Source organism: Nostoc sp. (assembly GCF_036917395.1).
In the GTDB taxonomy this organism is placed as follows: Bacteria; Cyanobacteriota; Cyanobacteriia; order Cyanobacteriales; family Nostocaceae; genus Nostoc.
This window is the reverse complement of record NZ_JBALDI010000079.1, coordinates 1-57671: the sequence shown is the minus strand read 5'-3', so window position 1 is coordinate 57671 and position 57671 is coordinate 1. Positions and strand designations below refer to the sequence as shown.

Genomic DNA, 57671 nt, shown 5'->3' with positions numbered 1-57671 from the left:
AGTAGCGCGAGTACTCCCGTAATCTTCTTACCTCCGTGAACTTCACCCTGACTAATTGCGGTGATAGCAGCAATATAAAGAATAGGAATCAGCGTTAAATACCAACGTTCTCCTATGATTGCGGGTACAGCACTTACGCCTAACAATAAGTTACTACCACGGCACAAACCCATATTAAGTGGGCCAAAAAAAGGATGATGTTTGGCGAGTGCGTCATACAGGAGGCATGAAAGAGTGATAAATATAGCGATCGCAGCACTTAACCAGGATACTTGAAAAGCAGCTATAATTCCAATTGCAAACAGTATACTCCCCAATAAAGTAGCATTTTGGCGAGATACGCGACCACTAGGAATTGCTCTATTTGGTCGCTCTTTTGCATCTAATTCAGCATCGAAAACATCATTAAAAACTACCCCACCGCCGTATAAACCAGTTGTAGCTAATAACAACCAAGTTAATGGAATTAGTATGGCAAAAGTTGCTTCGCCATTGATTAATTTAGTAAAAATTATTCCAGAGCCAGAAGCAGCAAAACCAAGAAGAATATCCGCCCAAGCAGTAACAATATTAGCAGGACGCATCAATTCCAGATAACCCCTCCAGCCTTGAAAATTTAAGCTTGCAACATTCATTCGTCTGCCTCATTGCCGAGTAATTTATCAAAACAAACCGCATATTATAGATGAATCAGATATTTATGCAATTCCTCTTCCCCACTCCCCAGTACAGATGCGATTAATCGAGTCTCTCCCCAATTTTCTACTCAATCAACACATAATTTGAAACTGATTTGATTCCTGGTTCCTGTCCCCGCAATACAGAATTACCACTGAACAACTCACGCTGATCAACAGATTGGGGATTCAGCCAGTCTGATGCTTTCATCTGCCCAGTTTGACTGTAAGCAGCTAGGGCGTTTTCATAACAAACTGTTCGCACATGTTCTTCAGGAATGCCCCGATCTAACATCAGTTGAGCAGTTTTTGGGACTGCTAAAGGATCGCTAATACCCCAATCAGCGCTACTATCTACAATGATGTGATTAGATCCATACTTGCGGACAACTTCTACCATCCTGGCGTTACCCATCTTCGTCTGTGGGTAAATCGTGAAAGCTGCCCAAAAACCCCGTCCTAATACTTCCTCTACGGTTTCCTCGTTGTTGTGATCAATAACTACTTGTGAGGGATCTAAGCCATATTCAATGCAGCGATCCATACTCCGACTAGCACCTGCTTTTTTATTGCGGTGAGGGGTATGAATTAGTACTAACATATCAAGTTCTTTTGCTAATGCTAACTGTTGACAAAAGTATTTATCCTCTGCTTCTGTCATGTCGTCGTAGCCAATTTCGCCAATGGCAACAACTCCCTCTTTACAAGCATAAAGTGGTAGCAGTTCTATAACTTCTGCTGCTAACGCTTCATTGTTAGCTTCTTTCGGATTTAGACCAATTGTGCAATAGTGTTGGATGCCAAACTGACTAGCACGGAACCGTTCCCAGCCCACAAGACTACTGAAATAGTCTTTAAATGTGCCAGCGTTGGTTCGGGGTTGTCCTAACCAAAAGGCTGGTTCAATGACAGCGACAATGCCATATTCCCGCATTACTAAGTAATCGTAAGTAGTACGGGAACACATGTGAATGTGAGGATCGATAAACATCATAGTGTGGTTTAATGAGCGATAAATTTTATTAGGGATTAGGTACTTGGAAAACTCAGTCCCTTTTATTTGTAAACAAAGAGGCTTAGCGCAGCTCGCCGCAGGCATCGCGGCTAAAACTACTCCAAGTCAGATTACCTTGTTGAATGGATGACTGTAAATCTGGATAACGGGAAAGTAATGCTTCTGCTTGGGGTAAAGGCGATTGGGCGCAAGCTAATGCTGCAGCTTGTTGTTCCTCTATATCCCCATTAGCCAGTACTTTTTCCAAATCTGTGATGATTGCGCTATCCGCAAACCGCCCTACCGATCGCCAAAGTTCTGGCGTAACTGAGCGTTTAGCTGCCCAACGTTCATGGGCATAGTTTGCCAACATCCTCGCCAATTCTGGGTTAGCACGCCGATCCAGACCCCAAATTAGATGCAACGGACTGCCGACAAACACAGCCTTCAGCACCATCTGATTCCAAGCAGCATTATCTAAATAATCCGCTGGATAAGGGTTACGTAGTGCTATCGCTTGGAATACATTACTCATATTGCTGCGAATTCCCTCAGCAGTACGATGGCGATGTAACTCTGGATATGGTAACAGTGGCAAACTTTGATAAAGGACAACTAACTCCCCCATATCGGCAGTGGAGAAGACTTGATCGAGCGATCGCACATACCCCTGGGCATCATCGTGGGGCAACGCTAAAAGCAAGAGTGTGCGACCTGCTTGATCTACACTCCAATGACCAGGATACCAACCAGGAACCACATCCTTTGCTGCTTCCAAGTCCTGGAATGTTAGCTGCAAATCCTGTTTGCCTAAATAACGCGGTACAGCACTAAATGCCGTGAAAAACACTCTCTCAGCAGCGCCGCTAGCAATTTGTGCCTGCTTCTGTTCCAGCCAAGCAAAAGCTTTCTCTGAAACAGATTTTAACAGCCAGTGATGGAGTAACTTGTTTACTTTATTCATGATGAATTTCAGGAGAAGTTGCCCAACTTTTTTGTGACAACCAAGTATAAAATCTAGCACTAAAGTTGATATTTTGTGATTGAGGTAGCTAGATAATATACTACTGAGATCATAACTTCACTGAAACTATAAAAATCTCCCGATTTTAAATAAGATACTGTAAAGATATCATTTTGATTAGATAAATTATAAAATTATCTTACGGAAAAAATTAGAATCTTATGTAATCATGATATTTATTGCCAATCTCATATATAAAGACTAGATATCAATAAAATTATGAAATAATATTGTTTTGAACTTTCTATATTAAAGTGAATAAACTTCAAAATTATGATTGATTTAGTAGCTCAATTGGTCTAGCAAATTATTTCAAAGTTAAAGTTATCAATGGATTTATTGGGTTTATTTTACTGTTAATTATAATTGCATTAGTGCATTCATTTACAAATAGTTAAATAATAATATTCAAATGGCTATTCAACAAAAAAATGTTCTTAATCTGCAACCAATTAACCAATGTGTCCGCGTGACCTTCAATTATGATGTTCACTTCACTAGAAGTTTGTTTCAGCTAGATAATCCTTTACTGGCACAAGTGATTGCCGCAGATGGGGAGACAACCCCGAAACAAGTGCTAGCAGTGGTAGATGCAGGATTTTTACAGTATCAGGATGGGTTGCTCAAAAAATTATCAGTCTATGCCCAGTATTATGAAAATGTACTAACATTGAGCGGTGAGCCGATAGTAGTTCCGGGTGGAGAAGCAGTCAAGAACGATTCTAGATTTATAGAGCAAATTCATCAAATTATCAACGCAACTGGATTGTGCCGTCACTCCTACGTCTTAGCAATTGGAGGTGGAGCCGTCCTAGATATGGTAGGATACGCAGCAACAACAGCTCACCGAGGAATTCGGCTGTTACGAGTACCGACAACAGTATTAGGGCAAAACGATTCGGGTGTAGGGGTAAAGAACGGAATTAATGCCTTTGGCAAGAAAAACTTTTTGGGTACATTCATGCCACCTTATGCTGTCTTGAATGACTTTGATTTTATTACTAGCCTTGACGATCGAGATTGGCGATCAGGTATTGCAGAAGCAGTGAAAGTAGCGTTGATTAAAGATGCAGATTTCTTCGATTTCATTATGACTAATGCCGAGAAATTGGCTAATCGAGACATGGACATAATGGAAACATTGATTTATCGCTGTTCCCAATTGCACTTAGAGCATATTGCTGGTAGCGGCGACCCCTTTGAAATGGGTTCATCGCGTCCTTTGGATTTTGGACACTGGGCTGCTCACAAACTGGAGCATTTAACTAATTACAGCCTACGTCACGGTGAAGCTGTAGCGATCGGCATTGCTTTAGATACGACCTATTCATATTTAACAGGGCAACTCTTACAATCTGAGTGGCAAAGGGTTATAAGTACATTAAAGAAATTAGGCTTTATCTTGTACGTATCAGCGCTGACAGAGCAATTAGATCAGCTAGATCATCCGCATTGTCTATTTAGGGGGCTTACCGAGTTCCGTGAACACTTGGGAGGAAAATTGACACTCACCCTTCTACAAGGAATCGGACAGGGAATAGAAGTTCATCAGGTGGATTTGTCTTTGTATAGAGATGCTATTTTGATACTGCAAGATTGGGAACTTTTGCATTAATTCTCCTTATTTCTCCTGGATGTGATGGGGGTCTATAGTTTGGAACTCTCATCTGTTGTTATCTCCTCAACCCACGCTACTTGGTGTTCACAATGAAAACCTCGATTCTTCCAAGCTTGCATATCTACTTGGGTAAGCTTTGTCACATTCGAGCATTGCGGTTGAATAATTTGACTTAAAATCGCCCAAAATAAGCTACGTGTTACATCTAATCCAGTTTTGGGCCAAGATTCACGATTACCAGGAACACCCAACTCCTGAACAATATCTGTCTCTACCCAAATACCATGAGCGCCCAAAAGAATCTGTGCCATCCATTTAGCTCTGGGTAAGTGACTTGGCGAGGTAATCAACATGACTTTATGCACTCCCCAACGCCGCAGAATCGGTATACCATAATAAAAATTTTCAAAGGTAGAATTCGCACACTTTTCTAACCAGACGTTTTGTAAGCTTGCTAATTCGTCCTGAAAAATTAACCATATACAGGGGTCTGGGGAACCATGAGAAATTAAAATTGGGGTTTGCGGGTATTGTTTTGCTTGTTGGGCAACATAAGTTTCTCGATGAACACTGCCACCAAGCACCAAGAAGGCATCTACTGGCTGCGAAGAAGCAAAAACTAAGGTTATAGTAGTAAAAATCAGCCAAGCACCCAGGACAACGGACAATCCGCCAGTTAGCTTTTGTAATAATTGCCACAGATTAGCAAAATTTTTTTTAATAGAAATTAACGATTTGATGGTAAATTTGCGTTTCATGATTTAGGTAATAAAAGCTGATTTAATGACTGTCTAACAGTCCTGCAATTGAGTGAACAAAGTGCTATCTTGTAAAAGTAATGAATAAGTGTAAACATGACGCTAATCAAAGTGTCACATGGTCAGAAGAGCCTTCCGGAGAAGGCTAACAAACCGAGAAATGGTTGTTAATAATGCAGTATTTTCGGCATCATTCAACGATAAAAATGATTAAGGAAGCATAGCTTAGTTTGGGGTATAAAAACTTAAAATTTTCTGGAAAGCCTGATTGCTAAACTGTCAACAACACAATTATTCCAGCTAATATACATGAAAAAATCTCCGAAAAGTTACTCGCCGCTCCAAGTAGCCTTAATTGGTGGAGCGATCGCCACGACTGCTACTATGTCTGTGTTCGGCCCCGTTTGGACTCGTGGTGTCCGTGCTGCTCTAGCTCTACAAGACAGCCCGAAAGTGATAGTTGACCAAGTTTGGCAAGTGGTAAATCGTGAATATGTTGATGCCAAATTTAATCAACAAGATTGGCAAGCAACCAGACAAAGCCTGTTGAGCAAAGACTATTCTACTCGGGAAGAAGCTTATACTGCTATTCGCGAAGCTTTACAAAAGTTGGGAGATCCTTACACTCGATTTATGGACCCCAAACAGTTTGAAGCCCTGACTAGCCAAACAGACGGGGAAGTCTCTGGGATTGGCATTCGGATGGAAGTGAACCAAAAAACTCAGCGGCTCACTGTTGTCGAAGCCATAGAAAATTCTCCAGCACTGAAAGCTGGGATCAAAGCAGGCGATCAAATTTTGGCAATTGACGGCAAACCCACTCTCAAAATGAAAGTGGATGACGCCTCCAAGTTAATTCGTGGCGAAGTGGGTACTCCCATCAAACTACGGGTGGGACGGACAGGGCTAAATGCCTTTGATTTGAAACTGACAAGGGGAAAGATTGAAGTGCCAACAGTACGTTATACCCTTAGGCAAGAAGGGAATCGCCGCGTTGGCTATATCCGTTTGCGGGAATTTAGCGCCCACGCCGCAGAGCAAATGCAACGAGCCATCCGCGATTTGAACAATAAGAAAGTAGATTCTTATGTCTTGGATTTGCGGGGAAATCCTGGCGGGTTGTTGAACGCCAGCATTGAAATTGCCCGGATGTGGTATGATAACGGCGCGATTGTCAAGACAGTAGACCGTGTAGGCAGCAGTGAAGAAACTAAAGCCAATCGCACTTCTCTGACAAATCGTCCTTTGGCAGTATTAGTAGATGGGAATTCAGCTAGTGCTAGCGAAATCCTCACAGGGGCACTCAAGGATAATAAGCGGGCGGTAGTCGTAGGTGGTCAAACCTTTGGTAAGGCCTTAGTCCAGTCAGTTCATAAACTCGCAGATGGTTCCGGCTTAGCAGTTACCATTGCCCATTACTACACCCCTGCGGGAACGGATATTAACCATAAAGGGATTACGCCAGATATCAAGCTAGACTTGACAGAGGCACAAGAGCGTCAGTTGGCTTCTAATCCAGATTTAATCGGAACTAAGAGTGATCCGCAATATGCCCGGGCGATCACAATTCTATCAAGTAACAACTTTGCCCGGCCGCCAGCAACTCAACCCACTCGACCCATGAGCAGTGCCGATAACCTGAAATTTTAGTTAACAGGACTTACGCAAGAACTCTCTGAAACTCTTATTCCTTTGTGTCCTTTGCGACGGCAGTCGCCCATGGGGGAAACCCCCTACAGCCCTTCCCTAACGGGACGCCTTGGGGCGAACGGGCATCCTACGGCAGGCGCTAGCCTCTCACGAATGGGAGAAGACCGCGCTGCCTCCCCTTTGCGGTTCGTTTTATCATGATTTTGCGTAAGTCCTGACTAAAACAAAAATTCATCCCACGTCATTCCCAAATCCAGATTTTTGGAGTTATGAAAACTGCTTGATATACCGTTCTAGGATTTTGGATTGGGAATACTAGCTACTAATCCCATCTCCAAAATCTCAGATTTATGAATCATCAGCCAGTTGATGCAACCACCGCCACCACCTTTTTACCAATAGTGTCGGTGGTTGTTCCTATTTATAACGGTGAGACAGATTTACCAGAGTTAATCAATTGTCTGTTGTCTCAAACCTACCCAAAAGACCGGGTAGAATACTTGTTGGTGGATAATAACAGTAGCGATCGCACTCTCACCATCCTCAAAACATCTGCTGAAAATTGCCCAATTACAATTCACCCATTAAGCGAAAACCAAATTCAAAGCTCCTATGCTGCCCGTAATACTGGGATTCGCGCCGCTGTGGGCGAAATTATAGTTTTTACCGATGCTGATTGCCGTCCGCAACCGCAATGGTTAAATGCATTAATTCAGCCTTTTGTCAACTCAGAAGTGGTAATTGTCCCTGGTGAAATTTTGGCACTACCAGGCACAACTCTGCTAGAACAACACGCAGACCGTCAAGAAACTTTGTCACAAAAGCATACCCTTGACCATTCCTTTTGTCCCTATGGTCAAACCGCTAATTTGGCGATTCGACGCATTGCCTTAGAAAAAGCGGGTTTATTTCGTCCCTATCTTACCACTGGTGGCGATGCAGACATTTGCTGGCGGATTTTGGGGGAAAACATCGGGCGTTTGGAATTTGCCGCAAATGCGATCGTTGGGCATCGCCACCGTGCGACATTTAAAGAACTGCAAAGTCAATGGCGGCGCTATGGACGCTCAAATCGCTATCTACACGAACTTCACGGTGTAGATTTGATGCGAGATATGACAGCCAAAGAATGCGGCTATCGCTTAGGACGTTGGTTATTGAAGGAAGTACCAAGGGATATTAAAAAGGCGTTGGCGCAGCCCGCCGCAGGTATCGCGGGTCAAGCCACCCTTTTAGATTTATTAAATACTCCCATTGGTCTGTTCACTGCTAGGGCGCGGACTGCTGGGCAACGAAACGCCAAGCTGCCAGAGAATGCCAAGATAATTGATTGGCTCTAAAAATACTAGTAAGCTAAAAATCTTTTAATTTGTATCCTCCAAAAAATAAATCTCTTGTGGGGTGGGTCGAAAAGCCCGCCCTAGTTGTGGAAATTAAATGTACGACAGCTTAGTATGTGTTATGAGTTTTGCGCGGTTCCTAGTGAGCAATTTATTGCTCTCGCTGGCATTGAGGAGGTCATCGCCTGTGCCACCTTCGAGATAGTCATTGCCAGCATCGCGATTTACAGCAGTTTTTATGTATTTGAACCACATCTGTCGTAGGGGCGCAAGACCTTGCGCTAGGGGCGCGTGGTCTATTTACCTGAAAATAGCTGTAAGGTATCGTTGCCGATCGCATTTAGTCCAGATAGTAACTTCCTTGCTAGTGGCAGCTATGACCGCACAATCAAGATTTGGGATGTGCATTCTGGTGAATGTCTGCAAACATTGCCGGGACATCCTGGTTGTGTGCTGGTGATCGCTTTTAGCCCAGACGGCAAAACTCTGATCAGCAATAGCGCGGTAGCCAGGATGAAACAATCAATTGCTGGGATCTTGCTACAGGGGAATGCTGGACAACTTTACAACCAGCCCGTCGAAGGCATGATCATTACTGCGGCGACAGGGTTGACTGAGGGCGAGGTGTCAACTTTAAAAGCTTTGGGGGCAGTAGAGATGAATTCAGATTGTTCAATAGATGTCAACTTTCGCTAAATTGGAAAAAGGTAAACTCAAGGGAATTTTAAATGTCAGCACAATTGTTACTGGTGGATGATGAACCAGGAATACGGGAAGCCGTGAAAGACTATTTGCAAGAGAGCGGTTTCAGCGTTCAAGTCGCCAGTAACGCCCTTGAAGGTTGGGAATGGATGCAGATGAATACACCTGATTTGGTGATTTCCGATGTCATGATGCCCCAAGTGGATGGCTATCAGTTCCTGAAGCAACTGCGAGAAGACCCCCGCTTCCAAACACTCCCGGTAGTATTTTTAACTGCTAAGGGTATGACAGGCGATCGCATCCAAGGCTATCATGCTGGTGTTGATGCCTATCTACCTAAACCCTTCGATCCAGACGAGTTAGTGGCTATAGTCGAAAATTTGCTAGCCCGCCGCGCCGCTAAGGCTGCAACTACCGGAGATGACGCTGAAACCCCTGATCTTGCTGAACTAGCCAATCAGATTGCCCAAATTAAGGCATTGTTAACTCAAAGAAATGCTATTTCCCAATCGCCAGCCCCTTTCAAAATTGATTTGACTCCCAGAGAACAAAGTGTTTTAAACTTGGTCGCTGAAGGGTTGATGAACAAAGAAATCGCCCGTCGTTTAGAAACCAGCGTCCGCAATGTAGAAAAGTACGTCAGCCGCTTGTTTAGTAAAACTGGCACCAATAGCCGTACAGAGTTAGTTCGTTTTGCTCTAGAACACGGTCTGGCTAAATAGACATTGAGGACTCAGTGCGTTGCGGTGAGGGAGTCGCAGTCTTGGCGGTTCCCGTCGATTGCGAACTCCCGAACCCGAAGGGAGGTTCCCGATGCTCGTAAGCGTTGCCTTAGTGACTGTGCGTAGCGTCTGACTCGCTAGCGCTTCTCTACCTAGACGCGCAAGGGACGCTATCCGTTGTTCGCTCGCGTAGCGTCTTTGACAGGAGAAGCAACTGGTATCATTGGTTATTAGAGCAGAATTCAAGTATTTTAACCACATCTGTCGTAGGGGCGCAAGGCCAAGATCCCCTAGCGCGTGGTCTATTTACCTGAAAATAGCTGTAATCTTCTCCCCCACTCCCTCATCTTTTTTAGCTCCCGCTTTTGGTATTCCCCGCGTCCACTTTGTCAACGTAAGTTCGACGAACCTCTCGCTGCCTTGAACTAAAGTTCAAGTCTGTACCTCTGGGACTCAGAGAGTGACAATTTTGCCTGGCAAAACCTCTTAGAGGTTTTTTGAGTGTGGGTAACTGGTAATAGGTAACTGGCTGCTAAACCATCACCTATTACCAGTAATAGATAAAACATAAGTATTTTAGCAAATCAGGCACTTAGCTAAAGTAAAAAGCTAAAAGAAAGGTTATTTATTTTTACTTTGGTCTTTTAGGTTTTCATGGGATTCGCGCCTGTTCTCCAATTTCCCATCTGTAAAAACACAGGGTTTTATTATTCCTGCAATGTTTTGATAAAAACTCGGTAAAATGCACCCGGCTGAATTTACTCTCTGATTCTACCAGTACCCTTTGCTACAAAGCTTTTAATAAAGGAAACTGTTCCTGGGACTTTGTGCTGCTAAATAAGACTTTCACAAAGTAGAAATCACAATATTTTATGAATTCTACTTACTGATTAGTTTTTATTGCAACTGGGGTGTGAGAGCAACATTTTATTTGATACCCAACTCAGATTTTTACTCACTTAAATTATACCTTTAATCTGGAGGGTTTTCAGCAGCATTACGCAAGCGCATTAGCTGGCGTCGCATTTGAGGTGAGGCTTTGAATTCAGACACTTCCTGCGCTTTAACGGATGCTTGCAGCGTCTCCAAAAAGTCGTCCGAACCCACAGTCAAGGCATCAAGTAGCACCTGTAAGAGTTGCTCGCGATCGCCTAATAGACTCTTTTCCTCAATCAACCGGAATTTGAGATGGATTTCGCACTCATAAACACCTACTTCAAGATTATTTATCTGGCGTGGTAATACTTTGGAGTTCATAGCTATTGAGATTCCTTTACTTGGTTGTCATGAGGGTAAGGAGGTAGATGGTAAGCAAAAATTCTTTATATCTCTTTTGAATCCAAAGTGCTTGAATTAAGAATTTTTCTTCATCAATCACCTTTGTATTCCATTTCACTCTCCTGTGCTGTATTTACAAGCTAAATTTTCACTGTCTAGATTTTGACGTAACTGTGCCAGATGTAGCTTATGGTAAGCCATAACTATTATTAAGTTTTTAAAATTCTACACAATAAAGTTTCTGTAAGAAGTTGTGCAACCTTTTTAAAGGTTTTTACATCAACTTTATGTTAGCGTAAATAACATGTTTACTTGTTACTTTGATTTTAGTGTTTATACGTAAGTAAAACCGCTTAATTTTTTGAATTTACTAAAGCCAGAGGTGGATGTAGCGCTATTCAGTAAAATTACTTGGTGTACGTTTTTTGCAATATAAAATTTCGAAAAAATTGATGAGCATAATTATTAAGGTAAAAACTTTTGTTCTCCATAAAAAAACGTACACAGATCAAATTATTCCTGATGAGTGCTTTTCCCTACTGGCTTTTGGGCTTGAGGAGTACAAAAATCTTAGCAGTAGGTAAGATTAGTAGACCTCTTTGACTTGTTTGTATACCCCAAATGAAAACACTTTCTCCAATAATTTTTACAGGAAAATAATTGGACTACTGTCAGTACTAGCAGCTAACTGCGTCTTCAACTCTTAACATAAGTAGTAAGTTAGTCAGTACGGGTGATATTTTTACTTATGCCCATTCAATATACCCTTTTGAAACTGCGTTCAAAGCTTGTAAATTGAGAGCATTCAAGCTCAGAGATAGCGGCTACAATAATTTCAGTGTAATCCACCCAAATCTTACACCCTTTTATGGCTAACCCGATGCTGCTCAAGTCCACAACCCGGCATGTCCGCATTTTTGCAGGCGAAATTGACCGGGATGGCGAACTGATTCCCAGTCAACAGGTCTTAACGTTAGATATTGACCCAGATAACGAATTTAACTGGAATGAAGATGCGCTGCAAAAAGTTTATCGAAAATTTGATGAACTAGTAGAAGCATCTAGTGGCGCAGACCTCACAGACTATAACTTGCGCCGTGTGGGGTCAGACTTAGAGCATTATCTGCGATCGCTCCTGCAACTCGGCGAACTCAGCTACAATCTTTCTGCCCGCGTTACCAACTACAGCATGGGAGTCCCCCAAGTTGCAATTAACGACAAACAATAAGCGAATGAGTTAGTAGCAGGCTGGCTGGCTGAACCCTTTTGACAATTCAGGTCATGTGGAAAAGCCCACGAAAAACCCAGCCCCTAACGCCCTTGCGACGCTCTAAGGGGGAAAATTCAAATATTTAACGCCACGAGTGGCTCGCCGGACGCCAGTCACTCATGGGGAACCACTGCGGTGGACGGGTTAAGAGGCCTAAAGGAGGCAGTGCGCCCAAGCGGTTTCTTGACTATCTTGAAGCAACTGCCGTCAAGTGGCGTAGAAGCCCCTTCTCCAGAGCGCTGGCTCCCCAACGCAGTGGCTACTCCTGGTAGGAGAGAGAAATAGAAGTGAGGTTTTCTTGATTCGTCAGGTACTTTTGCTAAAATTATTATCTTTGCTATTCTTAATTCTTAATTAAAGTTAATTGTTGCTATCCTACTTATAAACTAAATAAATACCAACATCATCTGCTTCTTGATGATGGGATAATTCAGCAAAAGCAAATAGCGCAGTTATGCTTGGGTTATGCTTTGGTAACAGGGTTGGAGTTAGTTGCTTTGGCGATAGAGAGTCACAGAGCAATAAAAGCTATGATGAGGCTGTAGGGTTGACTTGGGAGCGTATTTTTTGCATAAGTAAGTATTTGCACCTGCTGATATCCACCAGCTAAAATCATCATCTAAAGTCTGGGTATGTCAAGTTTAAGAAGATGAGCGGTCTAGATTGTCCCTACTAATGCTGTTAAAGAAATTGCCAATCGCTGATCGGTGCGAAAACTATGGAAAATGACGCGGCAACGCTCTACTGTCCAAATGAAAATTGTCAGGCTGCCAACCCCCTGACTCACAAGTTTTGCCAGCGATGCTCAACGCCCCTACCGAAAAATTATCTCTGGGCTGTAGTAGATGGACCAAGTGTGGGTAGCCCTGGAGAAATATTAGCCGAACGCTATTTAGTCCTTGAGAAATCTATTCTTTTAGATACGAAGCCTGGTTTATTAGCACTAACGCCTGAGTTAGATAATTTACAGCCTCTAAAAGCTTACCTGAGACTCATTCCCTACCGTTTACACGTACCACAAGTATATGGAGTGCTATTTTTTGCTGATGGTTCCCCCGACCGAGAGATATTACTCTTAGAAAAACCACCATTATTAGTAGATGACACAATCCAACAAGTGCAGTTAGGCAGCGAGTTAACCACCGCTTGGCGTGATGCTACATCGATGCGCCAACTCAATTGGTTATGGCAGATAGCTCATCTGTGGCAACCTCTTGTGAGTGAAGGTGTCGCCTCTAGCTTGCTTGACTCCTATGTATTACGGGTAGAAGGATCATTAGTCCGTTTGTTGGAATTGCGTTTTGACGCCGCAACATCACCAGAATTGCCCCAATTAGGTGGATTCTGGCAGCAGTTGGTTAGTAATGCCAAACCAGCCATAGCTGAATTTGTTGATCACATTAGCCTTTGCTTAATTCAGGGAGAGATCAATTCAACCGATCAATTAATCACAGTTTTAGATGGGGGACTAGCTGGGTTAGGGCGATCGCAAACACCCACGATCCAAATTATCACCAAAACCGACACTGGCCCAAGTCGCCAACGGAACGAAGATGCCTGTAGCCCACCCAGTGGAACTCTTGTTAGCAAACCACCCCAGCCAACAGCCTTAGCAATTGTCTGTGATGGCATCGGTGGACACGAGGGTGGCAATGTCGCCTCAAATTTAGCGATTGAAACGATCCAGCAGCAGGTACAGCAACTAACAAAAGTTCCCTATGACCACATAGACCCCTCACTCCTGCTTAATGACCTAGAAAAGGCAGTGGCAATTGCCAATGATAAAATTAGTCAGCGCAATGACGGTGAAAATCGTCAAGGGCGTCAACGCATGGGTACGACTTTAGTAATGGCATTGCCTGTTGCACATGAAATGTACATTACCCACGTTGGCGATAGTCGTGCTTACTGGATTACCCGCCACGGCTGTTATCAAGTTACCCTCGACGATGATGTTGCTTCCCGCGAGGTGCGGCTAGGTTATGCCATTTATCGTGAGGCTGTACAACAGAGTGCTGCTGGCTCTCTAGTTCAAGCTTTGGGCATGGGACCAAGCACTTCATTGCATCCCACATCTGGACGGTTTATGCTCGACGAAGATGCTGTTTTTCTGCTCACATCTGATGGTTTGAGTGATTTTGATCGGGTGGAAGAATATTGGGAAACAGAAATCTTGCCGATTTTAGTTGGGGAAACAAATATAGCAAATGTTGCGGATAGATTAGTCGAAATCGCTAATGCTAAAAATGGACACGATAATGTCACCGTCGCTTTAGTCCACTATCAAGTCCAGTACTGGGAACCAGAAATCACGATTAAAGTTGTCATTCCAGAGAGTTATTCTGCCAAAACTGTTGATTTAACGTCCAGATCCGTAGATCCGACACTTTTAGATCGCCCCAACCACAAAACTCAGGTGATTCCAGACACTGAGCATGCTAAAACTCGCAGTTTACCGCTACAGTGGATAGTTCTGTTAATAGTTGTGGTAGCAGCAGGTTCTTTAGGATTGTTCGTGAAGCAACTGCGATCGCAATCATGGCAATTTCCATTTTTTTCCAATCCGACAACAACTCCAAACCCTACCATCAAAGCGACATCTGCACCGCGATCGCTTGCTAACCTTTCTCCTGGCTGGGTAATTAAAACCAACAATCAAATCTCTTTGGGAAACAACCAATCGCTTCCCCCTGGAGTTTTTTTAGAAGTTATCAACACAAAACCAAATCCCCAACCTGCTTCTGGTAATTCGGTGTCTATGCGAGTCTGTGCCAATAAAAGCACGCAAACTCCAGCTAATACTAGTAACCCAACAGTAACTTCCTCAATTCCACCAAATTCAAAACCTTTGCCGTCAATAGAGAAAACAGTATTGCTGGACTTATCCCAACTCAAACGCTCTGGGGTCTTAGTTTTACAATTAGATGCACCAAATCCATGTAGAACCGTCACCCAACCGCCTGCGATTCCATCACCTGCACCTGACACTAGTCCAACTTAGTCAAATACTCGATAAACTGGTAAAAACCTGGAATAATAACAGGTAACAACCAAAATAAAAACTTACAAGGTCAAAAAGTAGAAAATTTTCATTTTGAAGAATTGTTATTTTAAATTATTTATTTTAACTTTTAGTTTAATGAATCCATGCCATCCCTGAATTTGGCGATCGCCCGTCTCTTAAACACTGGCACTGACAACTTCGCCATTTGGGTGGTCAAGGCTCCCTATCCTAGTGGCTACGTTTTACGTGACTGTGTATGGCCTGTTGAAGTCAATCAAGTCTGGCAAGAATGGCAGCAGATGTTTGCTGGTCATAGTCGCCTAGATATTTCCCCAAACTCAACTCCAAAGTCCAACCCATTGCCCATAGATTGGATTTCACCACCTTCAGGTCAAACCACTGGCCCTTACAGCAGTCGTCTGATGCAATACTTGGGAATGAATCTATGGCGCTGGGTATTCGACGGGCAAATTCTTGGTAGCCTGGAACGCAGTCGCGGTATGGCTATGGGTCAGCATACACGTTTGCGCTTTCGACTAGAAATTCGTGACCCGGATCTGATTGCTCTGCCTTGGGAAATTATGCAGCGTCAGCCTGGTCAATCCGCTATGTCTCTCTCCCCAGATTTGCTATTTAGTCGCACCAGCAGTGAAGTTGATGCCTTACCGTATTTGCGAACTGACCAGGCTCTAAGTATCCTGCTGGTTTTAGGTCATGATGAAAAACTGGAACTGGAACAAGAAGCTGCTATTCTACAGCAAACTCTTGCAGATACGCCTGTGGATGGTAATTCCCAAAGATATGCACCTTGTATAGTGAATAAACTCATCCAACCAACTCCACAGGAGTTGATTCAAGAATTAGAAACCAGAGCATACAATGTTTTCTTTTACGCTGGACATGGTTTGCCAGACCCAGACGGGGGGTTACTGTTTTTGCGACCAGACATGCCCCTGAATGGGATAGAATTGGCGCAAGTATTGACCCGTACAGGTGTGAAATTAGCGGTTTTCAACGCCTGTTGGGGCGCACAACCAGCTGCTATCAATCATCAAGCTATACCTGCTAGCAGTTTAGCAGAAGTACTGATTCGTCATGGTGTGCCTGCGGTTTTGGGGATGCGCGATGAAATTGCTGACCACGAAAGCCACAGTTTTATTCAAACCTTTACCGAAGCTTTGCGATCGCACAAACCAATTGATGAAGCCGTAGCACAGGCTAGGCAAGAGTTATTAACATTGTATAAATTTAATCAACCTGCTTGGACTTTGCCTGTTCTCTACCTGCATCCAGATTTTGACGGTGAACTCATTAAAAATCTGGATGAAGGGATTACCGAACTACCAGACACAGCCATCCCTGATGTAGGTTCCGCGCTTCCAACTGCTTCTTTGCGATCGCTCACCTCAAAAGGGAAAACCTGGTTACTGCCTTATGGAGTCACCCGCATCGGCCGCACGAAAGATAATGAGATTGTCATCCCGGAACCATCTGTATCCAAACGCCACGCCGAAATCTTCTGCCGCGATACTCTTACTGATGCTACACTGGTGCGAACTTATTACTTAGAAGATTTTTCCACCTACGGGACAACCTGGTTTTTAGGCCCTAATGGCTGGCAACAAATCCTCCGAGAGGAAGTCCCGTTGCAATCGGGAATACAGTTAAAGTTTGGAAGTCCTAAAGGTGAAATCTGGGAGTTTATTATTGAAAACTCTTAGCAGAGCTATTGGATAAATGCATTTTGGTCTTTAGCATCAGCCTTTAAAATAATCTATTTTTAATAGATAAAAAATCAATTGTTTTTGCGGAAATCTCTTCTTGGGAATTGTAGCTGTCAATACCACCAAATAATTGTGAGGTAAGAAAAAATGGCTAATAAAATTAACGGCTCAGACACTTACTCTTCTTTGCCGTCTCAAATAGATTTAGAGTTACTGGAAGCGTTACTGGAACCAGACGATGCTACCTATCCCTGGAATCCAGCGGATGAAGAGTCAGAAGCTTATTTTCACGAGTTAGAACAACAGTTTGGAATCCAAGATTTGCTTGAGGAAGAACTGACAACGCGATCGCAAGATTTTTATAGCCATCTAGACACGCTTTGGTCTGGTATTGCTTCTACCTCAGACTACAATAGCAACCCACAACAGGCAGTAGTGCTTAATCTTCAAGAAACATTACGCACTACTTTTGCCGCCTGTATCCCCCAAGGATTGCTCAACACCATCGCCACTAAAGCTGCTGAAATTTTTGCTGCCCAGCAATCAATGGGTGAGCAACTGGTTGAGTGCGTTCAGACAGTACTACCAACTTGGGGAACAGAGGATCTTTTAGTTTTGGCTCGTCCTTTTGCTTACGCGATGCGGAGTAGCGAATCACAAAACGCCTCATCTGCGGTTAGTAATCTTAACAATAGTGAGTGGACAGCTTTATCAGAAGTAGACAAAGCAAAGGTTAGTTTAGCGATCGCTTACTATGCTTTTACTCAACTCAACAAGTCTCAGTCTGAACCTTAAATAGGGAACAGGTGACAGGTGACAGGGAATAAAAAAGTAGAGAAAGCTAAATTTTTTTTCATTGGGCGCTGTATTCGCGTAGCCCCCCTTTGTACTCACTCTGTTCAGAGGCGTCTCTTGGAAAGATGTTAGTTTGCCTTATGCAGAGGCGCAAAGAAAGAGTCGAAAATCAAGACTTTTGTAAGAAGTTTAATGAGCTTTATTTTTTAGGTATAGTTGTACCAGTATAAATTTACAGTGGGCTAATTTTGAAACTAGGCCATCTATCCCAAGAGATAAATATTCAAGAATCATTAGACATTGATTATTTCTCGCTCACTCCCTCCCTCCCCTCTTATTTTGGGCCGAGAAATCGGGTAGCGAAATTTTGCGATCGCGTCGGTGACAGCGCCCGTGCCTTGAGAATTGCCGCCATCAAAAAGGCGTAAGATAACACCCCTACAACTACCAACAGCAAGGCATTAATTGATCCTGTAGCATTCCACAGGGCATGGAGAGCAGAGGCACTAAGATAACCAATAGAAAGAATTTGCCAACTTCTACTGGGTTTGAGGACAGCCAACCCGATAAAATAACCCAGGTAGCCACTATAAGCCATGTGTCCGGCTACAGAGCCTAAAATTCGCGGAATTAGCAGTTGTAAACCCGCCAGTTGACCAGCAGCGCCTGTACCCACCTGTTGCGCGACATTTAGAGTTATATCCGGTACATATTGACCGAGAGTTTCCAATAGAGTGAAACCCACAGCAGAAGCCGTTCCCAGGAGAATACCATCTAGAGGTTCCCAGACGCCTATCCGTTCCCGCCAAGGTGAAGACAACATTCTACCGATGGCAAACGCCGCTAGTACAGGCAATGCTTTGAGTAATTCCTCCATCAACCCAGCCCCAAAAAACATCCGCACCAGCAACTCTGTGAAGCTAATAGATTCTTGGGGTAAGGGCAAGCTTCTAGGTAGGATGCGAAACACAAAGATAAATAAATCCAACAGCGGACTGAGTAAAATCAGCGTTGTACCCAATGCCGCACCCATTAGCACCCACCAAGGCTTCTGTTTACCGCAAAGTTGGTAAACAAAATAGTAGGCAGCGAAGGCGATGTAACTTGCTACGATCACTTGATTAGCTCGGGGCTGACCAACTGTAGCAAACATTAGCACTACAAAAATTACGGTCAGTATTCCCGGTATCAGGTAAGCTTTACGAGTTAAATCTTTACCAGTAGAAATAATCGGAAAAAGCTGAGTGAAGCTAACAGAATCTGGCTGCTTTAATTGCGTGTGGTTGTGGTAGTTTGTTGCCGAAGGTAATGGTGTAACTTGGTTAACTGTTGTGGCCGGGGTTTGGTAGGTAAACTCGTACTCAAAAACGTATTGTGGACCATCAGCACCTAGAGAAAAGCGATCGCCTGGGTGCAGTTCCTGACATTCATACAAGCGTTGTCCATTCAAATAAGTGCCATTAGCGCTATTTAAATCACAAAGCACCCAGCTGAATTTGCTATCTGGGGATACAGAGAGGGGACGAACCACTGCATGACGACGAGATACCATTCGATACGTCATGGCATCCAAGACAACTTGGCAGCTGGGGTCGCGTCCAATTACCATCTCTTTACTGGGGGGCAGCGAGTAGCGAGATTCTGATTCAAAAGCTGCCCCATTACCAGACACTAGCCGCAGAAATGCATTATGTCTTGCGTTTTTGCCTGTCATCGATAAGAAGTGCGTTTCTAAACTAATTCTTCATATAATTTGGCAGCAGGACTAACCTTAGCCACATTAACAGCAGCATTGCTAAATCCACTATAGCTTCACTTCCTGCTAAGAAATTTAAAATTTCCGATGCAAAATTTCAAATTGTTTCACCTAATGTAAATAAGTATTCCATTTGCTGAGAGTTTGTCCTCAACCTGGCTTGCTAGGCGGATAAATCAGATTATATCGGTGCTGTACTCTTGACATCCTAGTTGCAAATTAAACCCACGGCAATTTATCAAAAAATAGTAGTTTTTACTGCATATAGTTTCATCAAAAAACTATATGCTCTTTAGTTGTCTGTTGTCTGTTGTTTTTGCCACTGATAATTGACTAAGCTTTTTCGGGGCAGGGAGTAGGGAGTAGTGAAAGAAACTGCCCCGAAGATTGAATCAAAAGATTTCCCGTATTTTGCCTCAAACAGCTCTAGCTAGTTCTGGGTGTTCAATCTTAGTTCCAAGTACTGTGAGGAATTCTGCCAGCCAACGGGGGTGAGCAGGCCAAGCTGGTGCTGTCACCAAGTTACCATCAACTATTGCCTGATTAACAGGGATATCGACATAAATCCCTCCAGCACTCTTGACATCTGGGCTACAAGCAGGGTAACCAGTACATCTCTTGCCTTGCAGTACATCAGCAGCTGCCAATAACTGCAAGCCGTGGCAGATGGCAGCAATAGGTTTATTCGTTTGGGCAAAGTGACGGGTGATTTCTAGCACCTGCTGATTCAGACGGATATATTCTGGCGCTCGTCCTCCGGGAATGACTAAAGCATCATAGGTTGCCGCTTCTACTTCTGCAAACGTGGCATTTAAAGTGAAATTGTGACCGGGTTTTTCGCTGTAAGTCTGGTCTCCTTCAAAGTCGTGAACTGCTGTCCGCACCTTGTCCCCAGCTTTTTTGTCCGGGCAAACTGCATGGACAGTGTGTCCCACCATTTGCAACGCCTGGAAAGGAACCATTACTTCATAATCTTCCACATAGTCCCCAATAAGCATCAAAAGTTTTTTTGCAGCCATATTTTTGTTACCCTCACCTATTAGTCAATAGTTAATAGTTGTTTATAAAGTAAATATTAATTTAGAGTCAGCTACATTAGGCGTTAGTCTATGCGGTAATTTCTGATACATTACGGCATTAGCTGTGCTGTAATGTATCATTTAACGGCAGCAAGTTAACAAAGTGTAATCCATCTTATAGATTTGTTCTGTTAATGACTACTGACTAATTAAAGCAGATGGAATTCTGCGATCGCTTTCGGAAAGTTTTGATTTTCATGTCCTGGGCGGCTGAGTTTAATCAAGGCAAAACGCTGTAACGGCGTTAAAGCTGCCCAATTTTGCCCTGTCAGGGTTACACCTATTTCCTGAGCTTTTTCCTGGATGCTGACTGGTACAGTGGCAGAGTCTAGCCATGCAGGATGAGGCTCTATAGGCAATTTTTTAGCTGGTGTACCAGTACGTTGTATAATTAATCGCTGGATATGTTCGCGGTAAGACTGAATTTCCGTTTCTGTAGTGCAAGGTAATTCGACTAAAGCTTGACGCTCGGCTATAGTCATTTGATTCCAATCAGACAATTTTAGCTTGATGCCACAGGTATCTAATTTACAACGCACCTGCATGGGTATGCAACGCAGGGAATCAACAAAGTCTGCTTCAAATTCAAAGAAATCTGCCATAAGTAAGTATTCAAAATTCGAGCATTCAAAATTAAGGGTTTTTAATCATCGATAATTTTTATATCTTAGTTACGTATATTATGAATTAAAAACAAGACTTATCTAGCGATCGCACATTAATCATTTGTCCAAAATACAGTTTAGGCTAATTTTCTGGATCAAATATACTATGTTGTATTGGCAAAAATTTTATTTTAGCCTAGATTTAACTACATTTATGCCTGAAAACAGCTGATTACGTCTTTATTTTTAACGTCAATTATTGGAATTACTTAGACGAATTATTAGATAACTAATTGAGAGGGCGAGAATAGCAATTCCTAAACCAATTATATCAATACCTGAAACTTTGTCTAAGTCAAGAATAATAATTTTTCTGGCAACAGCAATTAAAGATGTGACAATAACTAATTCAACTTGAAAAACGTGTTTTCGTAAATAAGCTGTGATATTCTCTAAGATTTCTAAAGCAATTAAAACATTCAAAAATAGCCCGAAAATTTTATACAGTGTTGTGTTAAATTGTGCAAAAGGCGCTGCAAATAACTCTTTAAAAATAAATATTCCTAAATCCCCGATCGCTACCAAAATCACCATTACCATAAAAATAGATAGAGTTTTAGAAACTAGCACTTCTATGTTTTCGATAATGTGCATGAAGTTCTCATCTTTGGTAGTTACTAAAATTTGTCTTAGTAGCTTTCTCATAATGCTGCACCCAATTCTCAAATAAAATAAAATCCCATAGATAAATCTAGAGGATTAAAAAAAGAGGAGTTGCCGAAGCTTTGTAAGTTTTTTATTCTTTATCCATAGCTAAAATCGACGCTAGTAAAACCTCTTATTACGAGAGATTTAACCTCTTTAGATATAGTAATTGGTAACAGCCAAAATTAGACAGTCATAAAAAATGATAATAACTATTGACTATTGATTATTGACAAAATTCCCTATTGCTGGTTAGAAATTATCTCTTGAGCGGTACACTTAGGAGCTTACGATTGTGAGGACTGGAGTTGATAATCTTTGACTGTAACTTCCACAGAAATTGGTATCAGCTGCACAGCACAGGCTTTTAATTCTGGTTGCAGCGAATCAGGGCAAGATTCGGGATGGGTGAGGGCATTAGCTTCGGCATTGTCTGCCCACAGCGAACCCCAGTGCATGGGGACAAAAACTGTACCAGGCGCGATCGCTTTTGTCACCTTTGCCGGAAACTTAGCTTTACCACGACGCGATCGCACTTCCACCCACTGATGATCTACAATACCTAACCGAGCAGCATCACGGGGATGAATTTCGATAAACGGTTCGGGATGCATTTTGCAAATTTTTTCAATTCGCCCGGTACGCGTCTGCGTGTGCCAATGTCCGTAAAGTCGCCCATTAGTTAGCACAAAGGGATAATCTGGGTCTGGTGGTTCTGCCAATCCCTTTGAGTAATATGCCCCAAATCGAGCGCGTCCATCAGGGGTGTGGAAGCGGAGATTGGTGTAAAGGCGTTTGGAGGGAGTAGGGAGTAGGGAGTGGGGAGTAGGGGATTCACCATTCCCTACTCCCCATTCCCCACTCCCCATTTCTGGGTGAGGCCATTGAGTTGGGCCTTCTGTCTGTAATTGCGCGTGATTGATACCCGTCATATCGCAAGGGCGATCGCTAGTTAGTTTGACAAACTCAGCATAAACTTCAGCAGAGTTAGCAAAGGCAAATTCTCTCTCAAAACCTAACCTCCGTCCAACTTCGGCAAAAATTTCCCAATCTGCTTTAGCTTCTCTTGGGGGTTGGCGGAATGCTTGACACAGAGTTACCACTCGTTCGGAGTTTGTCATCACACCAGTTTTTTCACCCCACTGGGCTGCTGGTAGCAGAACATGAGCGTAAGCAGAGGTTTCTGTAGGATAATAAGCGTCTTGGTAAATGGTAAAAGGCGATCGCAATAACGCCTTCTTAGTTCGCTCCAAATCTGGCATACTCACAGCTGGGTTGGTAGCTGCAATCCACAGTAACTCTACAACGCCATTTTCCAACCCAGTAATCATATCCCAAGTAGTCAAACCGGGATTGGGTGAAATTTGTCCTGGCTTGAGTCCCCAAAACTCCTCAACTTCTGCGCGGTGCTGAGGATTTTTCACCACCCGATAACCCGGTAATAAATGCGCCAAACCTCCAGCTTCCCGTCCTCCCATTGCGTTGGGCTGACCGGTGAGGGAAAAAGGGCCTGCGCCAGGTTTGCCAATCTGTCCAGTCATCAGGTGCAGGTTAATGATCGTTCTGACCTTAGCCGTCCCTTCTGACGATTGATTTACACCCATTGACCACAAAGACAATACTCGCTCAGATTCACCCCAATAGCGAGCTGCTGTTTCTAAATCTTCAATGCTGATTCCACATTGACTAGCTACTATTTCTGGGGGATAGTGGCGAATCACTTCAGCGTATGCCGGAAAGTTGCTAGTGCAGTCGTCCATGAACATGGTATCAATGTAGTTCCACCGCATCAACAAGTGAGCGATGCCGTTTAACAGGTCGATATCTGTACCGGGACGAATCGCTAAATGCAAATCAGCGGCTTCTGCGGTTGGTGTGCAACGGGGATCAACCACAATCATTTTGACTTTGCGATTCTTTTTGTGATACTTCTCCAGTCGGTTAAAAACGATGGGGTGACATTCAGCTGTATTAGTACCAATTAAAAACGCACAGTCAGTTAACTCCAAGTCATCGTAACAGCATGGGGGGCCATCTGAGCCAAAGCTTTGAATGTAGCCAGCTACAGCACTAGACATACATAAGCGAGAGTTAGCATCAAAATTATTGCTACCCAGACAGCCTTTCATGAGTTTCTGGGCTATGTAGTAGTCCTCGGTTTGAAACTGACCGGAACCATACATACATAAGGCTTCTGGTCCTTGGGTAAAGCACACAGTTTGAATGCGTTGCGTGATTATATTAAAAGCTTCATCCCAACTAACCCGCCGGAACTCTTGATCTAAGGAGTCTCGCACCATTGGGTAATGTAATCTATTTTTATCTAAAGATTCAGCGATCGTTGCGCCTTTAACGCAAACCATTCCTTGACTAGATGGATGGGCTTTATCGCCCCGGACTCGCCAATTTGGAGTTCCTTGGCTATCTCGATTAGTTGCTTTGCCATGTTGGGCTGGGGGTGAAACTTCTAATCCACAGCCAACACCACAATAAGGACAAAGGGTTTTGGTAAATTCACTCATGGCGGTTGTACCATTTTATTATTTGGATTGTGCAACCTCAGATTTAGTGGCAGTTTGAGAAATTTGTGCGTAATACAAAAAAACTCTTATTCCTTTGCGTCCTTTGCGGTTCGTTTTTTCATAAATTTTTTTAACGAACCGCAAAGACGCAGAGAGCGCAGAGAAAAGAAAAAGAGATTTTAATGAATTAAGACTGTTATAAAAGGATGAAGGGTAAAGTTGCCTAATTCAAATTTGATAGTGAATTTTCTACTTCATCATTAAGTTGATTATTCTTCAGTTAAGAAAATAGAGTTTGTAGTTGCAGTTTCTGGTAGTTCACCTTCATAAGCAACGGCAAAGGAACCTTTTGGTTCTTTGAGGAAGAAGGCACACATGAAAGCGCAGACTAAAGCAGCTAAACCCATTGTGTTAAATAGTGTAGATGCGTCGGTTAAGCTAAAAATTGTCAGGTAAACCACGCCGCCAAAATTACCGTAAGCTCCCACATTACCGGCAATTTGTCCAGTGGCTTCCTTCTTAATTAGGGGTACGATGCTGTAGGTTGCACCGCAGCCAGCTTGGGCAAAGTAGGCGGCAAACATTGTAACTGCGATCGCTAGCGGAATTGGCCAGTTACTATTAATAAAATGTGCAATCAAATAGGCAACACCAATACCTGCACTGATAATTGTCATTGTCCACTTACGGGAGCCAAATTTATCAGAAATTAAGCCACCACTGGGACGAGAAATCAAATTTAAGAAAGGATAGGTAGCGGCAATCATCCCAGCTATAACATGCTCTAAAGCAAAAGTTTTTTCAAAGAATGCCGGCAGCATGGAAACAACTGCCAGTTCACTGCCAAAGCTAGTTGTATAAGTGAATTCGAGTAAAGCTACTTGACCAAATTGAAAGCGTTCAGATGCAGCATAGGTTTTTTTGCCAATTAGAAGTTCTCGGTTTACCTGCCAAGCTTTGTAACTTTGGTAAGCAAATAATCCTGCTAATAGCAACCAAGTCAGATACATTTGACTCAGAGTTAGGAAGTGAATATTCTTTTGTTCCAAGCGCCAAGCTAATAAACCCAAGGCGAAAATCAAACCAAAATTCGAGATAATCATCGCCCAGAAGCTTTTGATACTGGTCACTTCTAGAGAACCATTCTTTTTAGGTTTCTTGTAGACTTTGCCAGTGGGCGTATCTTGAACAGTGTTGTAATAAATTACGCCGTAAATAGCTGCAATAATCCCTGTGAGTGCGATCGCTAACCGCCAGTTAGAAGCGCCACCAGCTAAAAAGCTAGTAGAAACTGCAAGTATCGGCAAGGCAAACTCTGCACCAAAAGCCCCAAAGTTACCCCAACCGCCATAAATGCCTTGAGTAATGCCCATCTCCTTCGGCTGGAACCATTCCGCCACCATGCGGATACCCACAACAAACCCAGATCCGACAATTCCCATCAGCAAACGACTGATAACTAGTTGATTAAAATCTTGCGCTAGCGCCGTTGCTAAACAAGGAACAACCGCAAACATCAGCAAGATTGAATAAGTGATTCTGGGGCCAAAACGATCCAGAAGCATCCCAATAATTAGTCGTGCAGGGATTGTCAGGGCCAGGTTACAGATGCCCAAAGTTTTGATTTGTTCTGGTGCTAAATGTAGCTCTTTACCAATAGTTGTAGCAAAGGGAGCAAAGTTAAACCAACAAACAAAGGTGAGAAAGAAAGCAAACCAAGTCTGATGTAAGATACGGTAGCGATCGCTGAATGAAAATAAGTTTTTAAGCATTCCAATCTATCTAAATTGAATAAAACACGGAGAAGAGGTAGGGGAAAGTTGAGCTTTTGAGGCTGAAGGTTGAGCCTTTAAGCCTGAAGGTTAAGCCTTAAAGGCTGAAGGTTGAGCCTTTGAGGTTGGAAGTTAAGCCTTAAAGGCTGAAGGTTGAGCCTTAAAGGTTGAAGGTTAAGCCTTAAAGGTTGAAGGTTAAGCCTTAAAGGCTGAAGGTTGAGCCTTTAAGCTTGAAGGTTGAGCCTTTGACTAATGCCGCGATAAGCACTAGCAGTTACTAACTACTAAGGCTTCTCACCTGGGTTTTGCCCCAAAGCTTTTGATTAGTAAATCTTGCAATACTGGTTGCAAGTCTTCACAAGGTATGCTTTTGATGACGCAAGTTCCCAAATGGGCATCTTTGCCAACTTTGCCGCCCATATATATGTCAACGGCTTCCAAAGTTTTGCCATTTTTGCGAGTCTTAGTTCCCATCAAGCCGATATCTGCAACTTGGGGCTGTCCACAGGAATTGGGGCAACCTGTCCAGTGAATTCGTACTGGCTTGGTGAAGGTTAAGTCTTCTTCTAAGGCTTTAATCATTGCCAGAGCGCGGTTTTTGGTTTCGATCAGGGCGAAGTTGCAAAATTGTGCGCCTGTACAAGAAACTAGCGATCGCGTCAACAAACCTGGCTCAATGGAAAACCTTTCCAGCAAAGGCTCTGTTAAAAATGTTGCTAAACGTGAGTCAGAAATGTTAGGAAGGACAATGTTTTGTTCAACGGTGAAGCGGATTTCACCACTGCCGTAAACTTGCGCTATACGGGCAATTTCAAACATATCTTTAGCATATAGTCGCCCGACTGGAATGTGCAAGCCTACGTAATTTAATCCCGGTTGCTTTTGTTTATATACCCCGATGTGGTCGCGTTTTTCCCAGTCTATTTCATCTTTTGCTGCTGCGGGTAACAATGATTTACCCAAACGGTTTTCTACTTCTGCTCGAAACTTTTCTAAACCCCATTGATCAATTAGCCACATCAGGCGGGATTTTTGCCGATTAGCACGCGGGCCATGATCACGAAAGACTTCCAAAACCGCTCTACATACAGCTACTACATCTTCAGGAAGCACCCAAGCATTTAGAGGAATCGCCGCTTCACAACGTTTGGCTGAGAAAAAGCCACCCACTAAAACGTTAAACCCGAAAATTTTTTGCTCCCCTGCTTCTTGAAATGCTGGAACAAAAGCTAAATCGTTGATTTCGGCGTGAACTGAATTGTCTCTTCCACCTGCGATCGCAATATTAAACTTCCGTGGTAAGTTGCTAAACTCTGGGTTTCCTTCCCCTTTGTTGGTGAGCATATCTTGAATTTGCTGTACTAACTCTCGTGTGTCGTACAACTCATCTGCATCCAACCCCGCCACAGGATCGCCTGTGATATTGCGGACGTTATCCATTCCTGACTGAATGCTGGTTAAACCAACTGTGTCAAATCTATTAAAGATATCTGGTAAATCTTCAATTCTGATCCCTCGTAATTGGATATTCTGTCTGGTAGTAATATCAGCGCAGCCATCATCTCCATAGCGCTGCACCACTTGGGCTAAAACACCCATTTGACTACTGGTGAGAATACCGTTAGGCATCCGTAACCGCATCATAAACTTGCCTGGGGTGACTGGGCGAAAAAACACACCCACCCACTTGAGTCGATGATCTCGATCGATTTCATCCATTGCTTCCCAGCCCAAGGCAGCAAATTTCTCTATCTCACCCCTGACGGCGAGTCCATCTTTTTCTGCCTTGAATTTCTCGAACTTATTAAGGCTGGTGGTAGTTGCTGTGTCTGTCATGAGTCTGATCGTTACAAATTACTAAATATGGTGATAATTGCCCAACATCAACCAACCCGTAGTTCTATCAGGTGTTGTATCTACGAAGGTTTGGGAATAAAAACTTAATATTTGCTCACGGCTGATTATTTTTACTTAAGAGCATTCCAAAGCGAAACCCCAATCTATGATTAATTAAGGAAAACTTGTCGGTATTTACATCTGGGAAATTTGTCAAGCAGCTTTAGATACTGTTCATGTAACAATTTCAATACTCATAAGTTAACGGGAAATTTCTGTTAAAATCGTATAAATTGTTACGATTTTTTGGTAAAATTGCTGAAAATATATGAAACCTATGCATTTTTTGCATCAAAGTCAGTCAATGAGCCACAAAAAGCCCTTGATGAAAAGTATTTAAAATAACTGAAGCGATTTTGGACTGCCATAGATTAATCCAAAATCCAAAATCTAAAATTGAGTAGCAGATGTTAGCTAAAACTTAGATATTATTTCAGCAGCTATGAAACGTCGTGATTTTATTAATTGGGTAGGTTTGGGTTGGATAGCGAGTTCTCTACCTGTAGCGATCGCAGCCTGTTCTTCTCAAACAACTTCAACATCTGGGGATTGGCAAACAGTAGGCACCTCGGCAGAATTAGATAAGACTGGCCAATTGCTAGCTAAAAACTCACCTGCTGGGCCTGTGTTGGTAGTCGGCACATCTAAAGCTGCAAATCTGACAGCTGTTAACCCTACCTGTACTCACGCAGGTTGCACTGTAGGATGGAAAGCTGAGGCAAAAAAATTCGCCTGTCCTTGTCATGGATCGGAATTTGGCATTGATGGTAAAGTGCAAAAAGGGCCAGCTACAGAAGCGCTTAAAACTTACGCCGCCAAGATTGAGGGTAATTCAGTTGTAGTCAAGCCAAGTTAAACAATACAATTCAGGGGATCGTGAGTAATATCAACCAGCTTTTGGTACAAGCCCAGACAGCATACGATGCAGCTGATTGGTCATCAGTAATTCAATATTTACAACAATTAATCTTAGGGGCAGACTCTGAACATCCAGAGATAGTTAAAAATCAAGAATATCTGCTGACATTAACACTTTCAATGTTAGAGATGGGGGATTTTCAACAACGCTGGGAAATTACCAAAGTGCTGACTCACTTGGGGAAAATTGCCATCCCACCACTCATTGACATCTTAGAAGATGAAGATGCAGAAGAAGAATTACGCTGGTATGCAGCGCGGACTTTGGGTGAATTTCAGCACCCTGAAGCCATCGCCCCCTTGGTGGAATTGTTGAAAACTGATGAGGATGAAGAACTCAAAGCGATCGCAGCTACAGCACTAGGGCAAATGGGTACTGTTGCTATTACTTCACTAACTGAACTTTTATTAGATGAAGATACACGACTTTTGGCAGTGCGATCGCTTTCCTGTATTCCGCAACCAGAAACCATCACACCGCTATTGAGTGTAGTGCAAGATCCACAAGCAGCAATCCGTGCCGCCGCAATTGAAGCCCTCAGCAGTTTTCATGACGAACGTGTACCACCAGTATTGTTAAACGCTTTAGATGATATAGTTGCCACAGTTAGGCGTGCAGCAGTGCTTGGTTTAGGTTTTCGCCCCGACTTACGCCAAGCATTAGATTTGGTAACCAGACTGCAACCCAAGCTTTACGACTTTAACCTTGAGGTTTGTTGTGCAGCCGCAGTTTCCCTTTCTCGGATGGGTGGTGATGACGCTGCCAAATACTTATTTGATTTGCTGATTTCACCCGATACACCGCTACCACTGCAATTAGAAACCATTCGCGCTTTAAGTTGGGTGGGGACACCATCCAGTTTGGAATATTTACAAACAGCATTTAACCAAATCACATCCGAGACACTTTGGCAAGAAATTGTCACAGTTTTGGGGCGAGTCCAAAAACCGCACTTAACTACACCAGCCGCAGAAATCTTACTGCAAATACTGCGATGCCTTCTCTACGAGACGCTACGCGAACGGCGAGCTTCTCTACAAGACGCTCCGCGAACGCTAACGCAACATCCAGCCACAGAGATTGCCAACATCAAAAGTGCGATCGCCCTGTCTTTAGGACAGTTAGGCAAAATGCAAGCTATTGAACCATTGATTTCGCTGCTAGCCGATTCAAATGCATCGGTGAGACTACATGCGATCGCTGCACTGAAAAATCTGGATAAGGAAGGCGCACATCAACAATTGCAGCAGTTAACAAATAACGCCACACTAACACTAGATTTGCACCAAGGAATAGCGATCGCTTTAGCTGAGTGGTAAATTTTTTCAAAGAGTATGCGCTACCTGTGTGCGTTCAGTATTAAGTAACTAAATAGTTCTTTATAATATACTTATTTTAGTCTTTCGGCAGCGATAAGATTAAGCTAGTATCAAAAAAGTTATTCGGTTAACTTGGATGACATTTACATCTATCGTTTCTGCCTAAACACACATAAACATAAGAGTTATGTCAATTAATCAGAGTAAGCTAGAACGAATTAAGCAAATAGCTGAAGCACTTGGTTACAAGCACAAGAAAGAACATTTAATTCACCACCATGAGCAAATGTCTGCACCTTACTTAGTCTTCCTACAATCTATGGCTAGGAATGCATTGCTTGTAACATCATTTGCAAGTAATCTCTCTTCTCGCTTAACTAACCTCCAAACATTTGAAACTAACTTGGTACAGAGTGGTTATAAATTAATTGCAAATCCATCTGTAGATAATTTATGCGATCAAAGGTAATGAGGAGCAAGAATTATTCCTACATCAGAACAAAAGACGCAGTGCTTTATACTGTGCTGCTGGTTTACTAAGTTTTACTTGCCCATAAATGTGGTTCGTGTAGACGAACGAACAGGGAATGTGTTCTTCTTGGCAGGCGAGGAGAATATTATTGAGATATATCCCAATGGCAGATGGAGGTACGTGCAATGAGCAAACCAAACTTTCAAGCAATGAGTCAGAAAGAGTTGCAAGCCTACGTTTTAGCCCATCGGGATGATCAAGAAGCATTTTACGCATATCTTGATAAGCTACACGCAGAAGCTAACTGGGTTGAAATGCCGCCGTTACAGTCTTCAGAGGACTTGGAAAATTATCCTGAATTTATTGAACGGGTTCGCAACGGTTCGGAGCCATATTCGTAATTAATAAATGCAAATATGACGCGTAGGTGTAGCCCGCCTTCGGCATCGCAGCCCTATCCGCAAGTTGCACAAAAACTTGTGTTGCTCAAACCTCATAATCCGCCGCATAATGTGATGAATTAAAAATCTTATCAAAAATTCATATATTTCAGCAGAAAATAGTCAATTCGTTTTCCGCGAAATTTACCAATAAATTCCATGCATTGCGGATAATTGACGACAAAGGCAGTAAAACCTGATTTACACAAATATAAATCTCAGGAAAGACCTGTAACAAACCCTACCAAACTTTGGTTAAAAATCCGTTAACTTAATGAAACCAATAAATGTAATTCAGGCTACATAAAAATGCGCCTAGAGCAGTTGCAAGCCTTTCTAGCGATCGCCCAAACCGGTAGCTTTCAACAAGCAGCGCGAAAATGTGGTGTCACTCAATCGACGATTAGTCGTCAAATCCAGGCATTGGAAGCAGATTTAGGTGTAGAACTGTTTCACAGAACAAGTCATGGAAAATTGACACTTGGAGGTGAATGTTTACTACCCCGTGTCCGCAAAATTTGCCAAGAATGGCAGACAGCTACAGAAGAATTAGCTGATTTAATCGCCGGAAAACAGCTAGAACTATGCATTGCCGCGATTCACTCTGTTTGTGGATCTTACTTACCACCAGTGTTGCAAAAATTTTGTCATGATTATCCAGATGTGCAATTGCGCGTAACTTCCTTGGGAAGCGATCGCGCCCTCAAAGTCCTCAAAGATGGATTGGTGGATTTAGCAATTGTGATGAATAATCGCTTTTTAACCAGTGGTAGAGAAATGGTGGTAGAAGTACTTTATGATGAACCGATAAAAGTTTTAACAGCAGCCAATCATCCACTAGCTCAATATGAATGCGTCCCTTGGTCGGAGCTAATTCGTTATCCTCAAGTGGTTTTCAAAGATGGTTATGGGATGCAGCGCTTAATACAAGATAGATTTGAGCGAATGGAAGCTAAACTCCAGGCAGCTTTAGAGGTAAATACCCTAGATGCCTTCCGGGGAGTGGTACGCCAAGGAGAACTGATAGCTTTGCTACCTCAATCAGCATTAGTGGAAGCACGCCAAGACGCTACCCTGGCGATTCGTTCCTTAGCCAGCAATAATACTAGTGGTTTAGCAGATGGTTCCAGTTTGACTCGTCGGGTAGTTATGGTAACAACTCAAGACCGACTCCAAATTCCCCCCATCAAGCACTTTTGGCAACTCGTGGGCGAAAATATTCCATTACAAATTGATCAGCAGCGATCGGCTTCTTAAGTGTGATTAAGTTATTAGTCATTGGTCATTAGTCATTTTCACAAAGGACAATGGACAAATGACAGTGGACAAAGGACAAAGGACAAATGAGCAATGTATTTAGGGAATTCCTGCAAAAAGTAGGTAGCGGAAATCACACAGGAGAGAATCTAACTCGCGCCCAAGCAGCCACCGCTACAAAAATGATGCTGCTGGGTGAAGCTACACCAGCCCAAATTGGAGCGTTTTTGATTGCTCATCGAATCAAGCGTCCTACAGGGGAAGAGTTAGCAGGAATGTTGGATGCCTATGATGAACTAGGGCCAAAACTGCAACCAATCGTCTCTGGGCGACCAGCGATCGCTTTTGGCATCCCCTATGATGGCAGAACACGTACAGCACCAATTAGTCCGGTAACAGCTTTACTACTCGCCGCAGTTGGACAACCAGTGGTAATGCACGGTGGCGATCGCCTCCCAACGAAATACGGTTTACCCCTAATAGAGATTTGGCAGGGTTTAGGAGTCAATTGGACTACGCTACCACTAGCAAAAACCCAGCAGGTGTTTGAGCAAACGGGAATCGGCTTTATTTATCTACCTCAGCATTTTCCCTTAACTAAAAGTATTTGGGAGTACCGCGACCAACTCGGCAAGCGTCCGCCTTTGGCAACAATGGAGTTAATTTGGTGTCCTTATGCCGGGGATGCTCACGTAATTGCTGGGTTTGTTCATCCGCCGACAGAAGGGATGTTTCAGATAGCTCTGGGGCTGCGGGGAGTAACAAAATTTACATTAGTAAAAGGATTGGAAGGTAGTTGCGACTTACCGCGCGATCGGACTGCGATCATCAGCTTATCTTCATCCGTAGCATCTCAAGAGGTAGAAAGATTGCACCTCGTACCGCGTGATTACGGCTTTACTACCAAGAACGTACCCCTTGGAACTACTGAAGAACTAGTGGCGGATATTCAGGCGGTTTTAGCAGGTAAACCAGGCGAATTGATGCAAACAGCCTTGTGGAATGGCGGATTTTACCTATGGCGGAGTGGTATTTGTCCAGATATGTCAAAGGGTTTAGCTAAGGCAGAAGAATTATTAACTAACGGTGTGGTAGCAGCTAAACTCCAAGAACTCAACCATGTAGTAAATTCACTGTCAACAGCATTTGTGCCAGTGTAAACAGTTCAGCTAGAAACATGGATCTGATCACTTTAGGGTGTCAACATAACTCGTAATTAATTACGAATTACGTTAGCGTAGCGGTAGCGAGTCCGCGTACCCCTTCTCCTTCTCCTGACGGAGAGGCTGCGCCAACAAAGACGCTAGCGCGAACGGGGGATCTTGCTAGCAAGAGCGTCTCGTAGAAAGCGTCATTAGTAATTATTTGGTCAGCGACTCCTCTAAAATAGATTTTTGTTGCAACCAATCCTGACCCACTTGGATACTGATATCCGAGCCGAGGTTGCCAGTACTTTCCACACGCACTTCGCCAAATCCCAAAGTGTTGCGAACTGATTCAGCAGTGTCACCATCTCCTTGCTGGGCGACAATGTGAGTTACGTCTAGAGGTTCACCCCATGCCTTGGCTACATAGATGTTGCGATATCCAGATTTTTCTAAGGCTCTAATTAATGGTTGGAGATTAGAGCGATCGCCACCTGTACTATCTTGAATTGCTACACGCAAAGAGCGTGGGTCAGTTGCAGTCGCCTGCTGTTCCTGTTCTGATTCCAAACCAAAATGTTGAGCCATCAGTCTGGCAATACCATCTTTGTTGGGCAACCAGTAGCTAGCATCAAACTCATTCTTCTCGCTAAAGCGACCTGGCAGCATTAACATTTGCATATTGGAGCGATTTGTCTGCACCCCAAAACCCATAAGCGCCAATAATTCTTCAACCGTCAAGTTGGTATCAATGTGGTCTTTGACTACATCAAGAACTTTAGGTAATTGAGCCACAGTAGCTGGGTTGAGTGTTTGATCCATCAAAGCACGCAGAACCATTTGCTGCCGCTGAATCCGGCCAATATCTCCAAGTTCGTCATGGCGAAAACGCAGCAATTGCAGTGCCTTATCCCCATTTAGATGCTGTTTACCCGCCTTCAAATTGATGTACAAATGCTGGGAATCATCTTGATACTTCATATCTTTGGGGACGTAGACTGTTACGCCCCCTAAAGCATCGATTAGCTTGGCAACTCCCAGAACGTTAATTCGGATATAGCGATCAATTCCCGCCCCACCTAAGAGATTACTGACGGTTCTGGCAGTCAAAGCTGGCCCACCGTCAACATTGGCAGCATTAATTTTTTTCACTCCATACCCCTCTATTTGTGTGCGGGTATCTCTGGGAATGGAGAGCATGATTATTTTTTTCGTCTCTGGATCAAATTTGAGCAAGAGCATCACATCGGAGAGACCATCAAAGGAGTTTACCTGGGGCTGGTATTTGAGGTTTTTGGTTTCTGGGGGAGGGTTTTGGATATCCGGGGGAAGTACGCTCATTCCCAAAACTAAGAGATTCACTGGGCGAGTTAATTGTGAAAATCGCAACCCACCTCCAGAGATGCGATCGCCATCAAAGGCCGCCTCATCCTTTGGACTTAGCTGGGCTTGTTGCAAAGGCGTACTGGTTAAAGACACCGCTAAAAGCGCCCCCGCAGTTGCTGACACCATCGCAATACCACTCATACCTACCCAAAACCACAGCCAACGTCCGGATTTCGAGTTCTGAGAAATTTTTTTACTGGACTTAGAGGCTTTTCCTGACTGATTTTCTTCCGCCGAACTTCTTTGAATGGTCACAGACTTCCTCACACTTACTCACTAATCAAATTCGGTAAATTTGCAGACTAAAAACATGCAGACAAATCAACCCATAATAGCTAACTCTTAATTATCAGTGCTAACTTTTTTAATGTAGTGTCAACCACAACACTTATAGCAGCATTTTTCCTTCTTTTGGGCCAATCTAGAGATGTTTTTCTGAAGTATGGCAATAATAAACTGGATTTGACTAGATATATAGATAAATCAACCGGATTTTTTTAGGAAATAAGTAAAAATACTGGAAAAGTATCATCCGAAAAAATTAAGATAAATACTTACCCAGCACTCGTTCTGCTAAAGTATTAAACCCTGGTAAACGCCCAGATTTGCCCTGCATCAGGCGCAAAATCAACCAGACACTTACTAAAAAGTAACCTGATGTGAGAAAGCTATTGAGGATAAATAGACGTAGCGTCAAAAAATCTGAAGTTGCTGCACCGGTAGATAATAATAGATATCCCAACAGCCAAGTAAGCGCCAAAGTAATAGACAGACGACTAATAGCAAGTTGTTCCCGACTACCCTGGCCCCGATAGAGAGTCCACAAGGATGGAAAAAAGCCGATAATCGGAACTAAATATAAAAGCAACTGTGTTTTGGGGATTGGGCATGGGGCATTGGGCAGAAAAGGCAGAGAGGCTCTTTGCTGGGTGCAAGGGGGAGAATTAAGAATTACTTCTTTCCCCTCTGTTCCCTTCTCCCTGATCCCTCCTCCCCCACTTTCCCACTCCCTATTCTCTTTCGGTTCAAAATTTTCCATGTAGGTTAGTCTAACTCCTAAATTAGAAGGATGAATAAGACTCATATAGTCAGAGATAATAAGCTGTAAAGAAAGATTTCATTTAGTTCTATCCCGCAATCAGCTCAAAATGCAGACACGCAAGCTACTCGACTGGTGGCAAAGATTCACACCAATAGCGCGAATCGGGACGATCGCGTTATTCCTGCCGCTGCTAGTTCTAAATGGTTGGGCACTTTCGATATTCTTTAATTATTTCCATTCTCTCATAGTCATTTTAGTTGGAGCCTCAGTGCTAGCATTTCTGCTCAACTACCCCGTGAGCTGGATGGAGCATCATGGTGCGAGGCGAGAGCAAGTCGCTATCCTAGTATTTCTTTTGGCTTTATCAATTTTATTAGCATTGGGTGTTACACTTATTCCGCTGGCCCTTACCCAAGCCCAACAACTGGTGGCTCGTTTACCAGAGTTGATCGACTCTGGACGCTCTCAGTTAATGATATTAAACGAAAAAGCCGAGACTTTCGGCTTACCGATTAACCTCGATGCTCTGGTAGTGCAAATCAACGATCGCGTCAAGGGACAATTACAAGCGATCGCTGGACAAGTTTTAAATCTAGCGGTAGTTACAGTCACTAGTCTGCTAGATATTCTCTTGACGATGGTTTTGACTTTCTACCTTTTACAGCATGGGGGTGAACTCTGGCAAAGTTTAGTGGAATGGCTACCTAATAAGTTTCGCGATCCTTTCTCCAAAACAGTCCGCCTCAGCTTCCAAAATTTCTTCATCACCCAGCTAATTTTATCTACTTGCATGGCATCAGCCCTCATTCCTACCTTTTTGTGGCTAAAAGTGCCATTTGGTCTACTATTTGGTCTAACTATTGGTCTGATGGCTCTCGTCCCCTTTGGCGGTTCTGTAGGCATCGCCCTGACTACACTATTGGTAGCGTTGCAAGATTTCTCAATGGGTGTGAGAGTCTTGATAGCAGCAGTAATCGTACAACAAATTCTCGAAAACTTAATTGCCCCCCGAATTTTAGGCAGCTTTACGGGTTTAAATCCAGTTTGGATTTTAATTTCAGTCTTAACAGGGGCAAGAATTGGCGGACTGTTGGGTGTAATTGTGGCAGTACCCACAGCTGTTGTAATTAAGACCGCCTTAAGTGCCTTGCGTCCTGGTAGCGAGACAAACAACAGCGCCACTGGGGAGATAACTGCACCCGTTGCAGCAAACGAGTCCCCGAAAGCTGACGCGAAAAACACTCTGAGTATTTCGGAAGCGACATTACCCTAGAATTAAATTCAAAATTCAAAATTCAAAATTCAAAATGAAGGAATTTTGAATTTTTTACTGTGGGTCAATGATCGAACCCATAAACAAAACCCTTCCCGTCTGATTATCCCTAATCGCACAGAAGAAGGGACGGTCAACAATCATTCGGAATGGTTCTGGTTCCTGTCTCAAAGCTAATGTTACTATTCCCACTGAAGTAGCCGCAGCCGCTTCCGTGCCTTCTTCCTTCACTTCCACAAAAGTTTTATGCTTAACTTCGCTAATGGCAAAATTTTTACCCATGCCAGAAAAATTGGCTTTGCTGCTGAAAGCCTCTTCCATGCCTAAAGTTTTTAAGGCATCATTGAGTGTAACGTCGTAATCTGTTTTGAAACGGGGTAAACGAATAAACCCTTTTTGTTCGCTGAACTGAGTCATCCATTTATCCCAGTTCTCAACATTCAAGTTTTGATAGAAGGCTTTGAGGTCAGAGTTCTGTTTCGGCAGGAAAATATAAAAGCTGAATTTACCATCTTTGCCGTAAGGTAAACTAGCTGCCTGAAATTGTTTGCTTTCATAGTATCTATAGTCACCAGTTTGTGACATCATCGGGTGTTGTTTTGGCTTGCCAGGTGTACTGTAAAAAGGGTATTGAGCAGTTTGACTTTTATCAAATTCTTTGCTCCATTTTCCTTTAAAATATATGGCATTAATCAGAAACAACACCTGACTTGGTTCAATTTTTCCAATTATCTGCTCAATTTTGCCATTAGTATTCTCTTTTACCCAGTTATTGATAATATTAGGCGCTGCGGGATCTTGAAAATTTAAATTGCTGACCTTAGCTTGATAGAAATCCTGCGTTCTCTGGAGGAAGTCTGGCCGAAAGCTAACATTTTTATTTGCCCAAAGTGAGTTAGCAATTTTCAGTTGTACGTTTGGATCTGAATTGTCTAAAAGCTGCTTTAATGCTGCCTTGTAAGAAGAGTTGATTTCTTGCAGTTTTATCCCCTGTAATTCCAGGGTTTTTGCGATCGCTAGTTGAGTCGTGCCGCTGGCGCCATTGTAGGTCATAGCTAGAGCGATCGCAACACTCGAAGGTGAGATAAAAAGGTTCTTCTTACCATTATCACTTTTCAGAACTTCTGAAAATAGTTTGAAGCCAAACTTATTGCTAGACTCAACGATTTTTGCATCAGTCTTGAGTGTTTTTTTTTGCGATGGAGTTTCTGGCTGAGGTAAACTAGATTGGGCAAGGGCACTTTTATTACTATCGACTTGAGAATACCCTAATACACTAAATAGAACAACACTTGCAGCTGCCAGAGCATAACGTCTGCCTAGACTCACACCATAACGTCTTTGCATGAAATTTTCTCTCACACTACTATATTTCTGCCGAATCATCATACCACCTTACTAGCGAAAGATTCCCGATCTGTGCTCAGAGTTGACGCAGACACTGTGTCAATGATTAACTATTGCATTTGCTCCAATAGAAAAATGGGACTGTTACAGTTTTTGTAACAGCAAGTTAGTAGTTCAGATGAATTAAACACAACTTCTTAAAGCTGCTAAATCCTATTTGAGGCGGCTATGCAGACGAATTAGGAAAAATATCGATTTTTATAAATTTTTATATTTATCAATAAAAGTATTGTAGATTACCTAATCACAAAATAACCACTTTTTTTGGTTTTTAAAGATAAAATCACCTTTCTCAGTTCACGAAATACCAATTTTTTTAGGGACGCACAACTATGCGCCCCAATAGGGAAGTGTTGTTCAAATAGATGAAAAAGACTGTAAGTTGACACAAATAAAAGTTGTGCGCCCCTATTTCAATTGATAGGTACACTCCACCAAGCTAAACTATAGGGTTGAGTCGCTTCATTGAGCTTTTGCCGAAACTGGACACGGATTTTGTAATTGCCAGTAGCAGCAACCGGGCAGAAAATATGTTCTACACTATCGATTTGGCTGATTGAGGAGCAAACAGCACCAGCATCTGAATTTTGAGCATCAGCTTTTACTAGGTATAGGTCGAGATTATTCAAACCGCGATCGCGAAAATTTTCGCCCACGTCATATTGCTGGTTTTTATTTTTATCGTTGAGTTCTACCAATCGATCCCAACTTAGGGTAATAGCAATAAAACTCGCCTGCTTTAATGGTTTTGCTAACACATAGTCAACAGACGCTCCAGTATCGACTGCGTGATAATCCCAACCAATAGCCGGCACCGCAGCTGATGGCTGCCATTGACCAGCACTAAATTGTTGATAAGCGCGAAATGCGTTCAAATGACCTGCTCCCATTTGGGCATCTAAGGGAATCTTAGGATCTTTATAAGCATCAGAATCTAGCCAGTTTTGATTTTGTTTATCAATTAGCGTCCGGCTCATTCCCAACCGCAAGCCATCACCACTATCTTGGATTTTGTCTGCTGAATTCAGCAATACAGCTTTCATCACTTGATGATGCCGAGAATCGATGCTCCAGTGGAGTTGTTTTGTCCGCATCTGTCGGTCAGCAAATTCCTGCAACAGAGCAACAGTAGCCGTAACTTGAGGCGCTGCAAAACTTGTCCCCGTGACCTTATTCAATTTTCCATCTGGATTGAGCAAGGGAATGTTATTACCAGGAGCAACTAAACTGATAGCGCGACGCCCATTAAGATCAAATTCTCTTCCAGCTAGCTTTCCACTCACTCCTTGGTTAGCACCCGCCAGATTAGCCACGTCTACTTTGTTAAAAACTCCCCCTCTGCGGGATGAAAAAGCCACGTTGACTCCGTTAAAATTATCTGTAGGAATGGGAATACCGCCCTTACCCTGATTACCTGCGATCGCATACAAAACATTATGAACGCGACTAGACCAGTCAACACATAAAGTTAGTAAAGCATTGCCGTCTAAAGTCGCCTCTGGTCTAGGATCGCGGCTCAGAGGTTCACCAAAGCTAAAGTTAATCGCACGGACATCGCCACTATTTTGTAGCGCTATGTGCTGGGCTGATAAGCACTCTTCTGGCTGACCCATGTTTTTAGTGGAACCCACCGCAGATGAATACAGTCGCGCTCCCGGAGCAACTCCCGGCAAAGCTTTGTCATGACTCACCATCACACCAGCGACATTGTAAGCGTGGGGGTCAACACCAGTATTTGATTTAGCTGGCCCATCACGTAAAAATACTGCCGCTAAAGATATGGCGCGATTTTTAGACACCGCCTTATCCCAACCAAACATTCCCGGTCGGCCAATTTCCACTTGACCAATAGCAATCTTACGACCAATTAAATTATAAGGAGATTGGTGTAGCTTCAGAGCATCAATGCCATTAGTTCCTAGAGCAGATTCTAAAGCTGAAGCAATTACCGGCGCACTCAGACAAGAAGCACTTAATCCCCAAATTATCCAGGTTAGTTTTTTAGTCATTTGTCAGTTGTTAAAAGTTGGAAGTTAGAAGTTAAGAGCGCAGCCGGAGGCTTCCAAAGTTCCGGTTAGGAGATCGGAGTTGAGTTAGGAATTATTATTCTCCCCAACTCCCCATCTCCCCAAAAAAGCCGGGATCAAAGTTATGAGTCTTGCTCAATGTTTTGTTACAATGCGTACAGACGAGGACGCTTAAAACCCACTAACCATGACCCAAAACCGATCTCAAAAGCCCATTGTAATTGCTCCATCTATCCTATCAGCCGATTTTAGTCGTCTGGGTGACCAAATTCGCGCCATAGACGCGGCTGGAGCAGATTGGATTCATGTTGATGTAATGGACGGTCGTTTTGTACCCAATATTACGATAGGTCCTCTGATTGTGGAGGCGATTCGTCCGATTACGACCAAGCCACTAGATGTCCACTTGATGATTGTGGAGCCAGAAAAGTATGTAGAGGATTTTGCTAAGGCGGGTGCTGATCATATCACCGTACACTGTGAGCATAATGCTTCTCCACACCTGCACCGCACCTTGGGGCAAATTAAAGAACTTGGTAAGAAAGCTGGAGTTGTACTTAATCCTGGTAGCCCTCTAGAGCTAATTGAATACGTTTTAGATTTGTGCGATTTAGTACTGATTATGAGCGTCAACCCTGGTTTTGGTGGTCAAAGCTTTATCCCCGGTGTATTACCCAAAATCCGCAAGCTGCGTCAAATGTGTGATGAACGTGGTCTTGACCCTTGGATTGAAGTAGATGGGGGACTGAAGGCAAATAATACCTGGCAAGTTTTAGAAGCGGGAGCTAATGCAGTTGTCGCCGGTTCAGCTGTATTTAACGCTAAGGATTATGCTGAGGCTATTACATCAATTCGCAACAGCAAGCGTCCTACGCCAGAATTAGCCAAAGTTTAATTCATTTTTAGATTAACTGTACTTCAGAAAAAATAAGGTGGGTAAATTGCCCACCTTATTTTTATTTACACATAAAAAAACTGGAAGCTATTCAAATTTTGAACTTCCAGTAGTTGCTATATAAATTCAAAGTTTAGAAAGCAGAGATAATCCAGGTTGGGAGGACTAGGATTAAAATAGTCGAAAGAGAAGCGTATGAGCTACTAGTTCTACCAGCCATGACAACGATTTCACCGAAACTTTTCTATTTCCGTTCCTGGTATTGGTGTTAAGCGTTTGCTTTATTAACTAAAGCAACACCAACCACAGTATAGAAAGCTTTATAAGCATTACTTGCACCGTCTGCAGTCAGTGAAAGCTCTGTGAAGTTTGGATTGGGAGAAGCTACCGCTCCAAATTCTCTTTGCTCAGACTTCCTCGAAAATAAAACCACCAGTAGCAACGGTTGCATCATCGGTCTTGGTGTAGGAGTTATTTACTCCATCAAATGCTGACTACTTTTGTAATCAGTTTGATTTCTTTCATAGTCAGAACTAATCATTGATTTTATTTTTTAAAATTAACTTGCTTGCCAATCACCTCTATTTTTGTTGAAGTTGTAGTTTTTATTAGTTTACCAATCTCATCAGTATATATTTGCCATTTTGGCAGATTTTTGAAAAAAATATTAAATTAATTACTGCTATATAAAACCTGCCATGCTAAAAATTTTAAATTAGCATAGCAGGCTCTCAATCGACTTTAGGGCAGAATCTATTGATTCCAAATAGTTTTTAATTAGATCCACAACGTTTCAAGGAAATCTCTTGAGTACTTTCTGGTTTGAATTGCAATTTCATTGATTGATGATCGTTAATTTACTGTGCCAATCTCTGATCTAAACCACCACCACGAATTTCTGTTTTTTGCTTTCCAACTACTTCTAGATAACCTCGGTCTTTGATTTTGCTTAAGCAGCTTGATGATCCATTACTATCAGATATTGAATCATTAGCATGTTTCAGCATTTTGAGATTTTCACTTTGCTGTTGATTTGTCCTACTGGCTTTAGAGTTTTCTTTTAGCAATCGATTATAGGTACGATATGGAATGTAATGGAGAGGATTATAGCCAGCAAATCGCAGCATTAAAACACATGCCCAGGAATATTTTCCAGCAATAATTGCTTCAACTACTTTGTCAAATTGTTGAGCTTTCACCGTCTTATCTACGTTACTACTAATGCTCGCAATGTCTTGATTCATCATAGTTTTTAGGTGTCTGGGATGAAGTAAAGAGGAAACTATAGCTTTTGCTTGTTAGTGAGTGAAAGGTAAAAATTTACCTTTGGCTTTGTCATATGACTGGTAGGACAAAATTCTCGTGTGGCTCTTGGTAAATACAATTTTGTCCTATTAAACTTTTTAAACTCCTAATTAAATAAATTTTATTTGTTTACCAGCTTGTATTTCTTACTACTGTTTAATTAAGCATTTTCCGGGAATTTTACATATTTTTTTGGGCTAGTATAGAAGATTTATTTATCTTTGGGCGTTCACAACACTATTTGTATATATACTATTTTTTGTTGTTAATGTCATTTCCTAGATTAGCAGATTTATAAGTTAAACTTACTGAATATATTTCGATATATACTTGCGGATTGTGCAACTTTTAATTTTGTCCTTCTTTGCTAATTAATGAGGGGTCTGACCCCCCAGGCACTATCAATTTAAAACCTTTATTATTGTCGAGTCCCTAGAAAATATTACCATTAACCAGAAAGTAAAACAACTTATAAAAATAGTAATATATAGAGACTGAAAGATTTTGAGTAGCTAGAGATATTGAAAACTTTTTAAATGTTTTCAATGAGATTACAATTTAATTTATTAGCATTGGATCTATTAATTTATAAAAATTACAGCTTTAGCTTGTCTAAATGAAATCACTGGAAACTGCTCATGAATATTTCATGAGCATGAATTAGGAATTACAAATAGCCTAATTTTGAAAAATAATTAGTGTTTAATTATCATAAAATAAGTTAAGAAAAACACCCGTATGGAATGTTTTCAACAATTTAGCAGGCTAAACCTGTATAACTTTAAATAACTTTTTAATAAAGTGAAAGTTAATTAACAGAGAATAGTGCTAAGTTGATTCAATAAGAATTTGTATGTGTATTAACAAGCTAGCTTCAAACTCTGGACGCAAAAGCCAGTCTTTACCTATGGCTGGATCACTAATCAATATGCGATCGCCTTTAAGCCAGACAACTATATAATCAATTTCTTGCCAATGAGCTACGCACGGGTTATAATATGAGTCCAGCTTGCTAAGACTCGCCCTGACTAATAGCACTTCATATCCCAAAGTTTGGGCTGCTTCTGCTAAAGCCTGGAAAGATCCACCTCTACAATCTACCCGTGCTAAGTTACGCAAATTGTAGTGGTTTAAGCCTATGTTCCAGTATTGGCTAATCATTGCCAAATACGCAGCGCCACAATCTGATGAACTTTGGTGTTGTATAAAAGGATAGGCACGCCATAGCCTAGTTTTTGATTGTGAACGTAGTCTGGGAAATATTAGCAAGATTTATGGCTAAAGCTAGTAATATTTGCATTTTTTGAAAGAGTAGTCTTGAATTCTCAATCCTTCAACTATTACGATTACTGAAATTTTCCTTCGCTTCCGGAAACACTGGGAAAATAAAATCACAAATCTAGACTCTGCTTTCTCAGATGAAGATGGGCTAAATTTGGCAACCCACACAGCATACGTGGAATATGACCCTTAGTAGGGGTAGCTGTGCCCCCCTACGTGTGTTGCATCAAAACGAGAAGCGCTTTGATAGCCAATCAACTAATAACTAAGTAAATTCCCCAAATCGCCATTGCCCGTAAGTAAGTGCTAGCGCGGAAAGTACCAGCTGCGGTGATAGCTTCTGGCGTGCGAAATTGCAGACCATTGTCATAAATTTGCTGCACCACAGCTTGCGTCAACCGAAACGCTTCATCTTTCATTCCCATTTGCACAAGAAAAGCCGCCAGCCCAAAGTTTATTCCCGTCCAGACTTCCAGGGGATGAGTAGCTTTGGGGTTTTCTGGTGAACCGTCAGGACGAACACCATTAGCAGCACCAAACTCACCATTACAGAATTTCAAAAAGCAAGCGTCATAAACAGTTTTTAGAGCAGAAAGGGCGCGATCGCTCGGTACAATATCAGGTAAGTCCAGTAGTCGGGCGTAGAATTGTCCGCATAATTGATCTGCCATCACCACATCAGAACCACTTTCACTATCGAGTTTGTAATATTGCCCATTCCAGAGTTTTTCTTGGTAAATAGGGCGAGATTGTTTTAACCAAGCCTCATAGATGGATTTTTGCACCTCTGTGTTCTCTGTGCCTCTGTGGTTCGTTAACAAAACATCACTAATTGCGATCGCAGCCTCTAGCGCCGCCAACCACAACCCCCCACAATAGGCGCTGACACCCTGTAACCGCCAATCATCAAAGGTTTGGTCAGGCGCACCAGAATTTTCCAGAATTCCATCGCCATCAATGTCAAAAGTTTTCAGGTAGTCGAGGGTTAGAACGATCGCATTCCAGCAATCTGCTAAAAATTCTACATCGTCAGCACCCGTGAGCAAAAAATCGCGGTATACTTGCAAGACAAAATCGCTACCCAAATCTTTCCACAAATTGCAGTCTTGATAGCTGGTGTAATTGGTTTTCTCCCAAACATGTTCATTCGGTGCGCCTAAATCGTGGGGTGTTGCACCGGCGACTTTACGAACTGCGATCGGACTTTCTGCCTTAATTGTCATGTAATAGCCGATTATTCGGGGTGTATCATCACCTTCAGGAATTGCGCGTGCAAATGCCCTGATCACCGATTTTTCTAGTTCTGGAAACAGCATCAGTAGGGCAAAAGAGCCGTATAATCGCACATCTAAACTTTCATACCAACGGTAATCTAAGCACTCCAGCACTGCAAACTGACCGATGGGGTCAAGTTCCGATGCTGCACTCCAGAGAGTACCGCCACTAGTGAGGTCATAAAGCTCATTAAATAGAGCCATCTTAAACCAGTTGGGTAAATCTTCCCGGTCGAGAATCGGTTTTTGCCAAATTTGAATTTGCGATCGCCAGGTTTGATATTCTTGTAGCGCAGTGGATGCGATCGCCCAAGCATTATTTCCACTTTTATCAAAAAAGTCTGTGTATCTGCGATAATAGTTGACTCCAGCGGCAAATTCTGTAATTGGCAAATCCCAAGCGAGGACAAAGGGGACTTCGAGAGTTTCCCCTGGTTGGAGAGTGAAACGGAGTGCGATGCCTGCGGCCGGTGTAGCCATCGCAGCCCCTAATTGTTCACCTTCTGCTACTGGATTTACATCTATATAATTGGGCAAAGAACCATCTTTAGCAAAGCTTTGCCACACCTGATCACCCGTACCTTCAGGATTCCAATGGGTGTGGTGAAATACTTCTACCTGGGGATGCTTCAGCGTCGCAATACACCAACTTCCATCGCCTTCCTTCAAAGGTTGATCACTACCAACCCGACCTAAAAGACAGCCAAACTGTTGTGGATTTTCAACTATCTGGTTATAGTTTCCTTGACTTTCGCCCCAGCGCGGTTGGTATTCGTAAACCGGACTCCCATCATCGCGCACCCGCACTTGGGGAGATTTGAGAGCATTTGTAAACCAGCCCACCATATTTTGCCAAGTGAGCATGATGCTGAGAGTAATCGGTGCATCTGTAGGGTTGTGAGCATTCCAGAGGAATATTGCCACAGGGTAGCTAGTTTCTTGGTAATTTCCTGCCCAAATTGGGGAAAATTGCTCACATGTCAACTGTGCTTTAAACACATTTTCATACACAAACCAGCTACGTGGATAGAGTGCGTGATAATTGCCCGTCCCTTTTGTGGCGGGAAGTGTCGGATACCACTGCCAAGCTTTGAGAGTGCCATCATCGGGCGCTTGCGTAGATAAAGCGTAGGCTTGGGAAGATGTGCCATTGGACTCAAACACACTGAATTGACAAGCGGGAACGTTTTTGAAGGTATGTTCACCGCCGTCGATGTGCCACAGGTTAAAATCTCCCCGTGAAGAACGACCGATGCAACCTGCACCAAAGCCACCTAAAGGCATACCATGCCAAGGGCCATCATCGATATTACTTGCGTAGCGGACGGTATAAGGTTTGTCCCAGCCTAAACCGATGGGACGGCTCCAAGTGCAAGAGGGAATTTCTGGAGAGAGTTGATTTGTCATCGCCTAATGTTACAGCGTGCAGTTACGTCAATGAAGACTAGCGCGATGTGCGATTTTTCTCAAGGGGCACAACGATGTAGGGGCACGCCAATGCCTATTGGTGTCAACTTAAGCTCAAACCCTTTTAAAATCCTCGTTTTCAGCCTCTGGCTGGAAATGCTCCTCATTGCGGCTCTGCCGCAAGTCTTGAGGCGGAGCCTCACGTTAGGCATTCCCAGTCTCTGACTGGGAACGAGACAATTTCTAAAAGCTTGTTCTAGACTGGCTTTTATCTTAAGTTGACACGTATGGGCATTGCCGTGCCTCTACGTCGTGTTGTTGAAGCTTTGAACTTGGTAATTTTGTTGTATATGTGGGCACTCTAAAATTAAGCAACCTACTGGAGACTAATTTCTATGTCCACAGCCCCAATTAGTGCAGCATTAGCGCAATCAGAGAGAGATGCTGTGTTACAAGCGATCGCCACAATTAAAGAAAAGCTACCATTTTTGATTGATTTAAGTAACGAGGAGCGGAAAGCTTTACCCAAAATGGGAGATAAAAGCCGCGCCTTTGTAAGCAAAGCATTGGAGGTGGCGACACAGAATCCAGAGTTTTTACCGCGATCATTTGACCTTAATGAGATGCGGAAAGACGTTCAATTATTTGAAGCTTTATATCCAGTATTGCTGTCTTTGTCACAATTACAAGAGTTGCTGGATGATACTTCGCTAGCAGTGGGTAGTGAAGCTTATGCAGCCGCGTTGCAGGTGTATAACTATGCCAAAGCTAGTGGACAAGGCGCTGGTTTAGATGGAGTAGTTGAGGAAATGGGGCAAAGGTTCGCCCGTAAATCTCGGAAATCCAAGCCTCAAGCAGCAGCGTTGTAGAAAATAGCTTGGTGATTGCACTTCTAAGGTGCAATGTTGAGGCTCAGAACTCGGATGTTGGAGTAAATTGCTCGACGTTCCGAGTTCTGAACTCGAACCTTCAACCTCAGAACATGAAATTTCGAGATGAGAACACGAAATTTGAAGCTCTGAACACCAACGTCCGAGATCCAAGAGTGAATTGATCATGAGTAAAAGGTGATAGCTCACCCTTTGAACTCGGAAGTTCGTGTTCTATGAGTGAATGATGATGAATCGAGGGCGTAGGCGTAGCCCGTCGGAGACATCGCTTCTATAATAATTAGGCTAGCCGACACTATAAAGATGTCCCAAATCATCAGCTTCGTTGTCATCCCGCAGGGGAATTAAATTCTTCTGCTAATAGCTAAAGTCCTCTTCAGAAGACTAAGGAGAGATTTCAGTTCACTTGAGTGGACTTGCGCTATGAGCCTGGAAATTTATTTCCGGGCGGGATATAGGTAAGCACGATAATCCAACTATTGCTATTTATTGCTTCTTCTCAGGAAACTTATACTTAACCTCAATTTCAAAATTACTTTCCGCCGACCCTTCAGTTAAAAACGGAATGCCAGTTTTCCCACCCAGCTTGATGCCAAACTTAACTGTTACCTCCTCAGCGTCAGGTAAATTCTTGAATGCATTAACAGCTAACTTGGCATAGTTACGAATTCTGCCCTGAAATTCGTGAATGTTTAACGTGGGTAAACCATCACGGTATCCCGGTTCCTCTTCTTCTGGAATTTCAGAATCGGTATTTGATTCTACGTAGATTTCGTACTCTTGATCGTCTTCTTTGATAATTAAACGTTGCACTTCTGACATAATAGCCTCAGTTACTCTTGAAGTTATTCTTAGTAAGATTAGGCCAAAACGGATGCCAGGTTAGATTATATGGCTAGATATGCACTGGTGTTGGGAATTGCTAAGTATGACAATTTCACCAACCTACCAAAGGCTGTCAATGATGCTGAACACATCGCCCAACTGCTGCGCGAACAAGGTAGATTTGATGTTCAGCCTTTACCTGGCAAGTTAATCGAGAGTGAGAATCGCTGGCAGATCACACCTGATAAAAAGTTAACTGGTAAAGAACTCGGACAAGCACTGAGAATATTTTTGTTAGAAAAAGCCAAAGGTGCGGAGGCATTAATTTATTTTGCCGGACATGGATTTGAAGCACCCAGTCTGACAGGTGAAGCGAAAGGATATTTGGCAACATCAGATTGTAACAAAGATGGACAATATGCGATCGCCTTTGATGACTTCAACACCTTAATCAGTAAATCTCAACTCAGCAGTTTGGTAGTACTGCTGGATTGCTGCTATGCTGGCTCTTTATTAGAGAGAAGTTTTATCAACTCTGGTTTCTCCGTTTTCAATAGCAAACAAGACTACTGCTTAATTACAGCCTCCCGCGCTTTTGAAAGAGCGCGTGAAGATGCAGAAGGTGGGATTTTCACCAAAGCCGTCATCAAAGGACTGTCTGAAGATAAAGCTGATGAGACTACAGGAGAAGTCAATGCCAACGACTTGATGAGCTTCGTATCGCGGGAACTCAAGGGAAGTGGACAAGAAGCAATTTACATGGGTGGCGGTAGGTCAATTCCTTTGGTTTGGTATTCAGCGAAGAATCAGGTAGCGGTTGCGGTGGTGAGTGAAGAATCTCCCTATCGAGGATTACAAGCTTTTGACAAAGAACACGCCAAGTTCTTTTTTGGTCGGCAAAAAGTAGTTAGCTTAATTCAACAAAAACTCACTCAAGCTAACTTTATTCCCATCATTGGCGCTTCGGGGAGTGGTAAATCTTCCGTAGTGCGGGCAGGTTTGATTCCAGTGTTAGAAAAAAATGGTTGGCGAATCTTAGAACCAATTTTGCCTGGAGTTCAACCTTTAGCAGAGTTAAAACGAGCCTTTACACAGTTATTTGAACGCACGGAAATTAGGGAAATCTCGGCTCTCATTGACACAGAAGGTTTATCTCCCGTAATTTCTAGGCTGACTGGTTCTGAGCGTTGCTTATTGGTAGTAGATCAATTTGAAGAAATTTTTACCCTTGGTTCTCAGGAAGAAGAAAGACAGCGATTTATTGAGTTGTTAACCCAAGTTTCTGAAGGGCGGTTAGCAATTGTCACCACGATGCGAGCTGATTTTCTGGAATACTGTTTAAACTATAAATCGCTGACGCAACTAATTCAAGAACAGGCTGTGTATATGCCGCCATTACTAGGGGCAGAATTAGAAGAAGCGATCGCATCTCCAGCCAACTTACAAGGTTATCAGTTAGAAAGAGGTTTACTCGGAACCATCCAGCAAGAAGTGGTGGGACAAGAGAAAGGCTGCTTACCTTTGTTGCAGTTTGCGCTCACTGAACTTTGGGAACAGCGCGATCGGCAAGCACATCAGTTGACAGTGGCTAAGTTTAAGGAACTGGGTGGAGTAACTGGGGCGCTAAATCGTCACGCAGAAAATCTGTATGAAAGTTTTACTGAACAGCAGCAAGATTGGGTGAAGCGGATTTTCTTAAAACTGGTACGTACTGGGGCACAAGCTAAGGATACTCGACAATGGCAAGCTAAAACTAAATTATTGAGTATTGCTGGTGAGAACCGAGATGAGCAGCAAGTCATTAATGATGTTTTAGAAAAGCTGATTAAAGGACGCTTGATAGTACTTGAGTGCGAACTAACAGGAGAAGTTTGGGTTGATTTAGCTCACGAAGCTTTGATGGAAGGTTGGGAAAGGTTTGCTAAGTGGCGTAAAACAGGACGGAAACTTAGGCGATTGTGCGATCAAATAGAAGATGCTCTACGGATATGGGAGGAAGAACCAAGTGATGAAAATTTAATGATGGGGCGATTACTGGCTAAAGTGCAAGAGATATGGTCAGAACTTGAATCGGATTTAGACACCGCAGCTAGAGAGTTTTATCAGCAGAGTGATGCCCAGGAAAAACAACGAAAAATAGCAGAAACCTTCTACAAAATATATCTATCCGAAAATTATGCATAAAATTCCAAATTCTCTAGCGATCGCCTCCTTAACTATCCCATCTTCACCAATCCGCAAACAGAGGAAACAAAAGCCGCCTACGAAGTCTGCCGTAAATATGTTTGAAGTAAAAAAGAAGTTAAAAGTAGGGATTAATGAGAAAAAATAGGAGAAATAAACCTCTAATTTGCAATGTTGAGGCTCATAACTCCAGTTTTCACCTTCTGAACTCGAAAGTTCGACCTTTGAACTCGCAACTCCGACCTTTTTACTCGGAACTTCGACCTCTGAACTCGCAACTCCGACCTTTTTACTCGGAACTTCGACCTCTGAACTCGAAACTTCGACCTTTGAACTCGAAATTTCCACCTTTGAACTCGAAACTTCGACCTCTGAACTCCGAACTTCAACCTTTTTACTCGGAACTTCGACCTCTGAACTGAAACAACCGAGATCCAAGGGTCAATTATTGTGAGTGAAGGGCGATTATTTAAGAGTTAACCACAATTAATATCAAGTTCAGGTCAACCCCAAAATTAAATCATCTCATCAACTACCTAAAACTTACTCGTAATGCGTCCACATCCGAATTATCTTGACTACTTGTTCGGATTCGATGACTTCATATACCAACCGATGCTGTATGTTTATCCTGCGAGAATACGCACCTGATAAATCACCAACCAGCTTTTCATAAAGTGGAGGATTTTGAAAGGGATTTTTTTTAAGAACTAAAAGCAACTCCTCAGCTTTTTCCTTTAAATTACTAGAAGCTAACTTCTTGGCATCTTTTTGCGCTTGTTTTGTGTAAACCAACCTCCAACTCAGTTCTTCAGAATTCGGAAGTGGCTCTCCATTACTGCACTGACTCACCAATTCAACTCCTCATCACATTCTTGGATCGGAGTTGCTAGTCCTTCTTTTATAGATTCTCGCATTCCAGGTATAGATAACAAGTAAAGAGTCTCCTGAATTGCAGACCAGTCTTTTTCCGCCAGCAGAATCGCATTACCACGTTCACCCTGAATGATCACAGGCTTACCCTGCTGTGCAACTTGGTCTATCAGTTCTTGTAAATTATTTTGAGCGTCGTTGACGGGAAGCGAAGACATCATGCTTTTTTAGCTCACGATAACTTTACTTTAGTTTATCTACGAACTTACAGCAGAATTCAAGTATTTGAACCACATCTGTCGTAGGGGCACAAGGCCTTGCGCCCCTACCGCGTGGTCTATTTACCTGAAAATAGCTGTAAAACAATTGCACACGGCGTTACTCCTGAGCAAGCGATGTCTACGACGGGCTACTCGCCTTTTGGTCTACCCAATACCACCAGCACATCTGGGGTGTTAACAATTTTGTTGCGTCCTACCGGATACCAAAATAAATCCCCAGCGACAAATACATTTGGATCGTTAGCAAATAACCACTCTATATTCTGCTTAATTTCTACAATCCAGCCAAACTGTATGGTATTATTCGCCACTGGTTGTCCGTCACTATCGGGGTAGATGACCTCTGGCTGGGTCGGCGGTTGGATTTGCGATACCATAGCTTCACCCTCAGAAAGATTTAAATCGGGATGCTTCCAAATTAGCAGACTCTTAAGGATGTCTGCGGGATGAATCTGGAGGAATAACTATCTATAACAGTACGATTGTTCTACTATAAACTGATTAAAGATAGTATTATTAAGGACTGTTTCATAGGAAACTCCCTCTTCGCCGCCCAATATGTCAGACAAACAGCTAGCAGCATCCTTGAACGGACATCTTCCCTACCCCAGCCACAACAGCCAGAATACCATTCGGATTCGGGGTGCTAGGCAGCATAATCTGAAAAATATTGACTTGGAATTGCCACGCGATCGCCTGATTGTATTCACTGGCGTTTCGGGTTCTGGTAAGTCTTCCCTCGCCTTTGACACCATTTTCGCTGAAGGGCAACGTCGCTACGTGGAATCCCTCAGCGCCTACGCCCGGCAATTTTTAGGACAACTGGATAAGCCGGATGTGGAAGCGATTGATGGCTTAAGTCCAGCAATTTCCATTGACCAAAAGTCAACCTCTCATAACCCCCGTTCCACTGTGGGTACGGTAACAGAGATTTATGACTATTTGCGGCTGTTGTTTGGTCGGGCTGGTGAACCCCATTGTCCGATATGCGATCGCTGTATTGCACCCCAAACAATCGATGAGATGTGCGATCGCATTATGGAATTAAGCGATCGCACCCGCTTTCAAATCCTTGCACCCGTTGTTCGGGGAAAAAAAGGCACACACCGTAAGCTTTTGTCAAGTCTGGCATCCCAAGGTTTTGTCCGCGTGCGGATCAATGGCGAGATCCGTGAACTGTCAGATTCCATTGAATTGGATAAAAATCTTACCCACACCATCGAAGTGGTAATTGACCGCTTGGTGAAAAAGGCTGGTATGCAGGAGCGTTTGGTTGATTCCCTGTCTACGTGTCTCAAGCAATCGGGTGGTATTGCGGCGATTCTTGTGAGTTTACTTGGTGACGATGGACAAGAAAAAGAAGAAGAATTAGTATTTTCGGAAAACTTTGCTTGTCCAGAACATGGCGCGGTAATGGAGGAACTATCGCCGCGATTGTTCTCCTTTAACTCGCCTTATGGTGCTTGTCCGCACTGTCATGGAATTGGGACTTTAAGAAGATTTGCGCCAGACTTGATCGTACCCGACTGGGAAGCGCCAGTTTATGCTGCGATCGCGCCTTGGTCAGAAAAAGATAATTCTTATTATTTAGAATTACTCTATAGTGTGGGACAGATTTATGGGTTTGAGTTACAGACAAATTGGAGCAAGCTGACAGGAGAACAACAGCAAATTATTTTGTATGGAGACAAAGATGAACAAGCCGCAGAGGCACAGAGGAAACAGAGTTTTAAAGGTGCTATTCCAATTTTGCAACGGCAGTATGAGGGTGGTTCTGAATTAGTTAAGCAAAAATTAGAGCAGTATTTAATCGATCAACCGTGTGAAGTTTGTCAGGGAAAACGGTTAAAACCGGAAGCCTTGGCGGTGAAGTTGGGACAATATGGAATTTTAGAATTAACTACTGTATCAATTCGGGATTGTCGGGAGAGAATTGAGCAATTCAAGTTGAGCGATCGCCAGTTACAAATTGCTGATTTAGTCCTAAGAGAAATCAAAGCTAGATTGCAATTTTTGTTAGATGTAGGTTTGGATTACCTCACCCTTGACCGTCCCGCCATGACCCTTTCTGGTGGCGAAGCCCAACGAATTCGTTTAGCAACGCAAATTGGTTCTGGTTTAACAGGAGTTCTCTACGTTTTAGATGAACCGAGTATTGGTTTGCATCAACGAGATAATGGCAGGTTGCTTAAAACTTTAACTAAATTGCGCGATTTGGGTAATACATTAATTGTCGTTGAACACGATGAAGAAACAATTCGTGCAGCCAACTACATAGTTGATATTGGCCCTGGTGCAGGAATTCACGGCGGAAATATCGTCGCCCAAGGTGATTTTCAGGCGTTATTAGCAGCAGAAGATTCCTTAACAGGTGCATATTTATCAGGAAGACGGGTAATTACCACACCAGCAGAACGCCGAGAAGGAAATGGGCGTAGTTTGGGAATTAAAAATGCCCATCGCAACAATTTAAGAAATATAGATGTAGAAATTCCATTAGGCAAACTTGTCTCTATTACTGGTGTGTCTGGTTCTGGCAAATCTACCCTGATTAACGAATTACTCTACCCATCTCTGCAACACCATTTAACTAAAAAAGTTCCCTTACCTAGACATTTGGATAAAATTCAGGGATTAAATGCGATTGATAAAGCGATCGTTATCGATCAATCTCCCATTGGACGCACACCACGTTCTAACCCTGCAACTTACACAGGAATTTTCGATGCCATTCGGGATGTATTTTCTCAAACAGTAGAAGCTAAAGCTAGGGGCTACAAACCTGGACAATTTTCCTTCAACGTTAAAGGTGGACGTTGCGAAGCTTGTAGCGGACAGGGTGTGAATGTTATTGAAATGAACTTTCTCCCAGATGTTTACGTGCAATGCGAAATTTGTAAAGGTGCAAGATACAACCGTGAGACTTTGCAGGTGAAGTACAAAGATAAGTCTATTTCTGATGTTCTGAGAATGACAGTTGAGGAGAGTTTAGACTTTTTCCAGAATATTCCCAAAGCGATCGCCCGCTTGCAAACTTTATTTGATGTCGGGTTGGGTTATGTCCAACTAGGACAACCTGCGACTACCTTATCTGGTGGTGAAGCGCAACGGGTAAAATTGGCAACAGAACTATCTCGACGCGCCACAGGTAAGACACTTTATTTAATCGATGAACCGACAACAGGTTTATCTTTTTACGATGTCCACAAATTGTTAGATGTATTGCAAAGATTGGTAGATAAAGGTAATTCAATATTAGTAATTGAACACAACTTAGATGTAATTCGTTGTTCGGATTGGGTGATAGATTTGGGGCCAGAAGGTGGCGACAAAGGAGGAGAATTGATTGCTGTGGGTACACCAGAGGAAGTTGCAAAAAATCCCAGGTCTTATACTGGGCAATATTTGCAGCAGGTGTTGAAACAGTATCCGGCGATGAAATCTTAGTCTTTTGCAAGTAGGGTGCATTACATACAGGTCATATCCAGGTCAAAAAAGCGGAGAAGGTTGTAGCAAAGGTATTATGAAACTTCCTAACCGTGAATGCGCTATCGTTGAAATGGATAAAATCACGGGTTACTGTCTCAACCCAGAACATCCAGAGGGAAAACACAAAGCCCGTGTATTTAAATCTGCACTAGACTTAAATTTAGATGATACAAAAGAATTACAAGCGATCCTTTTACAAGCTGTAGCAAATTATGATGCTATGCCTGGTAAAAGGAATCCATACGGTCAAAAATATATCATTGATTTTTCCCTAAATCGTTCAGATAAACAAGCAATTATTCAAAGCGTTTGGATGGTGCGTAATAATGAAGGCTTCCCCCGCCTAGTCACCTGTTATGTAATCTAAGCAATGAGGTAATACCTATGAAATTATTAGATGTGGTTGCCCTAACCGAAGACTTACCAGAATTAGGATTGTATCGCGGTCAAGTAGGAACAATTGTAGAAGCTTATGAACCTGGAGTTTTTGAAGTAGAATTCAGCGACTTAACAGGAAAAGCTTATGCTGTAGAAACTTTAAATGCTAGCAAGCTAATGACTTTATATCATCAACCAATTGATGGGAAAACATTATTGGTTTAACTGCCCTCCCTACGGGACTTTTGAGGTCGGCTCAACACCCACAACATATCTGGTTCTGAGAGGGCGGGATTATAGCGATATAGCTAATTATCTACAGTAAAACCCTCAGAGTGCTTATAACACCAAAGGTTTTCTTAGTTCATAAAATATATTCAGTACAATAATAATAGTATTGGATAAAAAAGCTACTGTTATAGAGAGATGAACCGACAACAGGGTTATCTTTTTACGATGTCCACAAATTGTTAGATGTATTGCAAAGATTGGTGGATAAAGGCAATTCAATATTAGTAATTGAACACAACTTAGATGTAATTCGTTGTTCTGACTGGGTGATAGATTTGGGGCCAGAAGGTGGCGACAAAGGGGGAGAATTGATTGCTGTGGGGACACCGGAGGAAGTTGCAAAAAATCCCAGGTCTTATACTGGGCAATATTTGCAGCAGGTGTTGAAACAGTATCCGACGGTAAAGAAGTAGAGTTTTTTGTCTCACGCAAAGGTGCAAAGCAAAGAATAGGAAAAGAAAGACTTTTATTAAGAAGCCCCATTTTATTCTTGAGTGCTATCTTTGTATGGATAGGCACTATACTTTTAGCATATATTAGGGAATTATCAAAAAATGAATATGCGTAATTTATTTCCTGGCTATTACCAGCCTACAGAGGAAGAGTTTGCTGAACTATGGAAAGAATGTATTTTTTCATTTGATACAAATGTTTTATTACGTATTTATCAGTATTCTCCTAAAACTAGGGAAAGATTTTTTGACATTCTTCACAAGCTTAAACAAAGGATTTGGATTCCATATCAAGTCGCTCACGAGTTTCATAAAAATCGTTTGACTAAGATATCTGATCAGTCAAAAGCTTACGACGATATTCAGAGAATTTTAGATAAAAATCTACAAAATTTAAAAGGTGATTTAGGAAAATATAATATACATTCTACTATAGAGATAAATAAAATAATAGAACCTGTTGAAAGAATAACTAAAAAAGTAAAAAATAATTTACGTAAGACAAAACAGGCTCATCCTGACCTAATAAACTCTGACAAACTTCTAGATAAATTAACTGAAATCTTGGATTCTAGAATTGGACAGCCTTATTCCAAAGATAAATTAAACGCTATATATAAAGATGCTGAAAAAAGATTTAAGGAATTAATTCCCCCAGGCTATAAAGATGTAAAAAAACCAGAACCAGATAGGTACGGTGATGCTATACTATGGTTTCAACTAATTGAATATGCAAAATTAGAGAAAAAACCGATAATTTTCATTACAGATGATGAGAAAGAGGATTGGTGGTTAGAGCATGAAGGTAGGATTATAAGCCCAAGGCCAGAGCTAGCACAAGAAGTTTTAGCAGAGGCTGGAGTTAAATTTTATATGTATTTAACTCCTCGATTTATGAAATATGCTGGAAATTTTCTAAATCTCCCAGAACAGCCAGAAGCAATTGAAGAAGCCAGAGAAATTATGCTGCATGATGCAGTTATTAAAAATGTTAAAGATTTTTCAGAGCAAGAGTTAACTGTATCAGAGCAGAATAGTCAAGAAAAAATATCAAGTATAACTGATCTTACAGAAATTCAATCTACAATTGCAGTACAAAGGCAAAGTATAGCTGATCTTACAAAAATCAACTCTACACTAGCAGAAAATTTACGGAGTTTAACTGAGCTTCCGAAAATTAACTCACCATTTACAGAGCTAACGCGAAGTATAACCGAGCTTCCCAAAATTAACTCGCTATTTGCAGAAAACTTACGGAGTTTAACTGA

At 42.5% G+C, this 57671-nt stretch carries 48 protein-coding genes and 2 pseudogenes (1 of these 50 running past the window's edge); 26 read left to right on the top strand and 24 right to left on the bottom strand.

The genetic code is table 11. The annotated features are described in order from the left end of the window. From eboC to V7K46_RS27590, 3 genes are all read right to left on the bottom strand, one after another. Positions 1 to 635: the 5' portion of a UbiA-like protein EboC gene (eboC, locus tag V7K46_RS27600; RefSeq protein ID WP_335118912.1), read on the bottom strand. The gene continues 298 nt to the left of window position 1, outside the view; the window shows 635 of its 933 coding nt (coding positions 1–635); the start codon lies at positions 633 to 635; its stop codon lies beyond the left edge, outside the window. A gap of 127 nt (positions 636 to 762) precedes the next feature. Next, positions 763 to 1671: a TatD family hydrolase gene (locus V7K46_RS27595; protein WP_335118910.1), complete on the bottom strand. Its 909-nt coding sequence runs from the start codon at positions 1669 to 1671 to the stop codon at positions 763 to 765. An 82-nt stretch (positions 1672 to 1753) separates the two neighbouring features. Next, complete coding sequence (locus V7K46_RS27590; protein ID WP_335118907.1) at positions 1754 to 2635, bottom strand: EboA family metabolite traffic protein; 882 nt, start codon at positions 2633 to 2635, stop codon at positions 1754 to 1756. Positions 2636 to 3107: 472 nt separating this feature from the next. On the opposite strand from V7K46_RS27590, the gene V7K46_RS27585 reads away from it, so the two are divergent. Further along, positions 3108 to 4310 carry a 3-dehydroquinate synthase gene (locus V7K46_RS27585; RefSeq protein WP_335118905.1) on the top strand — a complete coding sequence of 401 codons (1203 nt, stop codon included), beginning with the start codon at positions 3108 to 3110 and terminating at the stop codon, positions 4308 to 4310. Positions 4311 to 4342: 32 nt separating this feature from the next. On the opposite strand, the gene V7K46_RS27580 is transcribed toward V7K46_RS27585, so the two are convergent. Continuing rightward, entirely contained in the window at positions 4343 to 5071 is a 729-nt protein-coding gene (locus V7K46_RS27580; protein ID WP_335118903.1) for a YdcF family protein, read from the bottom strand. 309 nt (positions 5072 to 5380) lie between these two features. Between V7K46_RS27580 and ctpB the strand changes: the two genes are divergently transcribed. The 4 genes from ctpB to V7K46_RS27560 all read left to right on the top strand — a co-directional run bounded on the left by ctpB (position 5381) and on the right by V7K46_RS27560 (position 9485). After that, complete coding sequence (ctpB, locus tag V7K46_RS27575; protein ID WP_335118901.1) at positions 5381 to 6721, top strand: carboxyl-terminal processing protease CtpB; 1341 nt, start codon at positions 5381 to 5383, stop codon at positions 6719 to 6721. A 350-nt stretch (positions 6722 to 7071) separates the two neighbouring features. Next, on the top strand, positions 7072 to 8061 hold the full coding sequence (locus tag V7K46_RS27570; RefSeq protein WP_335118899.1) for a glycosyltransferase: 990 nt from the start codon (positions 7072 to 7074) through the stop codon (positions 8059 to 8061). A 291-nt stretch (positions 8062 to 8352) separates the two neighbouring features. Continuing rightward, on the top strand, positions 8353 to 8757 hold the full coding sequence (locus V7K46_RS27565; RefSeq protein WP_335118897.1) for a WD40 repeat domain-containing protein: 405 nt from the start codon (positions 8353 to 8355) through the stop codon (positions 8755 to 8757). Between the two features lie 32 nt (positions 8758 to 8789). Beyond that, positions 8790 to 9485 carry a response regulator transcription factor gene (locus V7K46_RS27560; RefSeq protein ID WP_335118895.1) on the top strand — a complete coding sequence of 232 codons (696 nt, stop codon included), beginning with the start codon at positions 8790 to 8792 and terminating at the stop codon, positions 9483 to 9485. Between the two features lie 972 nt (positions 9486 to 10457). Here V7K46_RS27560 and V7K46_RS27555 read toward each other — a convergent pair. Further along, complete coding sequence (locus V7K46_RS27555) at positions 10458 to 10742, bottom strand: Npun_R1517 family heterocyst differentiation transcriptional regulator (protein ID WP_298904291.1); 285 nt, start codon at positions 10740 to 10742, stop codon at positions 10458 to 10460. 889 nt (positions 10743 to 11631) lie between these two features. Here V7K46_RS27555 and V7K46_RS27550 point away from each other — a divergent pair. The 4 genes from V7K46_RS27550 to V7K46_RS27535 all read left to right on the top strand — a co-directional run bounded on the left by V7K46_RS27550 (position 11632) and on the right by V7K46_RS27535 (position 17556). Further along, a complete protein-coding gene (locus V7K46_RS27550; RefSeq protein ID WP_334866865.1) occupies positions 11632 to 11991 on the top strand; it encodes an NAD(P)H-quinone oxidoreductase subunit M in 360 nt (119 codons plus the stop codon). Positions 11992 to 12751: 760 nt separating this feature from the next. Continuing rightward, positions 12752 to 15034: a protein phosphatase 2C domain-containing protein gene (locus V7K46_RS27545; protein WP_335118893.1), complete on the top strand. Its 2283-nt coding sequence runs from the start codon at positions 12752 to 12754 to the stop codon at positions 15032 to 15034. A gap of 146 nt (positions 15035 to 15180) precedes the next feature. Further along, positions 15181 to 16758: a CHAT domain-containing protein gene (locus V7K46_RS27540; RefSeq protein WP_335118891.1), complete on the top strand. Its 1578-nt coding sequence runs from the start codon at positions 15181 to 15183 to the stop codon at positions 16756 to 16758. Between the two features lie 150 nt (positions 16759 to 16908). Then, positions 16909 to 17556 carry a hypothetical protein gene (locus V7K46_RS27535; protein WP_335118889.1) on the top strand — a complete coding sequence of 216 codons (648 nt, stop codon included), beginning with the start codon at positions 16909 to 16911 and terminating at the stop codon, positions 17554 to 17556. Between the two features lie 334 nt (positions 17557 to 17890). On the opposite strand, the gene V7K46_RS27530 is transcribed toward V7K46_RS27535, so the two are convergent. From V7K46_RS27530 to V7K46_RS27500, 7 genes are all read right to left on the bottom strand, one after another. Next, positions 17891 to 19270 carry a PrsW family glutamic-type intramembrane protease gene (locus tag V7K46_RS27530; RefSeq protein WP_335118887.1) on the bottom strand — a complete coding sequence of 460 codons (1380 nt, stop codon included), beginning with the start codon at positions 19268 to 19270 and terminating at the stop codon, positions 17891 to 17893. 458 nt (positions 19271 to 19728) lie between these two features. Then, positions 19729 to 20331, bottom strand: coding sequence for a DJ-1/PfpI family protein (locus V7K46_RS27525; protein ID WP_335118885.1), 603 nt, complete (start codon positions 20329 to 20331; stop codon positions 19729 to 19731). 209 nt (positions 20332 to 20540) lie between these two features. After that, positions 20541 to 20993: a nitrate reductase associated protein gene (locus tag V7K46_RS27520; RefSeq protein WP_335118883.1), complete on the bottom strand. Its 453-nt coding sequence runs from the start codon at positions 20991 to 20993 to the stop codon at positions 20541 to 20543. 255 nt (positions 20994 to 21248) lie between these two features. Continuing rightward, positions 21249 to 21701, bottom strand: coding sequence for a phosphate-starvation-inducible PsiE family protein (locus V7K46_RS27515; RefSeq protein ID WP_335118881.1), 453 nt, complete (start codon positions 21699 to 21701; stop codon positions 21249 to 21251). Between the two features lie 287 nt (positions 21702 to 21988). Next, positions 21989 to 24223 (bottom strand): molybdopterin oxidoreductase family protein, encoded by a 2235-nt coding sequence (locus V7K46_RS27510; protein WP_335118879.1) that lies wholly within the window; start codon positions 24221 to 24223, stop codon positions 21989 to 21991. 269 nt (positions 24224 to 24492) lie between these two features. Continuing rightward, the gene (locus V7K46_RS27505) at positions 24493 to 25995 is read right to left on the bottom strand and encodes a NarK family nitrate/nitrite MFS transporter (RefSeq protein WP_335118876.1); all 1503 of its coding nucleotides are present in this window, start codon (positions 25993 to 25995) and stop codon (positions 24493 to 24495) included. 294 nt (positions 25996 to 26289) lie between these two features. After that, complete coding sequence (locus V7K46_RS27500; RefSeq protein ID WP_335118874.1) at positions 26290 to 27831, bottom strand: ferredoxin--nitrite reductase; 1542 nt, start codon at positions 27829 to 27831, stop codon at positions 26290 to 26292. A 502-nt stretch (positions 27832 to 28333) separates the two neighbouring features. On the opposite strand from V7K46_RS27500, the gene V7K46_RS27495 reads away from it, so the two are divergent. The 7 genes from V7K46_RS27495 (at position 28334) to V7K46_RS27470 (ending at position 33458) form a co-directional block, all read left to right on the top strand. Beyond that, positions 28334 to 28747, top strand: coding sequence for a QcrA and Rieske domain-containing protein (locus V7K46_RS27495; RefSeq protein WP_298910950.1), 414 nt, complete (start codon positions 28334 to 28336; stop codon positions 28745 to 28747). Between the two features lie 17 nt (positions 28748 to 28764). Continuing rightward, a complete protein-coding gene (locus V7K46_RS27490; protein ID WP_335119078.1) occupies positions 28765 to 30129 on the top strand; it encodes a HEAT repeat domain-containing protein in 1365 nt (454 codons plus the stop codon). Positions 30130 to 30316: 187 nt separating this feature from the next. Next, on the top strand, positions 30317 to 30598 hold the full coding sequence (locus tag V7K46_RS27485; protein ID WP_335118871.1) for a hypothetical protein: 282 nt from the start codon (positions 30317 to 30319) through the stop codon (positions 30596 to 30598). Between the two features lie 12 nt (positions 30599 to 30610). Then, positions 30611 to 30790 carry a DUF6888 family protein gene (locus tag V7K46_RS32195; RefSeq protein WP_442939881.1) on the top strand — a complete coding sequence of 60 codons (180 nt, stop codon included), beginning with the start codon at positions 30611 to 30613 and terminating at the stop codon, positions 30788 to 30790. After that, a complete protein-coding gene (locus V7K46_RS27480; protein ID WP_335118869.1) occupies positions 30787 to 31002 on the top strand; it encodes a DUF6887 family protein in 216 nt (71 codons plus the stop codon). Before V7K46_RS32195 ends, V7K46_RS27480 begins: the two co-directional genes overlap by 4 nt. A 348-nt stretch (positions 31003 to 31350) precedes the next feature. Beyond that, positions 31351 to 32298 (top strand): LysR family transcriptional regulator, encoded by a 948-nt coding sequence (locus V7K46_RS27475; protein ID WP_335118867.1) that lies wholly within the window; start codon positions 31351 to 31353, stop codon positions 32296 to 32298. A gap of 86 nt (positions 32299 to 32384) precedes the next feature. Next, positions 32385 to 33458 (top strand): anthranilate phosphoribosyltransferase family protein, encoded by a 1074-nt coding sequence (locus V7K46_RS27470; protein ID WP_335118865.1) that lies wholly within the window; start codon positions 32385 to 32387, stop codon positions 33456 to 33458. 201 nt (positions 33459 to 33659) lie between these two features. Here V7K46_RS27470 and V7K46_RS27465 read toward each other — a convergent pair whose 3' ends face one another. Beyond that, complete coding sequence (locus tag V7K46_RS27465; RefSeq protein WP_335118863.1) at positions 33660 to 35084, bottom strand: LCP family protein; 1425 nt, start codon at positions 35082 to 35084, stop codon at positions 33660 to 33662. A gap of 286 nt (positions 35085 to 35370) precedes the next feature. Further along, complete coding sequence (locus tag V7K46_RS27460; RefSeq protein WP_335118861.1) at positions 35371 to 35868, bottom strand: hypothetical protein; 498 nt, start codon at positions 35866 to 35868, stop codon at positions 35371 to 35373. A 109-nt stretch (positions 35869 to 35977) separates the two neighbouring features. Here V7K46_RS27460 and V7K46_RS27455 point away from each other — a divergent pair, with 109 nt between their 5' ends. Further along, positions 35978 to 37144 (top strand): AI-2E family transporter, encoded by a 1167-nt coding sequence (locus V7K46_RS27455; RefSeq protein ID WP_298910963.1) that lies wholly within the window; start codon positions 35978 to 35980, stop codon positions 37142 to 37144. 54 nt (positions 37145 to 37198) lie between these two features. Here the strand turns inward: V7K46_RS27455 and V7K46_RS27450 are convergent, their stop codons facing one another. Together V7K46_RS27450 and V7K46_RS27445 are read right to left on the bottom strand one after the other, a co-directional pair. Then, on the bottom strand, positions 37199 to 38530 hold the full coding sequence (locus tag V7K46_RS27450; protein ID WP_335119076.1) for a serpin family protein: 1332 nt from the start codon (positions 38528 to 38530) through the stop codon (positions 37199 to 37201). A 434-nt stretch (positions 38531 to 38964) separates the two neighbouring features. Next, positions 38965 to 40560: a S8 family serine peptidase gene (locus V7K46_RS27445; RefSeq protein ID WP_335118859.1), complete on the bottom strand. Its 1596-nt coding sequence runs from the start codon at positions 40558 to 40560 to the stop codon at positions 38965 to 38967. 205 nt (positions 40561 to 40765) lie between these two features. Between V7K46_RS27445 and rpe the strand changes: the two genes are divergently transcribed. After that, positions 40766 to 41473: a ribulose-phosphate 3-epimerase gene (rpe, locus tag V7K46_RS27440; protein WP_298910969.1), complete on the top strand. Its 708-nt coding sequence runs from the start codon at positions 40766 to 40768 to the stop codon at positions 41471 to 41473. Between the two features lie 268 nt (positions 41474 to 41741). Here the strand turns inward: rpe and V7K46_RS27435 are convergent, their stop codons facing one another. From V7K46_RS27435 to V7K46_RS27420, 4 genes are all read right to left on the bottom strand, one after another. Continuing rightward, on the bottom strand, positions 41742 to 41927 hold the full coding sequence (locus V7K46_RS27435; RefSeq protein WP_335118855.1) for a hypothetical protein: 186 nt from the start codon (positions 41925 to 41927) through the stop codon (positions 41742 to 41744). Positions 41928 to 42330: 403 nt separating this feature from the next. After that, complete coding sequence (locus V7K46_RS27430; RefSeq protein WP_335118853.1) at positions 42331 to 42720, bottom strand: HetP family heterocyst commitment protein; 390 nt, start codon at positions 42718 to 42720, stop codon at positions 42331 to 42333. 886 nt (positions 42721 to 43606) lie between these two features. Continuing rightward, the gene (locus V7K46_RS27425) at positions 43607 to 44047 is read right to left on the bottom strand and encodes a cysteine peptidase family C39 domain-containing protein (protein ID WP_335118851.1); all 441 of its coding nucleotides are present in this window, start codon (positions 44045 to 44047) and stop codon (positions 43607 to 43609) included. A gap of 266 nt (positions 44048 to 44313) precedes the next feature. Continuing rightward, positions 44314 to 46740 carry a GH116 family glycosyl hydrolase gene (locus V7K46_RS27420; RefSeq protein ID WP_335118849.1) on the bottom strand — a complete coding sequence of 809 codons (2427 nt, stop codon included), beginning with the start codon at positions 46738 to 46740 and terminating at the stop codon, positions 44314 to 44316. 395 nt (positions 46741 to 47135) lie between these two features. Between V7K46_RS27420 and V7K46_RS27415 the strand changes: the two genes are divergently transcribed. Further along, the gene (locus V7K46_RS27415) at positions 47136 to 47609 is read left to right on the top strand and encodes a hypothetical protein (protein WP_298910981.1); all 474 of its coding nucleotides are present in this window, start codon (positions 47136 to 47138) and stop codon (positions 47607 to 47609) included. Between the two features lie 507 nt (positions 47610 to 48116). Here the strand turns inward: V7K46_RS27415 and V7K46_RS27410 are convergent. Beyond that, on the bottom strand, positions 48117 to 48452 hold the full coding sequence (locus V7K46_RS27410; RefSeq protein ID WP_335118846.1) for a CU044_2847 family protein: 336 nt from the start codon (positions 48450 to 48452) through the stop codon (positions 48117 to 48119). A gap of 69 nt (positions 48453 to 48521) precedes the next feature. On the opposite strand from V7K46_RS27410, the gene V7K46_RS27405 reads away from it, so the two are divergent. Next, entirely contained in the window at positions 48522 to 50639 is a 2118-nt protein-coding gene (locus V7K46_RS27405; protein WP_335118844.1) for a caspase family protein, read from the top strand. After that, positions 50632 to 50787, top strand: a complete 156-nt coding sequence (locus V7K46_RS27400; RefSeq protein ID WP_335118842.1) for a hypothetical protein — start codon at positions 50632 to 50634, stop codon at positions 50785 to 50787. The genes V7K46_RS27405 and V7K46_RS27400 overlap by 8 nt, the downstream gene beginning before the upstream one ends. Before the next feature lie 395 nt (positions 50788 to 51182). Here V7K46_RS27400 and V7K46_RS27395 read toward each other — a convergent pair whose 3' ends face one another. The 3 genes and pseudogenes from V7K46_RS27395 to V7K46_RS27385 form a co-directional block, all read right to left on the bottom strand. Beyond that, a complete protein-coding gene (locus V7K46_RS27395) occupies positions 51183 to 51491 on the bottom strand; it encodes a Txe/YoeB family addiction module toxin (protein WP_335118840.1) in 309 nt (102 codons plus the stop codon). Then, positions 51488 to 51733 (bottom strand): type II toxin-antitoxin system Phd/YefM family antitoxin, encoded by a 246-nt coding sequence (locus tag V7K46_RS27390; RefSeq protein ID WP_335118838.1) that lies wholly within the window; start codon positions 51731 to 51733, stop codon positions 51488 to 51490. The genes V7K46_RS27395 and V7K46_RS27390 overlap by 4 nt, the downstream gene beginning before the upstream one ends. A gap of 191 nt (positions 51734 to 51924) precedes the next feature. Beyond that, a pseudogene (locus V7K46_RS27385) lies at positions 51925 to 52170 on the bottom strand (Uma2 family endonuclease); the annotation flags it as partial. Between the two features lie 181 nt (positions 52171 to 52351). Between V7K46_RS27385 and uvrA the strand changes: the two are divergent. The 5 genes and pseudogenes from uvrA to V7K46_RS27360 all read left to right on the top strand — a co-directional run. Then, positions 52352 to 55240, top strand: a complete 2889-nt coding sequence (gene uvrA / locus V7K46_RS27380; RefSeq protein WP_335118834.1) for an excinuclease ABC subunit UvrA — start codon at positions 52352 to 52354, stop codon at positions 55238 to 55240. Between the two features lie 76 nt (positions 55241 to 55316). Beyond that, positions 55317 to 55649, top strand: a complete 333-nt coding sequence (locus tag V7K46_RS27375; RefSeq protein WP_335118832.1) for a DUF6883 domain-containing protein — start codon at positions 55317 to 55319, stop codon at positions 55647 to 55649. 17 nt (positions 55650 to 55666) lie between these two features. Then, a complete protein-coding gene (locus V7K46_RS27370; protein WP_335118830.1) occupies positions 55667 to 55885 on the top strand; it encodes a DUF4926 domain-containing protein in 219 nt (72 codons plus the stop codon). A 200-nt stretch (positions 55886 to 56085) separates the two neighbouring features. Then, positions 56086 to 56364 (top strand): annotated as a pseudogene (locus V7K46_RS27365) (hypothetical protein); the annotation flags it as partial. A gap of 141 nt (positions 56365 to 56505) precedes the next feature. Then, a partial coding sequence (locus tag V7K46_RS27360; protein ID WP_335118825.1) for a PIN domain-containing protein occupies positions 56506 to 57671 on the top strand: 1166 nt, incomplete at its 3' end.

Coding starts and splice junctions, on each gene's coding strand:
- V7K46_RS27595 (WP_335118910.1), bottom strand. CDS start 1,671: ATGATGTTTATCGATCCTCACATTCACATGTGTTCCCGTACTACTTAC.
- V7K46_RS27590 (WP_335118907.1), bottom strand. CDS start 2,635: ATGAATAAAGTAAACAAGTTACTCCATCACTGGCTGTTAAAATCTGTT.
- V7K46_RS27585 (WP_335118905.1), top strand. CDS start 3,108: ATGGCTATTCAACAAAAAAATGTTCTTAATCTGCAACCAATTAACCAA.
- V7K46_RS27580 (WP_335118903.1), bottom strand. CDS start 5,071: ATGAAACGCAAATTTACCATCAAATCGTTAATTTCTATTAAAAAAAAT.
- ctpB (WP_335118901.1), top strand. CDS start 5,381: ATGAAAAAATCTCCGAAAAGTTACTCGCCGCTCCAAGTAGCCTTAATT.
- V7K46_RS27570 (WP_335118899.1), top strand. CDS start 7,072: ATGAATCATCAGCCAGTTGATGCAACCACCGCCACCACCTTTTTACCA.
- V7K46_RS27560 (WP_335118895.1), top strand. CDS start 8,790: ATGTCAGCACAATTGTTACTGGTGGATGATGAACCAGGAATACGGGAA.
- V7K46_RS27555 (WP_298904291.1), bottom strand. CDS start 10,742: ATGAACTCCAAAGTATTACCACGCCAGATAAATAATCTTGAAGTAGGT.
- V7K46_RS27550 (WP_334866865.1), top strand. CDS start 11,632: ATGGCTAACCCGATGCTGCTCAAGTCCACAACCCGGCATGTCCGCATT.
- V7K46_RS27545 (WP_335118893.1), top strand. CDS start 12,752: ATGGAAAATGACGCGGCAACGCTCTACTGTCCAAATGAAAATTGTCAG.
- V7K46_RS27540 (WP_335118891.1), top strand. CDS start 15,181: ATGCCATCCCTGAATTTGGCGATCGCCCGTCTCTTAAACACTGGCACT.
- V7K46_RS27535 (WP_335118889.1), top strand. CDS start 16,909: ATGGCTAATAAAATTAACGGCTCAGACACTTACTCTTCTTTGCCGTCT.
- V7K46_RS27530 (WP_335118887.1), bottom strand. CDS start 19,270: ATGACAGGCAAAAACGCAAGACATAATGCATTTCTGCGGCTAGTGTCT.
- V7K46_RS27525 (WP_335118885.1), bottom strand. CDS start 20,331: ATGGCTGCAAAAAAACTTTTGATGCTTATTGGGGACTATGTGGAAGAT.
- V7K46_RS27520 (WP_335118883.1), bottom strand. CDS start 20,993: ATGGCAGATTTCTTTGAATTTGAAGCAGACTTTGTTGATTCCCTGCGT.
- V7K46_RS27515 (WP_335118881.1), bottom strand. CDS start 21,701: ATGAGAAAGCTACTAAGACAAATTTTAGTAACTACCAAAGATGAGAAC.
- V7K46_RS27510 (WP_335118879.1), bottom strand. CDS start 24,223: ATGAGTGAATTTACCAAAACCCTTTGTCCTTATTGTGGTGTTGGCTGT.
- V7K46_RS27505 (WP_335118876.1), bottom strand. CDS start 25,995: ATGCTTAAAAACTTATTTTCATTCAGCGATCGCTACCGTATCTTACAT.
- V7K46_RS27500 (WP_335118874.1), bottom strand. CDS start 27,831: ATGACAGACACAGCAACTACCACCAGCCTTAATAAGTTCGAGAAATTC.
- V7K46_RS27495 (WP_298910950.1), top strand. CDS start 28,334: ATGAAACGTCGTGATTTTATTAATTGGGTAGGTTTGGGTTGGATAGCG.
- V7K46_RS27485 (WP_335118871.1), top strand. CDS start 30,317: ATGTCAATTAATCAGAGTAAGCTAGAACGAATTAAGCAAATAGCTGAA.
- V7K46_RS27480 (WP_335118869.1), top strand. CDS start 30,787: ATGAGCAAACCAAACTTTCAAGCAATGAGTCAGAAAGAGTTGCAAGCC.
- V7K46_RS27475 (WP_335118867.1), top strand. CDS start 31,351: ATGCGCCTAGAGCAGTTGCAAGCCTTTCTAGCGATCGCCCAAACCGGT.
- V7K46_RS27470 (WP_335118865.1), top strand. CDS start 32,385: ATGAGCAATGTATTTAGGGAATTCCTGCAAAAAGTAGGTAGCGGAAAT.
- V7K46_RS27460 (WP_335118861.1), bottom strand. CDS start 35,868: ATGGAAAATTTTGAACCGAAAGAGAATAGGGAGTGGGAAAGTGGGGGA.
- V7K46_RS27455 (WP_298910963.1), top strand. CDS start 35,978: ATGCAGACACGCAAGCTACTCGACTGGTGGCAAAGATTCACACCAATA.
- V7K46_RS27450 (WP_335119076.1), bottom strand. CDS start 38,530: ATGATTCGGCAGAAATATAGTAGTGTGAGAGAAAATTTCATGCAAAGA.
- V7K46_RS27445 (WP_335118859.1), bottom strand. CDS start 40,560: ATGACTAAAAAACTAACCTGGATAATTTGGGGATTAAGTGCTTCTTGT.
- rpe (WP_298910969.1), top strand. CDS start 40,766: ATGACCCAAAACCGATCTCAAAAGCCCATTGTAATTGCTCCATCTATC.
- V7K46_RS27435 (WP_335118855.1), bottom strand. CDS start 41,927: ATGATGCAACCGTTGCTACTGGTGGTTTTATTTTCGAGGAAGTCTGAG.
- V7K46_RS27430 (WP_335118853.1), bottom strand. CDS start 42,720: ATGATGAATCAAGACATTGCGAGCATTAGTAGTAACGTAGATAAGACG.
- V7K46_RS27420 (WP_335118849.1), bottom strand. CDS start 46,740: ATGACAAATCAACTCTCTCCAGAAATTCCCTCTTGCACTTGGAGCCGT.
- V7K46_RS27415 (WP_298910981.1), top strand. CDS start 47,136: ATGTCCACAGCCCCAATTAGTGCAGCATTAGCGCAATCAGAGAGAGAT.
- V7K46_RS27410 (WP_335118846.1), bottom strand. CDS start 48,452: ATGTCAGAAGTGCAACGTTTAATTATCAAAGAAGACGATCAAGAGTAC.
- V7K46_RS27405 (WP_335118844.1), top strand. CDS start 48,522: ATGGCTAGATATGCACTGGTGTTGGGAATTGCTAAGTATGACAATTTC.
- V7K46_RS27400 (WP_335118842.1), top strand. CDS start 50,632: ATGCATAAAATTCCAAATTCTCTAGCGATCGCCTCCTTAACTATCCCA.
- V7K46_RS27390 (WP_335118838.1), bottom strand. CDS start 51,733: ATGATGTCTTCGCTTCCCGTCAACGACGCTCAAAATAATTTACAAGAA.
- uvrA (WP_335118834.1), top strand. CDS start 52,352: ATGTCAGACAAACAGCTAGCAGCATCCTTGAACGGACATCTTCCCTAC.
- V7K46_RS27375 (WP_335118832.1), top strand. CDS start 55,317: ATGAAACTTCCTAACCGTGAATGCGCTATCGTTGAAATGGATAAAATC.
- V7K46_RS27370 (WP_335118830.1), top strand. CDS start 55,667: ATGAAATTATTAGATGTGGTTGCCCTAACCGAAGACTTACCAGAATTA.